The sequence below is a fragment of the Streptomyces sp. YIM S03343 genome (assembly GCF_054729195.1).
The window spans coordinates 6,124,268-6,181,938 of the sequence record NZ_JBPUKX010000001.1 but is presented as its reverse complement, the minus strand read 5'-3'; the positions used below and the strand labels follow the sequence as shown (position 1 = coordinate 6,181,938).

Genomic DNA, 57,671 nt, shown 5'->3' with positions numbered 1-57,671 from the left:
TCGGCGAGGCCCCGCCGTCGGCCTACGACCCGCTCCAGGACACCGGCTTCAACATCCCGGCCTACGGCAGCCAAGGCCCCGGCGGGTACCGCGGAAGTGACGTGTACGACACCGGTGAGACGAACACCCTCTACGGCACGTACAACACCAACGACACGTACAACAGCGGTCCCACCAACGCACCAACCCCCGGCGAGTCCTTCGACGCGCCGGGATCGGGTGAACCTTGGAACACGCCTTCCGGAGGCTATAGGTGAACGAGGCCCTGCCCGACGTTCCAGAAGTCCGCGTGGTCGGGCTTCCCCAGCTCACGTCGGGCTTCGACCTTGTCGAACGACTTGATCTGCCCATGCACCTCAAGGTGCACGGGCCGCTCGAACCGATGGGCGGGGAGCAGCTCGCGCAGCTCTCCGAGGCCATCAGTCTGAAGGGCCGCGGCGGCGCGGGCTTCCCCTTCCACAAGAAGCTGCGCTCGGTCGCCGACTCGGCGATCAAGCGCGGCGTCCGGCCGGTCGTCGTCGTCAACGGCAGCGAGGACGAACCGGCCTGCCGCAAGGACACGGTGCTCATCAACCGTGCCCCGCATCTCATCCTGGACGGCGCGCTGCTGTGCGCCGAGGCCCTGGGTGCCCGCACGCTCGTGGTGGGGGTCACCCGGGAGTCGACTCAGCGCTCCATGGAGGCCGCGCTCGCCGAACGCGGCCTCAGCAACAGCCGCCGGTCGGCGCTGCGCGCGAGCGTGCAGCGCAACCCGGTGCGCATGGTCACCGGCGCCGCGGCGTCGCTGATCCGCTCCATCGACGGCGGCCCGGCCATCCCGCCGGGCCGCAAGGTCAGCGCCTCGCAGAACGGCGTCGGCGGCGCCCCGACCCTGCTGTCCAACGCCGAGACCTTCGCCCAGCTGGCCATCGCCGCCCGCATCGGCCCCGAGCGCTACGGCAACACCGGCCTCTACGACGAGCCCGGCACCGTCATGCTCACGGTCTCCGGCGCGGTCGCCCGGCCCATGGTGATCGAGGTCCCCACGGGAGTGCCGCTGCGCTACGTCCTCCAGCTCGCCGGCGCCCCGCCGATGCCGCAGGGTGTGCTGACCGGCGGGTACCACGGCAAGTGGATCGACTCGGCCACCGTCAACGAGGCAGTCGTCTCCCGCAACTCGCTGGACGCGGTGGGCGGTGCGCTGGGCGCGGGCGCGATCCTGCCGATCAGCCAGGAGACCTGCCCGCTCGGCGAGTCGCTGCGGGTCGCCCAGTGGCTCGCCGAGGAGACAGCGGGACAGTGCGGTCCCTGCTACCTCGGGCTGCCGGCCGCCGCGCGCGGTCTGGAGGACATCCTGGGCGGCGGCGGACCGGCCGCTCTGGAGGCGCTCAAGCAGGTCGCGCGGAACGTCAAGCGCCGCGGCGCCTGTTCGCACCCGGACGGCTCCGCGATGTTCCTGGAGTCGACCATCAAGGCGTTCACCGACGACCTCGCCGCGCATGTCCTCGGCAACGGCTGCGGACGCCCGGTGGAGGGTGTCCTTCCGCTGTTCGAGGGGGGCAGGGCCCCGGCGGGCCTCCCGGGCGGCACGGAACCCGAGCAGACCGGCTCCAGCCGCCAGAAGATCTATGTCGACTGGACGCTCTGCCGCGGCCACGGGCTGTGCGCCGACATCCTCCCCGAGGTCTTCGAGCTGGGCGCCGACGGCTTCCCGACCGTCGCCCAGGCACCGGTGCCGCGCTATGCGGAGGCCAAGGCGGTACGCGCGGTGCGCCGCTGCCCGGCGCTGGCCCTGCGCATCGAGGAGGAGACGCCCCGGGACCGCGCCCCGGCCCGCAATCTGCCGGTCGTCTCCCAGGGCCGCGGACGGCGGGCCCTGGGCCGCTGACGCACCCCCACCCGCACACCGCCGACAGCGGGCGCCCCTTCGGGGCGGCCCGCTGTTCTGCTGGAGGAATTCGACGAAACCCCAAGGAACAACGAAACGACAGAACGACAAGAAACGACAAAAACGCTGAGGGCGGGTCACCCGATCCGGATGACCCGCCCTCACCAACTGTGGAGCTAAGGAGAATTGAACTCCTGACCTCCTGCATGCCATGCAGGCGCTCTACCAACTGAGCTATAGCCCCGTACGGCCACGCGATCCTCTCGCGTGTCGTTCGTTCCGCCCGGCTTCCCTGGCGGCGACGCCAACTTTACACGGTCCACCGGGTGGAACACCAAATCGTTTCCGGCGGCCCGTCACCGGGCGCGACGACCGCCGGATCAGACGGACCGGATCAGGCGGTGACGAACGAGTAGAACCGCTTGAGGGTGCAGTGCTCCTCCAGGAGCCGGCCGTAGATCGGCTCGCCCTCCAGCTCACGGTACGTCTCGATGGGGTCGCCTTTTATGATCAACGCCCGCGCGCACTCCTCGCACCAGTACTGGTAGTCGGGGTTGATCGGCTCCATGTCGCGGACGATCGGGGTGCCACTGCCACACCAATCACACTTCCGCCTGTGTGCACCCATGTATCAGCTCCAGCTGCGGCCGAGGGCCGTGCATACGGAGGAGGCCGTGTCCCGTGTAGACGCCGCACCGGGAAGGTGGCCGACCTCCCCGAGGATGCTCGCAGGCATCACTGCTCCCTCCCGTCGGGCCGCGCCCCCTACCGGCCGTTTGATTCTGCCACGCCACCGGCGGAACGGTCAGCGACGCATCAGTACCAGTCAGGACACGGCTCGGGACGGCCGTCACGGCCGAGGCGGCTTGCGTTCATAGAGCTCTTCACAAGAGGTATACGCCTGTGGACCCCGGGCGACTCAAGTCGGTTCAGGACCGCTTCATGATCACTTCAGAACGTCTTAAGGACCGCGGGGAAATCCACGGCGATCCATGGGGCAATACGGAAAATCCCGCCCCCTGGAACAGGGACGGGATCATCGTGAAGGTACCGATCTGTGGAGCTAAGGAGAATTGAACTCCTGACCTCCTGCATGCCATGCAGGCGCTCTACCAACTGAGCTATAGCCCCTCACCCCACGCGGTGGACCGCGCGGTGTTCTCCCCGCTCGGCGAGGCGAACAAGATGAACTCTAGCCTGCGACCTCCCGGAAAGTGAAATCCGGGTCCTGCCCTCAGTCGTCGTCGCCCAGGACCGGCTCGGGGAGAGTGCCGGCGTTGTGCTCCAGCAGGCGCCAGCCGCGGGCGCCCTGGCCGAGCACGGACCAGCAGCAGTTGGACAGGCCGCCGAGGCTCTCCCAGTGGCGGGCCTCCAGGCCGAGCAGACGCCCGATGGTCGTACGGATGGTGCCGCCGTGGCTGACCACCACGAGCGTGCCGTTCTCGGGGAGCTTCTCGGTGTGCCGCATGACGACGGGGGCGGCCCGGTCGGCCACCTCGGACTCCAGTTCCCCGCCGCCGCGGCGCACCGGCTCGCCGCGCTTCCAGGCGGCGTACTGGTCGCCGTAGCGCTCGATGATCTCCTCGTGGGTGAGGCCCTGCCAGACACCCGCGTAGGTCTCGCGCAGGCCCTCGTCGTGGGTGACGTCGAGGCCGGTGAGGACGGCGAGCTCGGCGGCCGTACGGGCGGCGCGGTCGAGGTCGGAGGCGACGATGGCGTCGGGCATCAGGGAGGCCAGCAGCCGGGCGGCGCGGCGGGCCTGGGTGAGGCCGGTCTCGGTGAGCTCGACGTCGGTGGTGCCCTGGAAGCGCCGCTCCACGTTCCAGGCGGTCTGGCCGTGCCGCCACAGGATGATGCGGCGGCCCCGGCCCTGCCGGGCGTCGGTCACATCACCGGTCCCGGCCCCGGTCACCGCCACTCACCGCCCAGGTCCGCGGACTCCTCGGCGGCCTGGAGCCGGGCGTGCTCGGCAGCCTTGCCGCGGGTGGCCTTGGCGTCGGCGGGCAGGTCGAGCTCGGGGCAGTCCTTCCACAGCCGCTCCAGGGCGTAGAAGACGCGCTCCTCGCTGTGCTGGACGTGCACGACGATGTCGACGTAGTCGAGCAGCACCCAGCGGGCCTCGCGGTCGCCCTCGCGCCGCACGGGCTTGGCGCCGAGCTCCTTCTGGAGGCGCTCCTCGATCTCGTCGACGATCGACTTGACCTGGCGGTCGTTGGGGGCGGAGGCCAGCAGGAAGGCGTCCGTGATCGACAGGACGTCGCTGACGTCGTAGGCGATGATGTCGTGCGCGAGCTTGTCGGCTGCCGCCTGCGCGGCGGTGGTGATGAGCTGGAGAGAGCGGTCGGTCGCGGTCACTACAGGGCTTTCCGTCGGCGGTCACTTGCGGTCACTTGACATCAAGGGTCTCACGGACAACCGAGGGGACCCCACGTGATTACCGGATCACGTGGGGTCCCCTCGGTGCTCGTGTGTCGGCTGGGTGCCGGCCGGGTCAGGACGACGACGGCTTGTAGTCCTGGCCGAGGACCACCGTGACATCGGCGTTGGCGCCGACGCTGCCCTTGGCGACGGAGCCGGCGGACAGGCCCAGGGTCTTGGCGACCTCGGTGGCGTTCTCCTTGTCGGCGGCGTCGCCGTACAGCACCTTGGAGGTGGTGCTGGTGGCCGACGGGGTGCCGCCGTCGAGGAAGGTGAAGCCACCGTTGAGGAGCACCACGCGGGCCTTCTCGGTGTTGGCCTTGGTCCCGGAGCCGTTCTGCACGGAGACCCGGACCGCGGAGCCCTTGGCGGGGCTCTTGGCGGTGCCGCCGAGGATGTCCTTCACCACACTGGCGCTGGTCTCGGCGCTGAGCGTGCCGTCCGTCTGCACCGGCAGCGCCGCCGTCCTGTAGTCACCGCCCTTGGCGAGGTCGGCGAGCTTGGCGAGGAAGGTGCCGAGGTCCTTGTCGGTGAGGGACGGGTCCAGGATCTGCGCGAGGGTCTGCACGGTGATCGTGGCGGCACTCGGATCGGAGGAGATCTTGCGCAGCACGCCCTGCATGACCTGCCCGAACCGCTCCAGCTGGGCGTTCTGGGTCTCGCCGGAGGCGCGGTAGGTGGCGTAGGCGACGGCCATCTTGCCGCTGAGGGTCTGGTCCTCGCCCTTGTGGACGAGGGGCGAGGCGCTCTTCTTCTTCGACGACGGGTCGGGCACGTCGGCGTTGGTGGTGATGTCGATGTTGCCGACCAGCTCGACGAGGTTCTGGAGATACGGGGTGTCCAGGCGCCAGGTGCCCTGGATGTTGGTGCCGAGGACGGTGTCGAGCTGGTCGCGGGTGCCGGAGGAGCCGTCGTCGTCGACCGACTTGGCGAGGGTCGTGGTGGTGCCGTCGTCGGCGCTGAGCGCGAGGGAGTTGGGCAGCAGGACGGTGGTGCCCTTCTTGGTGGTGGTGTTGTCGACGAGCAGCGCCGTGGAGGTGCCGCTCTTGCCCGTGTTGTGCAGATGGACGACGATCACGTCGCGTTTCTGGGCGCCCGCGGCCGTCGTGGTGCCGTTCGCCGAGCCGGACGACATGCCGGGCAGCTTGCCCGCGAACCAGAGGTAGCCGACGCCACCGACGGCGACCAGGGCCAGGACGACGGTCAGGGCGATGATCCGGCTGCGGGCGCGGCGGCGAGCCTCCTCGCGGCGCTCAGTGCGGTTCTCGGTGAACGCCATCCAGTCGATGACGTCCTCGGAGTCGCCGTCGGGTTCCTCGACGAAGGCGAACTGCTCGGTGTGGTAGTCCCGTTCGAGCTCGGACTCGGACTCGGACTCGGGTTCCGGGTCCTGGGTGCGGACGGGCTCCCCGGCCGGGCCGGGCTGCTGCGGGATGTAGGCGGTCTGCTCGGTGACCCGCGCCTGACGGCCGGTGGTGGCGGTCTGTCCGTACGGGTCGTACGGCGCCTGCGTGCCGGTGCTGTAGCCGTCGTAGCCGCCGTAGCCGGCCTGCGGCTGCTGCCCGGTGTCGTACGGGTCGTACCGCGTGTCGTACTGCTGCACGGGCGGCTGCTGGCCGGTGGCGTACGGGTCGTAGCCGTAGCCGGGTTGCTGCTGCTGCGCGTACGGGTCGTAGGTCTGGCCCGGGGCCTGCTGGTGGCCCTGGCGGCCCTGCTGTGCCTGCTGGTTCTGGTGGTGCTGCTGGTTCTGCTGCTGGTTCTGGTGGTGCTGCTGTGGCGGGGACTGCCGGTAGACCGGCTGGCCGTACTCGTCATAGCCGACGAGTTCGTACCCGTCCCCGTACCCCGCGTCGTATTCGTTCACCGGTAGCCCCTCTCGGCTCACTCGCCGCGGTACAGCTCGCGCTTGTGGATATAGCGCACGACACCGTCCGGCACCATGTACCAGATGGGGTCGCCTTTTTCGACTCTCTCCCGGCAGTCCGTGGAGGAGATCGCCAGGGCGGGCACCTCGACGAAGGAGACGCGGTCCTCCGGGAGTCCCGGGTTGGTCAGGTGGTGGCCGGGTCTGGTGACCCCGACGAAGTGCGCCAGCGAGAACAACTCCTCGGTGTCCCGCCAGGTCAGCAGCTGGGCGAGGGCGTCGGCGCCGGTGATGAAGAAGAGATCGGTGCCGGGGTTGAGGGCGTGCAGGTCGCGCAGGGTGTCCACGGTGTACGTGGGGCCGCCGCGGTCGATGTCGATGCGGCTGACGGAGAACTGCGGATTCTCCGCCGTCGCGATGACCGTCATCAGGTACCGGTCCTCGGCCGGGGACACCGTGCGGTGGCTCTTCTGCCACGGGTGGCCGGTGGGGACGAACACCACCTCGTCCAGCCGGAACTGCGCGGCGACCTCGCTGGCGGCGACGAGGTGCCCGTGGTGGATGGGGTCGAACGTGCCGCCCATGACGCCGAGGCGGCGCGTGCCGGGGCGGGCCGGGCCGTGCGCGGGGCCCTCTGCCGGACTGACGTCCCCTCCCCGCGCCGGACGGTGCGGTGTGCCGCCCATGTCGTTCGCCGGGCTGCTAGGCATGTGGAGCTCTCCCATGCGTGCAGACCCTACCGGCCCGTCCTGAGCCCCCCGGTCCACAGACCCCGGGGCGGGGCCCCGGGGACAGTGGTGCGCGGCCGGGACCCGGCTCAGCGGTCCCGGTTGAACCGGGTGGTGATGAACAGCAGGAGCAGCAGGATCAGCAGCGCTCCGCCGCCGGTGACGTACGGGCTGAGGCTCTCGTGGTTGCCGCCCTCGGTCTCGGCGAGGGTGGCCAACTGGGCTGCGGTGTCAGGGAAGCTCATCTTCGGCAGGACCTATCGGTGTAGGCGGGATAAAGATGTCGGCTCATCGTAAGCGGGCGCCCGCACGCCGTTCATGGCGACCGGGCGGCAGGGAACTTCCGGGGTCCGTCCGGCGTCCTTCTCCATGGCGTGGACCGCTTTTCGCCGTGCCATCTGTGCCATCGCAACCGCACATGGGGGGACCCACATGTCCGAAAACGGCCATGAGCACCAGGGGAACGAACACAACCGGCAGGGAGACGACGGGCACAAGCGTGTGCCCAGCAGACAGCGCCGGCGTTTCGCGGGGATCTCCTCGCGGGCGTACGAGCACCCGGCCGACCGCTCCGCCCTGGTGGCCCTGCGGAAGCTGAGCGGCTTCGACACGGTGTTCAAGGCGCTCAGCGGGCTGCTGCCCGAGCGCAGTCTGCGGCTGATGTTCCTGTCCGACTCGGTGCGCGTCTCCGACCAGCAGTTCTCCCACCTCAACGACATGCTGCGGGACGCCTGTTACATCCTGGACCTGGAGAAGGTCCCGCCGATGTATGTGACGCAGGACCCGCAGCCCAACGCCATGTGCATCGGTCTGGACGAGCCGATCGTCGTCGTCAGCACGGGTCTGGTCGAGCTGCTCGACGAGGAGGAGATGCGGGCGGTCGTCGGCCACGAGGTGGGCCACGCGCTGTCCGGTCACGCGGTGTACCGCACGATCCTGCTGTTCCTCACCAACATCGCGCTGAAGGTCGCCTGGATACCCCTGGGGAACCTGGCGATCATGGCGATCGTGACGGCGCTGCGCGAGTGGTTCCGCAAGTCGGAGCTGTCCGCCGACCGTGCGGGGCTGCTGGTCGGCCAGGATCTGCGGGCCTCGATGCGCGGCCTGATGAAGATCGCCGGCGGCAACCATCTGCACGAGATGAACGTGGACGCCTTCCTCCAGCAGGCCGAGGAGTACGAGGCGGGCGGCGATCTGCGCGACTCCGTGCTGAAGATCCTCAATCTGCTGCCGCGCAGCCACCCGTTCACCACCGTGCGGGCGGCCGAGCTGAAGAAGTGGTCCGAGTCGCGCGACCACCAGCGGATCATGGACGGCCACTACCCGCGCCGCGACGCGGACAAGGACGCGTCGGTGTCGGACTCGTTCCGCGAGTCGGCGGCGAGCTACGCCGACGATGTGAAGACGTCCAAGGACCCGCTGATGAAGCTGGTCAGCGATCTGGCGGGCGGTGCGGGCAATGTGGCCGGGGATCTGGGCGGCCGGGTGCGGCGCGGCTTCACCGGGTTCACCAGTGCGCCGCCGCCGAAGGACGGGCCGGTCACGGACACCCCGGGCGGCGAGCCGGGGGTGGGCGAGGACGACTGACCGGGAGCCCGCGGGTCCCCGCGGGTCACAGCCTGGGCTGCGCGCTGGTCGCCAGCGTGCCGCACAGGGCCGTGGCGCTGTCGGTGGCGAAGGGGTCGGTGCCGGCCGGGCCGCCCGCCTTGGCGGTCTGGCCGGCGAGCAGCGGGTGCAGCCGGTTGGCGGAGTCCTCGGCGCAGGACAGCGGTCCGGCCTGGACGTAGGAGACGACCAGCTGGGCCTGGTGCAGTCGCAGGTCGTCGGCGTCGAAGCGGAAGTGCAGCTCACGGCGGACGGTGAACAGGGCGACCTGGGCGCCGGCGGGGGCGCCGGTGGGCCGCAGCGCGTAGACGAAGGTGTGGTCGGCGGTGACTTCCAGGGTCGCGGCGTCGGCCTCGGCGGCCTGAAGGGTTCCGCGGACGCGGATCTTGGAGTCGGCGAGGGCGGCCTGGGCGGGGTCGAAGCGGACCAGCCAGCCGGTGGGTGCGTGCCGCCCGTCGGCGGCAGGGTGGGCGAAGCTCTCGTCGAACTGGTCGAACTGCGCTGTGTCGAGCAGCAGGCGCACGGGGCGGATCTGCCCGCCGGTGAGCACCCCGGGGTCGAGCGAGGAGCGCACGATGTAGTCCTTGGCGGTGGTCAGGGCGGTGACGACCTGGCCCTCCGAGAAGTGCGAGGTGCGCCGGGAGACCGGCAGCGGGATGCCCTCGGCGCCGATGCGGAACTGGGCGGCGGGGCTGTGCGCGTACAGGTACTCGGCGCTGGTCGCACCGGGCACCTTGGCCTGCGGTGCGAGCGGGATGACGGTCATCCGCAGCGGTTCCGGGGTCCGGCTCGCGCCGGGGGTCTGGTAGGGGTGCCGGACACCCATGTAGATCGCGGTGCCGAAGGCGAAGGCGATCAGCAGGACGAGGAGGAGCGCCTGCCGGGACAGGCCGCGGCGCAGGGGCGGACGGCGGCGTACGGCGTGCGCGTGATCGGCCATGCGCTCCTGCGCGGAGAACTCCTGGAGGCGGGCAGCGCGGACGAACGACTCGTCGAAGACGACGGATCGATATTCGTCCTCCGCACCTCCGGGGCCGCCCTCGGGTGTCCCCTCCGGTGGGTCTCCAGGCCCGCCCATATCTTCAGAGTAGGTCTCCCTGGGCCCAGGTAAACGCCCTGGTACACGACAAGTTCTGACAGGTTCTCACCAGGATCGTCACTGCATGTGCACGGTCCTGATCAAGTGCGCCGGTCAGGGGCTGTGCGGGAGCGCCGGGACGGGTGAGCGGGACCGGTCGGTGGAAGCGGAGGGTGCCGCCGGGGTGCCCTGCTCCAGACCGGTGGCGGCGGGCGCCGGGACACGGTCGCGCCCGCCGGAGGAGGAGCCCCGGTAGACGGCGGTGAAGGCCAGCGCGACCATGCCGATGCCCATCACCAGGGCGAGCATCCAGGCGACCGGGCGGTGCCAGCGGATGTGCTTGCCGTAGCCGGCCGGGGCGCCGTAGCGGCTGTCGAGGATCTCGGGGTCGTCCGGGTCGCCGGGGCCGTAGGTGTAGCCCGAGCGGCCGTAGCCGTCGTCGGAGCGGTCGTCGTCGCCCGGGGTGCCTCTTCTGTGGGCGCGGCGGGCCTCGGCCTCGGAGGCCTCGGCTCTCGCCTCCGCGGCGGCAAGGAGACGTTCGACCGCGGTCGGCTCATGAACCGCCGCCGCTCGTACGAACGCCTCGTCGAAGACCACGGAGGCGAACTCTTCGTCCGACACCCCGTGGTCGTGGTCGTCGTCGGGCTCCCAGCCGTCAGGGAACGGCGTGCCCCCCACGTCCTCCGGCACGGGTCCAGCCTAGTCCCGGGGGGTCAATTTGGGCAGACGGTATGGAAATTCATCCGGCTGATGAGACATGTTCGCGAGGCGCGGGGGCGCCTGCCGGTGGCATATGCACCCCCACGTCCCTTATGAACCCCGGCGCGTGTCCCGGTGCCGCGTCCCGGCTCTGCGGTCTCTGCGCTCGCTGCGGTCTCTGCGCTCGCTGCGCTCTCTACGTGCTCCGCGCCCCGGCCCCGCGTCTCAGCGGCGTACGTGCCCGTCGCCGGTGACGATGTACTTGGTGCTGGTCAGCTCCGGCAGGCCCATCGGGCCGCGGGCGTGCAGCTTCTGGGTGGAGATGCCGATCTCCGCGCCGAAGCCGAACTGGCCGCCGTCCGTGAAACGGGTGGAGGCATTGACGGCGACGGTGGTGGAGTCGACCAACTGGGTGAAGCGGCGGGCGGCCTGCTGGGAGGTGGTGACGATCGCCTCGGTGTGCCCGGAGCTCCACAGCCGGATGTGCTGGACGGCCTTGTCGAGCGAGTCGACGACGGCTGCGGCGATGTCGTAGGACAGGTACTCGGTGTCCCAGTCGTCCGGGGTCGCCTCCACCACGGTGGCCCGGGAGTCCTTGGCGTACGCCAGCACCCGCGGGTCGGCGTGCACGGTGACACCGGCGTCCGCGAGGGCGTCAAGGGCGCGGGGCAGGAACTCGGCGGCGATGTCCTGGTGGACGAGGAGGGTCTCGGCGGCGTTGCAGACGCTGACGCGCTGGGCCTTGGAGTTGACCAGGATGTCGACGGCCATGTCGATGTCGGCCTGGGCGTCGACGTAGACGTGGCAGTTGCCGGTGCCGGTCTCGATGACGGGAACGATCGACTCGGAGACCACCGTCTGGATCAGGGAGGCGCCGCCGCGCGGGATGAGCACATCGACGAGGCCCCGGGCGCGCATCAGCTCGCGCACGCTCTCACGGCTCTCCCCCGGCACGAGCTGGACGGCGTCGGCGGGCAGTCCGGCGCCGCCGATCGCGTCGCGGATCACCCGGACGAGGGCGGTGTTCGACTCGTAGGCGGAGGCCGAGCCGCGCAGCAGCACCGCGTTGCCGGACTTCAGGCACAGGGCGGCGGCGTCGACGGTGACGTTCGGGCGGGCCTCGTAGATGATGCCGATGACACCGAGCGGTACGCGGACCTGGCGCAGGTCGATGCCGTTGGGGAGGGTGGAGCCGCGGACGACCTCGCCGACCGGGTCGGGCAGGGCGGCCACGTCACGTACATCGGAGGCGATGGCGCGGACCCGCTCCGGGCTGAGGGTGAGCCGGTCGACGACGGACTCGCTGGTACCGGCCTCGCGGGCCTTGGCGATGTCCTTGGCGTTGGCCTCGACGATCTCGCTCGTACGGACCTCCAGGGCGTCCGCCACGGCGAGCAGCGCGTCGTCCTTCTCGGAGCGCGGCAGCGGCGCGAGGTCCGCGGCGGCGGCCTTGGCGCGGTAGGCGGCCTGGGCGACGGGTGACATGGAGTCGTACGGCGAAAGCGTGGTCATGGGGGAAGGGTAGTGCGGCGCGCCGGACTGTCCACGGTTTGTCCCGAACCCCGAGACGAGCTCCGCTGGAAGTGTCGCAATGTGCCGTCGTCTGTCGTTTGTCGTCTGCGGCACCGTCGTGGCTGGTCGCTCCCCCAAGCTCTCAACTTCGTTCGAGCAGGGAGGTACCCCCATCGCGGCGTAGCCGCATGGTGACACAGCCCCGCGCCCCTTTGGGGAGCTGCCGAACCGCAGCCGACTACGCCCGACCTGCTCAGGGACCGGAGGCCAGAACGAGGGACCGCGGGGTCAGAACGAGGACCGGGTTCAGAAGGGGTGGACCCCGACCGGGACGGCGGGCGGCGGGCCGTATCCCTCGGCGACGCGCTGGTGGTAGGTCTCCCGGGCGATGACCTCCAGGCCGACGATCTCCCAGGCGGGCAGTCCCGAGGTCTGCCGGTGCTCGCCCCACAGCCGGAGGGCCACGGCGGCCGCGTCGTGCAGATCGCGGGCCTCTTCCCAGTAGCGGATCTCGGCGTGGTCGTTGGCGTAGCGGCTGGTCAGCAGGAAGGGGTGGTCGTGGGCGAGCTGTTCGAGCCCGCGCCGGAGGTCCTGCAGCGGGACCTCGCGTCCGGCGACGCTGAGGGTGACGTGCCACAGACGCGGCAGCTCGGCCGGCTGTTCGAAGCTGTCGCCGGCCGCGACGCTGGTCAGTCCACCGCGGGACGCCGCAGCCCCAGGGCGCACTCGTCTCACAATGGCCTCCTTGCTCGTCCGCCGCACGTATGGACCGACCCTCGGAACCGGCCCCCGAGACAAAGTTGAGCAGCCCGCAAGGTCCCGCGGGGCGGTTTTGCGGAACGTCCACCGCCCGGGTCGGACGTATCGGCACATTACGGGTAGGGGATCAACGGTTCGCCCACCTGTGCGAGGTCACGTTCGTACGCCAGGGCCTGTCCTAAGGCCCGCGCGGACCTGGCCGGTGACCGGTCCGCCGGTGACGGGTCAGCCGGTGACCGGCCCGCACCGTCATGAGTGCAAGATCACCAGGTCGTCCCGGTGCACCACCTCGCGTTCGTACTCCGGGCCGAGCTCGCGGGCCAGATCCCTGGTGGAGCGGCCGAGGAGACGGGGGAGTTCCTTGGCGTCGTAGTTGACGAGGCCGCGGGCGACCGCGTGGCCGGTGGTGTCGCGGAGTTCCACCGGGTCGCCCGCGCTGAAGTCGCCCTCGACGGCGGCGATCCCGGCCGGGAGGAGGGACGTACGGCGTTCGACGACCGCGCGCACCGCGCCGTCGTCCAGGACGAGGGCGCCCTGCGGGGTGGAGGCGTGCTCCAGCCACAGCAGCCGGTTCGTGGAGCGTTTGCCGGTGGGGTGGAAGTAGGTGCCGGTGTCCTTGCCGGTCAGGGCGTCGGCCGCCTGGCTGGCGCTGGTGAGCACCACGGGGATGCCCGCGGCGGCGGCGATGCCGGCGGCCTCGACCTTGGTGGCCATGCCGCCGGTGCCGACCCCGGACTTGCCCGCGCTGCCGGTCTCGACGTGCGCGAGGTCCTCCGGGCCCCGGACTTCCGCTATCCGCGAGGTGCCCGGCCTGCTGGGGTCGCCGTCGTAGACGCCGTCCACGTCGGACAGCAGGACCAGGAGGTCGGCGCGGACGAGGTGGGCGACGAGGGCGGCGAGGCGGTCGTTGTCGCCGAAGCGGATCTCGTCGGTGGCGACGGTGTCGTTCTCGTTGACCACCGGGAAGGCGCCCATGGCGAGGAGCTTGTCCAGGGTGCGGGAGGCGTTGCGGTGGTGCGCGCGGCGGCTCATGTCGTCGCTGGTGAGCAGCACCTGGCCGACCCGGACGCCGTAGCGGGCGAAGGAGGCGGTGTAGCGGGCGACCAGCAGCCCCTGTCCGACGCTGGCGGCGGCCTGCTGGCGGGCCAGGTCCCGGGGGCGGCGGCGCAGGCCCAGCGGGGCGAGCCCTGCGGCGATGGCGCCCGAGGAGACCAGGACGATCTCCTTCTCTCCCCCGCTGCGCACCTTCGCGAGGACGTCGACGAGTGCGTCGACCCGGTCGGCGTCCAGGCCGCCCGACGCGGTGGTCAGCGACGAGGAGCCGACCTTGACGACGATCCTGCGGGCCTCACCGACGGCCTGCCTTGCCCTGGTCACGTACCGTCCCCATTCCTCACGCGTTGGCAGCAAACCTACGCCAGAGAGACCCCGGTGCCCGCACCGGTCCAGTGGGCGGACACCGCGGCGGACAGCCGCGTGGTGGGCCGGGTCTGCGGCGGGGCGCAGACCCGGCGGCGGCTCAGTAGCCCCGGACGACCGTGCGCATCGAGACGAAGTTGGTCCTGTACCGGTCGTGGATGGCGTCACTCTTCAGGCGCAGCATGGCCTCGTCGTTCTCACGGAGTGATGACACGTCGTAGTCGGGGCTTCCGGTGAACACCCACTTGGTGTCCTGGGCATTGAAAGGGTTTCACACCGCCCGTCACGACCTGGTGCACGAACTGGGTCTGGAACCAGGCAGTGTTCTGAGCGCAACCCATCAGCAGATTCTGGCCGATGCGCCGGAACTGCTCAGCACATGGCCCGGTGACGTCGAGCAGTCCTGCCGGAATGAGGGCCTCCCGCACTCGGTGACAGACATTGCAGCACCCCTCACCGAACGCAGAAGGCCCTCACACGTTCATGCATCGAGTACGCGTCACCGGCCTTCCGCGACAGCGCGCCTGACCATTCCGGCGTTGTTCCGCGCCGGCACCATCCGCCGTATCCTGCGCGCCGCCCGCCGCAGCAGTGAGCCGGCCCTGGTCTCCCGGTAGCCGGGGAAGGCGCGGGCCTCACGGGGCTCGGCGAGATAGACCGAGTCGGGTATGCCGGCGGCCTTGGAGCGGAAGTGCGGGTACACCAGGTAGACCCGGGTGCCGCGCCGTTCCAGCACGGCGGGCGCCGGCTTCTTCGCCTTGACGAACTGCACGACCTCCGGGAGCAGATCCGGGCGCTCGACGGCCACGAGGTGAAGCCGCAGCCGCTCGTGGACCCGCAGCCGCAGGGCCACCTCCGGGGTCCAGTGGGCGTCGAACAGCGGCTTCGCCAGCTCGGACTTGTGGTGGCGCACTTCGTCGTCGTCCGTCAGGTACTTGGGCCCGAACTGGGGGAGGACGGTGATGAGGAAGGGCCGCACCATGAGCATGTCGCGCCGCGGGCCGGGCGGGACGAGCCGCGCTATCAGCTCCATCAGGGCGCGCGCGGAGTCGAAGCGCAGGGTGTAGCTCCCCTGCTTGGTGACGTGCCGGCCGTCGTCGCGGCCCACCAGGTAGTAGCAGGTGTAGTCCGCGAGTACGGAGACGCGGCCGGAGCGCAGATACGCCTCCATGGTGAACAGCGCGTCCTCGCCGGTCCACAGGGACTCGTCGAAGCGGATCCCGTGCCGTTCCAGGAGCTCCCGGCGGAACAGCTTCTGGGCGCTGAGCGTGAATTTGATGTTCGACGAGAAGACGTCGGTGCACTCCAGTGTGCTGCCCCACATCGATCTGGGCGGCGTGCGGTTGATGCCCTCGACACGGCCGAGGACGACGTCGGTGCCGTTGCGGTCGGCCATCGCGACCATGCGCTCCAGGGCCTCGGCCCCCAGCCGGTCGTCCGCGTCGAGGAAGAACACGTACCGTCCGGCCGCCTTGCCCAGCCCCACGTTGCGCGGGCCGCTGGGGCCACCTGAGTTCTCCTGCCGGATCACGGTGACCGGCATGGCGGCGCGGCCCGCGAACTCCTCCAGACACTCCCCCGTCCCGTCCGTCGACCCGTCGTCGACCGCGATGACCTCGATGCGTCCCCGGTCGATGGTCTGGGCCTCGACCGAGGCCAGGCAGTCGACCAGATACGGCATGGCCTGGTACGCCCCGATGATCACGCTCACGTCCGGCTGTGCGACGGTCACAAGTCCTCCTTCTTCATGGCGAGTTACCCCCATGTCAACGCTTCGTTCACCTGCAAGAGCCCCGAACAGAATGGGAGTCCGATCAGTTCGCGGCGTCTGGTGCGTACGATCGCAAGGCGCCGGAAGGTCCTCGTAGCGGAGCTACCAGGGCCTTCCGGCAACGCGGCGAGCGTGCGTGCCGGACGCCGCGAGCCGGGCGCCCATTCTGTTCGGGGCTCTAAGGCGGGCCGGGCCGCACAGGTGACGCCAAGGGTGAATACGCGGGCGGGCGCCAAAAGGTTCGGCCCCCGGGGAGAGCGAGTCTCCTCGGGGGCCGAACCTGGGGGTCGTACGGGACCGGGCGGGGGTCAGCCCGCCAGTTCCGCCTCCGTCGCGCCCGCGGCGGCGCGGGCCTCCTGGCCGACGTTGCGCGTCTCGGCCTTGAGCGAGAGGTCGCGGACCGCGGTGTTGAACTGGTCGATGGACGGCGGCTCGTCGGGGCCGAGCAGATACTGCTTGAGCTCGGTGCGGTCCCCGGCCAGCGGGTCGGCGGCGCGGTCGCGCACGGCCGACAGCAGCTCGCCGAGTTCGGCGGCGCTGTTGGTCAGGATCACGGCCGCGCGCACCGCGGTGTTCTGCCGCTTGAACTCCTCCTCGCCCAGCTCCGCCGAGTCGGTGACCGCGTACGGCTTGCCGCTGGCGATGAAGTCGGAGACCACGCTGGAGATGTCGGAGACCATCGCGTCGGAGACGTTGAAGCAGTCGTACAGCCGGGGCTCGGCGGCGGTGATGACACGGTGCTCATGGCTGCCGAAGGAACGCCAGTAGGCGTCGTTCCACTCGCCGCGCAGCCGGGCGACCTCGGCGTACCGCTCGACGTCGGCCACTCCGTCGCGGGTGGCCTCGGCCTCGTCGCGCTTGTCCGCGCCGCCGCCGTCCAGCTCGACGAGCCGGGCCTCGACGCGGGCCAGCTCTGCGGCGGCCCGGTCGCGCTCGGCGGTGTCGGCCGTGAAGCGGGGGTCGGCGGCGCGTGCGGCGGCGGCCTTCTCGACCAGCGCCGTGATACGCCGGTGCGCGGCGCCTGCCTCGGCGCTGACGGTGCCGGTGAAGGGGTGCGGCTTGTAGAGGACGCGGACCGGCGGGTCGGCCTTGACCAGCTTCTTCACGATGTTCTCACCGGCGAGCACCAGGGAGGTGTTGCCGGGGTTGCCGTCCCAGCCCTCCCAGGTCGGCGCGTACAGCACGGTGGGGACACGGCCGTCGGGCACGCCCCGCCAGGGCTGGATGGGCGCCAGCTGCGGTCGGCCGACCTCCGCGATGTCCTCGTCGCGGACACCGACGTCGGCGATGGCGTAGCGGTCGCGGCCCGCCCGGCCGGCGGTCCACACCTCGTCGTAGGCCTTGCTGAACGGGTTGACGCTGGCGAGCTTGTCGCTGTCGCCGTGGCCGATGAACACGTGCTTCATGGTGGGCACGCGCAGCAGGTGGATGTTCTTGCCGACGTTCGCGGCGTACAGCGCGACCCGCACCGTGGACAGGTCCATGTTCATCAGATGCACACCGCCGGGCACGCAGATGACGGGGACCGTGGTGGGGGCGAGCTGCTGGAGGATGACGCGCTCGCGCAGCAGGATCAGGGGCCGGGTCTCCAGCTGCTCCATGGTCTCCAGCCACATGTTCACCTGGTAGGCGGAGTCCTTGGAGCCGGAGAAGTACAGCATCGTCTCGGGGCGGTAGGCGGCGAGCCAGTCGTCGACGGCGGCCAGCACGGTGTCCGCGTTCGGCGGGATCTTGCGGCCGCGCACGTACGGCACCAGCATCAGGACGTACACGGTGGCGACGCCCAGGGTGACGGCGAGGCCGAGGACACCCGCCATGGCCTTGTCCATGGACGCGGACACCAGCAGGCCCGCCACGGCGAAGAGATCGAGGTGCAGCATCTTCTCCGCGGAGCGGTTCAGCAGGAACTGCGGCGGGGCGTCGGGGATGCGGATACGGGACTTCAGGTCGACGTTGCGGGTGGCGACCGGCATCCGGCGGCGGTTGCGGACGAGGGTGGTCAGCGCCCCCTGCAGGGCCTGGAGCCCGTAGAACGTGATGATGCCGGCGATGGCGGCGTAGAAGATCAGGTTGTCCGAGAGGGACATCCGGGCGAGCAGCAGGACCAGGAGCAGGTGCCGGATCAGGAACCGGATCGACAGACCGGCCCGCACCTTGCTGAGGCGGTTGATGAGGTAGCTGCCCCGGCGGTGGAGGAAGTGGTCGGTCAGGTACGTCACGGCGGCCGCGGCCGCGAAGGCGGGAACGCTCGGGACGAGCGCGGCCGCCATCAGGCACGGGTAGCCCAAGGCCATCAGGGCCGCCGCGGCCAGTTCGGCTGCGCTGCCCACCCGGGCTACGCGAATAGCGGTGGATATCACGGATAACCTGCTCTGCGAGGGATGCCGGTCTTTATGTGGTGATTTATCTGGCTCTTCTCCATTGAACATTCAGGCCCCTGCGAATGCACCATGAACGGGCACCCGCAGAGGCCTGAATGAGAGAAGGCTAATTGCCTTGATTATGCCACGTCGTGATGCCGGTCGAGCACGCTGGCAAGCGCCGACTCGAACCCGGAGGCCTCTCCGGCGGACGCCGTGGGGTCCTGCTGGCGTACGTCGATGACATGGCCTGTGAGCTCGGAGAGCAGCACGTCGAGCGAGGTGCGGGCGACCGCCTCGGACGACAGCAGAGTGCCCGCCGGCTCCTGGCCGAAAGCCTTGGTGCGCATCGGCGTGGCGGTGCGCTCCGGGTTGATGCAGTTCACCCGGATGCCGTCCCCGGCCCATTCGTCCGACAGGGCCTGGGTGAGATTCACCATGGCGGCCTTGGCCGAGGAGTAGAGGCTGTACTCGGCGCGACCGCGGGTGTAGCTGCTGGAGGTGTAGAGAAGCAGCTGGCCCTTGGTCTCGGCGAGGTACTTGTAGGCCGAGCGGGCGATCTGCACCGGCGCCAGGTAATTGACCTTCAGCGCCTCCTCGATGGTGGCGTTGTCGGTCTCGGCGAGCTTGCCGATGCGCAGCACGCCCGCGGTGTTGACGACGTGGTCGATACGGCCGGTCTCGGCGTACGCGCGTGACAGGGCGTCGTCGACCTCCTCCGGGTTCTCCACATGGGTGCCGGTGGTGGAGCGGCCCAGCGGGTACACCGTGGCGCCGTAGGACTCGGCGAGGTCGGCGATGTCCTTGCCGATGCCGTAGGAGCCGCCGAAGATGACGAGGGTCTTGCCGGTGAGCAGTTCGCGGTAGGCCTCGTCGCCGTTCTGCTCGGGCGCGGCGGTGGAGGCGAGCTGGAAGAGCTTGTCGGCGATGAAGACGTCGACCGGCTGGGTGACCTTCATGTTGTACTCGTCGCCCGCGACGACATGGATCGGCACGTCCGGCAGGTACTTGAGCACGACCGTGCAGTCGTCCGTGGCCTGGAAATTGGGGTCACCCGCGGCGACCTCGTAGGCGCGGCGGATGGTGGACAGCTTGAAGGCCTGCGGCGTCTGGCCGCGGCGCAGCCGGGAGCGGTCCGGGATCTCGGTGATGAACTCGCCGTCCTGGCCGTGGGTGCGGGTCACGATGATGGTGTCCGCGGAGGGGATGGCCACGTCGACGGCCTCGTAACGGTCCAGCGCGGCGACGCAGTCGTCGATGACACGCCGCGACAGCAGCGGCCGTACGGCATCGTGGAACAGGACGTTGAGGTCCTCGCCCTCGGCCAGGCCCTCACCGAGGGCGGCGATGGCGCGCTCGGTGGTCTCGTTGCGGGTGACACCGCCCTCGATGACCCTTCTGACCTTCTGGAACCCGGCCTTGGCGACGATCTTCTCGATGTCCGGCACATAACCGGGCGCCATCAGCACGATGATGTCGTCGATCGAGTCGGCCTTCTCGAAAGTGGTCAGTGTGTGCTCGATGACTGCCTTGCCGGCGATCTTCAGCAGCTGCTTGGGGATCGACAGACCCACCCGCTGGCCGGTGCCACCGGCCAGGATCACTGCGGTGGTACGGGGCTTGGCTATGTGCTGGGACACAGGTGACCTACCTTGCGGCTACAGGGAACTGGGGAATGGTCCCACTTCGGGTAACCGCAGTGCAAGGTGAGCGCCCCTCGCCGCATATGTGACGGCAACCTCTCATTCATCTTCCCTCCCTGTTGCTTTTCTGCTGATTCACCGTTGCCGAGTCGCAGGTTCGCCAAGTCGCCGGTTCGCCGAGTCGCCGGTTTACCGGTTTGCCGGGTGCCGCTTGCCGGGTGCCGGTTTGCCGGAGCCGGTTTGCCGGCAAAGGGCTTCCCGGTACCCAAGACGCATCCGGCGGCCGGTGCCGGACATCTCTGTGAGCAAGTCCACAGTGCCTCAACCGTGCCCCGTCGGCGCCCTGTCGGCACCCGGGCGGGGCACGTTCGGCGTGGTTCAGCGGCGGCGCAGCCGCCTGAGGCAGCGGTGGCCGAGCACCCTCACGAGTTCCCGTGACGACGTCTGGTGAACGCCGCGCGCGGGCCGCACCGTGGCCGTCGGCACGGCCGCCGCCGCGGCGAGCGCCCCGTACAGCGCCTGGGCCGCGGCCTCGGGGGCGATGCGGGGCGCCTCGGGCTCTTCCTGCGGCCCTCTGGGAACGGTGCCGAGCAGTGCGGGATCGCCGATCACCCGTACCCCCATGCCGGTGATGCGTTCGGCCATCTCGGCGCCGATCGCGGCGGCGGCCTCGGCGGCCCAGGCGGGCGTGGCGATCCGGGTGTCCTGCGCGGTGGGGTGGTAGGCGTTCTTCATATGCATGACGGCGCCGTTGCGCACGAGCTTGGAATACAGCTCGTCGGGAAGACCCTGGCCGCGGAATTCCACATTGAGGTTCCGCAGCATTTCGGTCTCGGCCAGGGTGAGGGAACGGTTCGCCGTGTCGGGAACGGGCTGGAGGAGATTCTCCGGGAGTCCGAGGAGCGCCTCGAAGGTACGCATCAGCCCGTCGCGGTCGTGGTCGTCGACGATCACCACGGTGATCCGGCCGGGGCCGACCGCGCGGGCCCAGCGCTCGACGAGCCGGTCGTGCCGGTGGCGCTGCCAGAAACTGGGGTTGGGCTTCTCGTAGGGGGGCTTGCGAAGCATGTGCTTCAGCCAGTCCTCGTAGCCCATGCGCAGACCGTTCTGCACGTACTGCTGCCACTGCGAGGGCATGATCCGCACCAGCGGGCGCAGGGTGACCAGGATGTGCACACGCTCGCCGCCGAGCTGCTCCACGATCCGCGCGACGGTCTCGTCGTCCGTGGCGTCGGCGAAGAACTCGCTGCTGACCACCGAGGTGCGCGTCCCGGTGGCCTCGACATGGTCGAGCAGACGGGTCCAGTGCTTGTCGGTGGGCACCGTGTCGCCCATCATCGCGGACCGGGCGCAGGCGGCCAGGGCCGCCTCCATCGGATGCCTGCTGTGTGCGGGGAAAGCCACGCCGTGCTCGGGCAGCCGGTCCTTGGCGGCGAACAGCGCGCCCTGGATGGCGGTGGTCCCGGTCTTGTGCGGGCCGATGTGCAGCAGCCGGGTGCCGGCGGGCAGGGCGACCGCCGCGGCGTCAATCGAACAGTCCGTCTCCATGGTCAAAGGACGGTAAGAGACTTACCTGAGACTTACCTGAGAGCGCCCTGGGACTCCTGTGAGTGCCGGGGCGCTCTCCGGTCTTTCGGGGTGTCGCCTGGGCTTTGCCCTCAGGTCATACGGGCTTCACCTCAGGTCGCAGGAGCTTCACCTCGGGTCGTAGGAGCGCGCTTCCGTCAGGTCGTAGGAGCGCGCTTCCGTCAGGCCGTAGGAGCTTCCCGTCAGGTCGTACGAGCTCCGCACCGGGTCACACGAGCTTCACCCCCGGGTCGTCCGCCTCGACCCGCAGCCGGGCCAGCGTGCTCGCCGTCGAGGTCGGTGCGAGCACCGTGTCCACCACCCTGACCCGGGCGTCGATGCCGCCCTGCGCGATGTCGAAGAGGTGGTAGCCGCGGTGGGCGTCGATCAGCTTCCAGTGCGGGTTGTCCGGCATCCGCGGGTCCCACTCGGCATGGAAGGCGGCCTGGTCCTGATCGCCGTTGCTGGAGATCGAGGTGCCGACGAACTCGGCGCCCACGACGTCGGACCCGGGGTCCGCGTAGTCGGTCTTCAGGTCGCTGATCATCGTGAGGTGGCGGTCGCCGCTGAGCACGACCGGGTTGCAGACCGTGGCGAACTCCGCGAGCAGGGCGTTGCGTTCGGTCTGGTAGCCGTCCCAGGCGTCGTAGTACCAGAGCTTGCCCTCGCCGATCTTGAGATCGGTCTCGGCCATCATGATCTGCGAGGCGACCAGGTTCCAGCGTGCCGGTGAGCGGTGCATCCCGTCGAGCAGCCACTGCTTCTGGGCGGCGCCGAGCAGCGTCATCGACGGGTCCTCGGCGCCCGCCTGCGTGGCGGCCTGGTCGGTGCGGAACTGCCGGGTGTCCAGCACGTTCAGCCGGGCGAGACGGCCGAAGTCCAGGCGGCGGTACATCTGGATGTGCGGACCGTCCGGCACCGCGGCGGCACGGACCGGCATGTGCTCGTAGTACGCCTGGTAGGCGGCCGTGAGCCGGGCGACGAACGCATCGTGCGACTGCTTGGCGGGGTCCTGCGGGACCTCCCCGGCGAAGTCGTTGTCGACCTCGTGGTCGTCGAAGGTGACAACCCAGGGGGCGCTCGCGTGCATCGCGGCGAGGTCGGGGTCGGTGTGGTACTGGGCGTAGCAGTTGCGGTACTGGACCAGGGTGTACGGCTCGTCGCCGCCCTCGTGACGGCGCGGGCCGGTGGAGGCGGGCTTGGACTCGTAGATGTAGTCGCCGACGAAGAGCACCACGTCGGGGTCCTGGGCGAGCATGTCGGCGTACGGGGTGAACCACCCGTTCTGCCAGTTCTGGCAGGAGGCCAGCGCGACGCGCAGCGTGCCGCCCCTGCGGTGCGGGTGGGGCGCCGTACGGGTGCGGCCGGCCGGGGAGAGCTGCCCGGAGACGCGGAAGCGGTACCAGTAGGTGCGGTCCGGGCGCAGTCCCCGTACATCGACGTGGACGCTGTGCCCGTACTCCGGCAGCGCGGTGGCGGTGCCCCGGCGCACGGCCCGGCGGAACCGCTCGTCCTCGGCGAGCTCCCACTCGACGGCCACCGGCTCGTCGGGCATGCCGCCGCCGTTCAGCGGGTCGGGGGCGAGCCGGGTCCACAGCACGATGCCGTCCGGCAGGGGGTCGCCGGAGGCCACGCCGAGGCTGAACACGCCGTCGGGCAACGGCGTCCGGGCGGCGCGGACCGTGGTCACGGGCAGCGGGGTTCCGGCGGCGCCGGCAGTGGAGGCCGGCAGCCAGAGCTGGGCGGAGACGGAGGCGCCGAGGGCAGCGGCACCGGCGGTGAGTAAGCGGCGGCGGTCGGGGGACGTGGGGCGCCCGGGGTGGGCGGAGTCGGCAGCGGGGGACGGCCCTGGCACTCCGGTCATAGGTGAACTCCCTTGCCTCGCTGGCCTCTTGGTCATTCGGAAGCTCCCCCGGGCGGGCGGCCCGCGGACCGACGGGGAGCTTCGCGCGCATGACAAGTGGGCGGACAGCAGAAGACCCGCCGCGGCGCGGCGGGTACGGAACAACGGAGTTGATCTTGCCGCACGGGGGGTGCGGCGGGGCGGGAGACACTCGGTGAGCCGGTGTTCGGCCGGCACCCCGCCGGTGCGGGGGCGGTGTCGGGGCGGGGGCGGTGTCGGCCGACGTGCCGCTGTGGCAGGCCGCCCGCCCCTCCCCGTCCCCCGGCGGGGTGCCGACCGCGTGGGCATCGGTGACGGCGGTGAGGGCGGTGAAGGCGGGGTGGTTGCCTTACCGGACGCCCCACATTCCCCCGCCGATCACCGGGGGTGCGAGGCGCCCGGGACGGGCGCCGTGGGGATCAGAACGGCTCGAAGTCGTCGTACTCCTGCTGCGACTCGTCCCGTTCGGCCTGACGGTCCCTGCGGCGCTGCACGGCGGGCCGCTGGACCTCGAAACGGTGGTCCTCGCCACGTCGGCCGAGCATCTCCGCACCGGCCATGGCGGTCGGCTCCCAGTCGAAGACGACCGCGTTGTCCTCGGGGCCGATCGCGACGCCGTCCTTGGAGCGGGCGCCCGCCTTGAGGAGTTCCTCCTCCACGCCGAGGCGGTTGAGCCGGTCGGCGAGATAGCCGACGGCCTCGTCGTTGTTGAAGTCGGTCTGGCGGACCCAGCGTTCGGGCTTCTCGCCCCGCACCCGGAACAGCCCGTCGTCCTCACGCGTCACGCTGAACCCGGCGTCGTCGACGGCCTTCGGACGGATGACGACCCGGGTCGACTCCTCCTTCGGCCGCGCCGCCCGCGCCCTGGCGACCAGTTCGGCCAGCGCGTACGACAGCTCCTTCAGCCCGAGGTGCGCCAGCGCCGACGCCTCGAAGACGCGGTAGCCGCGTGCCTCCAGGTCGGGGCGCACCATCTCGGCGAGGTCCTTGCCGTCCGGTACGTCGATCTTGTTGAGGACGACGATCCGGGGCCGGTCGCCGAGGCCGCCGTACTGCTTCAGCTCCTCCTCGATCACATCGAGGTCGGTCACCGGGTCGCGCTCGGACTCCAGCGCGGCGGTGTCCAGCACATGCACCAGGACGCTGCACCGCTCGACATGGCGCAGGAACTCCAGGCCGAGGCCCTTGCCCTGGCTGGCGCCGGGGATGAGGCCGGGCACGTCCGCGATCGTGTAGACCGTCGAACCGGCGGTCACCACACCCAGGTTGGGGACGAGGGTGGTGAACGGGTAGTCGGCGATCTTCGGCTTGGCGGCGGAGAGGACGGAGATCAGGGACGACTTGCCGGCACTCGGGTAGCCCACCAGCGCCACATCGGCGACCGTCTTCAGCTCCAGGACGATGTCCCCGAGGTCGCCCGGCTCGCCGAGCAGCGCGAACCCGGGCGCCTTGCGGCGGGCCGACGCCAGCGCGGCGTTGCCGAGGCCGCCCCGGCCGCCCTGCGCGGCGATGTACGAGGTGCCGTGCCCGACCAGGTCGGCGAGGACGTTGCCCGCCGTGTCGAGGACCACGGTGCCGTCCGGCACCGGGAGGACCAGGTCCTGGCCTTCCTTGCCGGCGCGGTTGCCGCCCTCGCCGGGCTTGCCGTTGGTGGCCTTGCGGTGCGGGGAGTGGTGGTAGTCGAGAAGCGTGGTGACCGACTGGTCGACGGTCAGCACGATGTCACCGCCGCGGCCGCCGTTGCCGCCGTCCGGGCCGCCGAGCGGCTTGAACTTCTCGCGGTGGACGGAGGCACAGCCGTGACCTCCGTTACCCGCGGCGACATGCAGTTCGACGCGGTCCACGAAGGTGGTCATGGTTCAGTGCCTCCAGGAACGGGACTTACAGGGATATACAGGGAACGCAGAAGCTTGTGTCCTGCTCAACACGCGAAAGGCGGACCCGCCTTCCCGACCGGGAAGTGAGGTCCGCCTCGCGAAAGCGTCCGGTCAGGCGACCGGGACGATGTTCACGACCTTGCGGCCACGGTGGGTACCGAACTCCACCGCACCGGCCAGCAGCGCGAACAGCGTGTCGTCGCCGCCACGGCCGACGCCCGCACCCGGGTGGAAGTGGGTGCCGCGCTGACGGACCAGGATCTCACCGGCGTTCACGACCTGACCGCCGAAGCGCTTCACGCCGAGCCGCTGGGCGTTCGAGTCGCGCCCGTTCCGGGTGGACGATGCGCCCTTCTTGTGTGCCATCTCTTCTCAGTCCCTTACTACTTCGCGGCCGCGGGGATCGACGTGACCTTGATCGCCGTGTACTGCTGGCGGTGGCCCTGCCGCCGGCGGTAGCCGGTCTTGTTCTTGTAGCGCAGAATGTCGATCTTCTGGCCCTTGTGGTGGTCCACGACCTCGGCCTGGACCTTGATGCCGGCCAGCACCCACGGGTCGCTGGTCACGGAGTCGCCGTCGACGACGAGCAGGGTCGAGAGCTCGACCGTGTCGCCCACCTTGGCAGTGGAAATCTTGTCAACCTCAACGATGTCGCCGACAGCAACCTTGTGCTGGCGACCACCGCTGCGCACGATGGCGTACACGCGGATCTCTCTTTCGCTCGAGAACGGCACCCCCGCAGGCCAGCCGACCTGAAACAGCACGGACGACCTCTCCCGGCCAACCCAGTGCCCGGGAGGAAGAGGTTTACGGGGATGTGGCGTGCTCAATGGACACGCCGACGGTCAAGACTACGGGCCCCGGCCCGAAGGGGTCAAACCGGCCCCTTCGGGCCGGGGCCCGCAGCCTCCGGGCCGGGGCCCGGGACCGCGGCCGGTCCGTCGGGGACCGGCCGCGGGGGTGTCAGCTTTCGTCGGCGGCGGCCGAGACCGCCTTGGCCGCAGTCTTGACCGCGGTCTTCTTCGCCGTCGACTTCGCGGCGGCCGTCTTGGCGGTCTTGGTGGCCGCCTTCTTGGCCGTCGTCTTCTTGGCAGCGGTCTTCTTCGCCGCGGTCTTGGACGCCGTCGTCTTCTTGGTGGCCGCCTTCTTCGCCGTGGCCTTCTTGGCGGTCTTGCGGGCCGCCTTCTTGGCCGCCGGGGCCTCCTCGGCGACAGGCTCCGTCACCTCGGCGGGCTCCGCCGTCTCCGGCGCCGCCTCCGGCGCCGCCTCCGGCGCGGTCTCCGGTGCCGGGACGACCACCACGGCCGTCTCCTCCGACGCGGTGGGCGCCGTCGCCCTGCGGACCGCCCGGCGGCGCGGACGGGGCGGGGCGGGGCTCTCGGCGGGCGCCTCGGGGACCTCGGGCGCCTCTGCGGCAGGGGCCTCCGGGGCCGCCGCGGGCTCCTCGGCGGGCGCGGGCGGCTCGGTGACCGTGACCACGGCGGCCTCGGCACCCGCCGGCGAACCGGCCGGGGCCGACACCTTGCGGGTCGCCCGGCGGCGCACCCGGCCCTTCGGCGCGGCCTCCTCGGCGGGGGCCTGAGCGACCACGGCGTCCTCGGCGGCCACCGGCTCGGCCTTGGCCTCCTCGGCGGGCTCCGGCTGCACCGGGCGCTCGGCCGCCTGCTCGGCGGTCACGTCCTGAGCGGTCGGGGCCGCGCGCCGCTCGCTGCGCGGGGCACCGGCCGGCGCCTGCGCCCTGCGGCTCGCCCGGCGCCGGGTGCGGCCGCGGGTGGCCGCTGCCTCCGCCTCGGCGACGCTGCTGTAGAGCTCCTCGTCCGGCTCGAACTCGGGCGCGGGCAGCGCGACGGGCACGGCGGCCTCGGCCGCGATCTCCGCCGCGATCTCTGCCGCGGGCTCCGTCTCCACGGCGTTGACCGGCTCGACGGCCTCCTCCGTCTCGACGGCGGCCACGGCGGTCTCGTGCTCGTACGTCTCCTGCTCGGTCACCTGGCCGTCACCGCCGCGCCCGCGCTTGCGGCGCTTGCCGCCGCCCGGGGCGGAGGGCTGCTCCATGTGCACGATGACACCGCGCCCGTTGCAGTGCACGCAGGTCTCGGAGAACGACTCCAGCAGCCCCTGGCCGACCCGCTTGCGGGTCATCTGCACCAGTCCCAGCGAGGTCACCTCGGCCACCTGGTGCTTCGTACGGTCGCGGCCCAGGCTCTCCAGGAGCCGCCGCAGCACCAGGTCCCGGTTGGACTCCAGGACCATGTCGATGAAGTCGATGACGATGATGCCGCCGAGGTCGCGCAGCCGCAGCTGGCGGACGATCTCCTCGGCCGCCTCCAGGTTGTTCCTGGTGACGGTCTCCTCGAGGTTGCCGCCCTGACCGGTGAACTTGCCGGTGTTGACGTCGACGACGACCATCGCCTCGGTCCGGTCGATGACCAGCGAACCGCCGCTGGGCAGCCAGACCTTGCGGTCCAGCGCCTTGGCGAGCTGCTCGTCGATCCGGTAGGTGGCGAAGACGTCGACCTCGGAGGTCCACCGCGACAGCCGCTCGGCGAGATCCGGCGCCACGTGCGAGACATAGCCGTGGACGGTCCCCCAGGCCTCGTCACCGCTGACGACGACCTTGGAGAAGTCCTCGTTGAAGATGTCGCGCACGACCCGGACGGTCATGTCCGGCTCGCCGTACAGCAGCGAAGGCGCACTTGAGCCGCCGCCGTTCTTGGCCTTCTTGCGGATGTCGTCCCACTGCGACTGGAGCCGCTCGACGTCCCGGCGCAGCTCTTCCTCGCTCGCGCCCTCGGCGGCGGTGCGCACGATGACGCCCGCGTCCTCGGGAACGATCTTCTTGAGGATCGTCTTCAGCCGCGCCCGCTCGGTGTCGGGCAGCTTGCGGCTGATACCGGTCATGGAGCCCTCGGGCACATACACGAGGTAGCGGCCCGGGAGGGAGACCTGGCTGGTCAGACGGGCGCCCTTGTGGCCGATCGGGTCCTTGGTCACCTGGACGAGCACGGACTGCCCGGACTTGAGGGCGGACTCGATACGGCGCGGACCGCCCGAGAAGCCGAGCGCCTCGAAGTTGACCTCACCGGCGTACAGCACGGCGTTGCGGCCCTTGCCGATGTCGATGAAGGCGGCCTCCATCGACGGCAGCACGTTCTGGACCTTGCCCAGGTAGACGTTGCCGACGTACGACGTCGACTGCTCCTTGTTGACGTAGTGCTCGACGAGCACACCGTCCTCGAGAACACCGATCTGGGTGCGGTCGCCGTGCTGCCGCACGACCATGACCCGCTCGACGGCCTCACGGCGGGCCAGGAACTCGGCCTCGGTGATGATCGGGACGCGTCGGCGGCCCTGCTCACGGCCCTCGCGGCGGCGCTGCTTCTTGGCCTCCAGACGCGTGGAGCCCTTGATGGACTGCACCTCGTCGGAGGGCTCGCTGGGCTTGCGCGGCTCACGGACCTTGACGACGGTGCGCTCGGGGTCGTTCTCGCCGGCCTCGCCGTCCGTGGAGGCGTCACCGGCACGCCGACGCCGACGGCGGCGACGGCGGCTGCCCGCGCTGGAACCGGACCCGTCGGCACCGGCCTCGGAGTCCTCCTCGTCGGTGTCCTCGTCCTCTTCCACCTGCTCGGCGGTGTCCTCGGCGTCCTGCGCGGCCTGCTCGGCGGCGAGTTCGCCGTCCTCGCCCGCCTCGGAGTCACCGGTCTCAGACTCGGCGGCCTCACCCCGGCGGCGACGGCGGCCACCGCGGCGGCGACGGCGGCGCGAGCCGGTCTCCTCGGTCTCCTCCTCGCCGTCGGCCTCGTCCTCGGGCTCCTCGGACTCGTCCTCGTCGGCGGCCGCGGTGTCGGCGGAGCGGTCCTCGGTCTCGTCGCCGTAGCCGGCACCCCGGCGGCGACGGCGGCGGCGCGAGCCGGTCTGCTCCTCCGTGTACTCCTCGGCGCCCTCCGGCTCCTCGGTCTCCTCGGTACGGGCGGCCTCGGCGGCGGCCTCGGCGGCGGCGCGCTCGGGGGTCTGGAACCTGGGCTCGGTGAAGACCGGCGCCTGGAACACGGCCACGGCGGGACGGACCGGCCGACGCTGCGCGGTGTCCTCGACCTCGTCCTCGCCGCCGCCCTCGGCGACGGCGACGGCCGCCGCGGGCTGGGTGGGCGAGGTGGGCGGGGTGGGCTCGGAGAACCCGCCGGCGGCCTTGCGCACAACCCGGCGCCGGGCACGCCGGGGGGCGTCCTCCTCGGCGACGGGCTCCGCGGCGGGGGCGGCGGGTGCCTCGGCGGCGACGGGCTCGGGCTCGGTGGTCTTGGTGGTCTTGGTGGTCTTGGTGGTCTTGGTGGCCTCGACGGTCTCGGTGACCTCGGTGGCCTCCGGCGCCTGCTCGGCCGCGGGCGCCTCGGGCGCCTCTACGGCCTCGCCGTTCACCGGGGAAGCGGCGGGCGCGGCGACACGGCGGGTGGCGCGGCGACGGCTGCGGCGCGGAGCGGGCTCCTCCGCGGCCTCGGCAGCGGTCTCCACGGCGGCGTCGGCACTCACCGGCGCCTCCTCGGCGGCCGGGGCGGCCTCGACGTCGGGCGTGGCCTCTACGACCTCGGTGGTCTCGACAGCCTCGGCGGTCACGGCGGTCTCCGCCCGCTTCGGCGCTCCGGCGGGGGCGGAGGCACGGCGGGTGGCACGGCGACGCGTACGGGGAGCGGGCGCGGCCTCGTCGACGACGGGGGCGGCCTCTTCGACAGCCGTCTCTTCGGCCTCGGCAGCAGCAGGCACCGCGGTCTCGACAGCCTCGGCACCACTGGGTGCCCCGGCGGGCGAGGACACCCGGCGGGTGGCACGACGACGCGTACGAGGAGCGGGCGCTACCTCGGCCTCCGTCTCGACGGCCACCGGCGCCTCTTCGGCGACCGGAGCGGCCTCGGCAGCCACCGGCACCACGGTCTCGACGGCCTCGGCACCGCTCGGCGCCCCGGCGGGCGAGGACACCCGGCGGGTGGCACGACGACGGGTGCGAGGAGCAGGCGCGGCCTCTTCGACGACGGCGGCGGCCTCTTCAGCAGCCGTCTCTTCGGCCACGACGGCCTCACCGGCCACGGAGACCTCGACGACCTCCTCGACCTCCTCGGCCTTCTCCTCCGGCTCGCTCACCGGAGCGGGGTCCACGGCCGCCGACTCGACGGAGTCGGACGCGGCAGCCGCGGGCGGACCGGCCGGTCGGGATGCCGCGCGGCGCCTACGGCGGGGCGGCAGCGTGTCGCTGGGAGTGTTCAGTTCGGAACCCTCGGTGGGTTCGGTCGGTTCGAGCATGCGGGCGTTTCTCCCGTCAGGCTCCCGGGCGCCGCGCCTGGTCCGGCGCCGGTCTTGCCGACCGGCCGCCGTTGACGTCCGCGGCGCGCGCGATTGCGCGTTCGCCGCCGTCGGGGGCGCGGGCGCCGCACGGGAGCTCTTCTAGTGTCCTGTCTCGCCGGTTCCGTACTCCTTGTTGTGCACGGCCTGGCGAAAGTCTTGTGGTAGGTGCGCTGCCCGACCCAGATGGCTCCCGAGTCAGAGGGCGGCGCTACGACGTGTCCTTACGCGGAACCTTCCGGCGCCGACGCCGTCGCGGCGGCAGCGGTCGCGGCCATGGTGAGGGCCTGCGCTGCCTCGCGGTCGGGCGCGAGCGGGTCGGTCACCGTGCCGGTCTCTTCATCGAACAGCCCCTGCGCCAGCCTGGTCACCGCTGCGGGGACCGGCGGCGCCAGGTCGGCCACGGCGCGGAGACCGGACAGGACGTCGTCGGGTCGTACGGCAGGCGTCACGTGCCGAACCACCAGCCGAAGTATCGCACAGGGCCGGTCGGTAGGCCTATCGGCCTGCGCATCGTACGCCTCGAGTCGCGCCACGGCGGCGCGCGTGTCGAAGCTGCGCAGGCCGTTCTTGGTCCTGCGCTGGACCTCGACGGCCCCGGCCGACTCGAACACGCCGGCCGCGCGGGCCGCCTCCGCCGGGTCGACGCCGTCCAGCCGCAACTCCCACACGGAGGCCGTGAGCCGTTCGGCGAGCCCGGAGGTGCGGACCTCGACCGCGTCGACGATGTCGAGCCCGGTGGGGAGCGACTCGTCGAGGAGCACGCGCAGCTTGTCCGGATCACGCGCCTCGGTGAGCGCGATCTCGAGATACTCCGCCTCACTGCCCGTGCCGGTGGGTGCGGCATTGGCGTACGACACCTTCGGATGCGGCGTGAAACCGGCCGAGTAGGCCATCGGCACCTCGGCGCGGCGCAGCGCTCGCTCGAAGGCGCGCTGGAAGTCACGGTGGCTGGTGAACCGGAGGCGGCCGCGCTTGGTGTAGCGCAGTCGGATGCGCTGCACCGCGGGTGCGGGCGGCGGGCCTTCGGGCTGTCGCTTGCCCAGTGTCGCTCAGTCCTTCGTGAGTGCGGTCGTACTGCTACCTAGAGTACGTGTGTCCCGTCCTGTGGGTTCCCGTCGCCCCACCGTTACGGGGCGTCCGCTCTCGGCGGGCGCGGCCCCGGCGCACGGCGGCCCACGCTGGGCCGGGTGGCCCCGCGCCACCCCCCGACCGGCCCCGCGGTGTGGCCCGGCGGACATCTGCCCGCGCACGTAGGGGCACGGGCAAGCTGGCTCCATGACCGGTAACCAGGCACGACCCGGCGCAGGATCGCGGACCCCGAGCGGTTACATGATCCTCACACCGGCGCAGATAGAGGTCACGGCCGGTGAGGACTTCTCGTCGTCGGTGACCGTGTGGCCCGCGGGGCCCCGGCACAGGGTGAGCGCGTCCGTGCCCGAGGGTTCGGGTCTGCGGGTGGAGGTGGCGGGTCACCGGGTGACCGTCACCGGGTGTCTGGACTGCGCGGGCGAGCAGCACGACGTCGTGGTGACGACCGTACGGGACGGGGCGGAGGTGGCCCATGACGTCCTGACGATCGAGGCCGCCACGCTCGCGGCCCCGCACGCGGTGCTCCACCCGGCCCCGTTCACGGCCCGCTCCCGCCGCCTGGGCCAGTAGGAACCACCGGCCGGACGGCACCGCCCACCTCAGACCCCCTCCTGTTTCGACATGCACCTATGTTGACGTTCATCGATACAAGGCCCAAGCTTGTATTGGCGAACATCGATACAGCCATGCGAAAGGCGAGGGAGCAACGGATGAGCGACGAGACCACGGCCCGCCCCACCGCAACAACGACCACGGACGGGCCGGAGACGGACCTGCCGGAGACACCGGAGACGCCGGAGACGGACCTGCGGGAAACGGTCCGCCGGCGCTACGCGGCCGCCGCCCTGAAGGTGACGGCGACCAGCAATGCCTGCTGCGGCCCCGAGCCGGTCGAGGTGGACGACCGGTTCCGCGCGCGCCTCTACGCCGCCGACGACCGCGAGGCGCTGCCCGCCGAGGCCGTCGCGGCCTCGCTGGGCTGCGGCAACCCCACGGCGGTGGCCGAACTCCGCGAGGGCGAACGCGTCCTGGACCTCGGCTCGGGCGGCGGCATCGACGTGCTGCTCTCGGCCCGCCGGGTCGGCCCGGCCGGCAAGGCGTACGGCCTGGACATGACCGACGAGATGCTGGCGCTGGCCCTGGCGAACGCGCGGAAGGCCGGCGCGACGAACGTGGAGTTCCTCAAGGGCACCATCGAATCGATCCCGCTGCCCGCGGGGACGATCGACGTGGTGATCTCCAACTGCGTGATCAACCTGTCCACGGACAAGCCGGCGGTCTTCGCCGAGACCTTCCGTGTGCTGAGGCCGGGCGGCCGCCTGGGTGTCTCCGACATCGTCGCCGAAGACACCCTGACCCCGGCCCAGCGGGCCGAACGCGGTGACTACGCGGGCTGCATCGCGGGCGCCCTCTCCTTCGCGGAGTACCGCGAGGGCCTGACAAGGGCGGGCTTCACCGGCATCGAGATCACCCCGACCCACGAGGTGGCCGACGGAATGCACTCGGCGATCGTCCGAGCGACAAAACCGGATGCAGCCTGAAACCCCGCTCGGCAACCAGGACTTGTCACCGACCAGGACTTGTCCGTGACCTAGGACTTGTTGCGGCGCTGCGCGTCGGCCGAGGCCATCGCCTGCGCCTCGTCCTCGGCCACCGCGACGGCGAAGCCGAGTGCCTCGGTGATGTGTCCGGCGGCCGCCATGACGCGCGCCGTGCCCACGACGGGTGCGATCGCCACGAGGACGTCCTGTACCTGATCGATCGTCAGGTTGGCCCGTATGGCCGGGTCGACATGGGCGAGGTACGAGATCGCCGGCGCGTCCATGGCCGCGAGCGCGGCGAGGCGCGTGAGGATCAGCGTCGCGTCGTCCAGGTTGCAGCGCTCGATCGAGTCGATGGTCATCGCGGCGAGGGTGTCGAGAACGGGAGCGTCGGACGTGGTGGCCATGAGCAACCGCCTTCTCTTGCAGTGGGAAGCCGGCACGCGGCAAACCCCCCGGCGCCCGCGCGCCGTCTGTTTGCCCTACCAACGTAGGGTCCCCGCCCCACTCCCGCACGCCGGGACGGGAACAGCCCGGGACCACACGTCCGACGGCATCGGCGCACCGCTCCCGGCCCGCGGGGTCGGCCCGCGCACGGTCCCCCCTACTCAACCTGAACGCCGAAGTCACGGAGGAGTGGCGCCAGCCCGCCCGGATATCCCTTGCCGCCGAGCACGAAGTCCCAGTCACCGCTGCTCCTACGGCGGAAGGACCCGAGGACCAGGGCGGTCTCCCCGGGCCGTCCGTCGGAGACGTCGAGGCGGCCGAGTTCGGCGGCGGTCGGGTCGAGCAGCCGGATCCCGGCGTCCGTGAACCCGGAAAGATCGGCATGCGGGTCGGCCTCCGGGTCCACGGCGGCGACCAGGACGAGCCGGTCGGCGCGCTCGGGCAGCGCCTCGAAGGCGACCCGGATCGCCGCCCTGTCCGGGGGCGTGGCCGGGAGGGCGCGCACCGAACCGTCCGGGGTGCGGGGGTTGTTGAAGAAGACGACGTACTCGTCGCCGAGTACGCAGCTGCCGGTGCAGACGAGCGCACAGACGTCCAGCGCGACACTGCCGGACCAGAACATGCCCAGCACATTGAAGTCGCCGGCGGCAGCCTCACCACCAGGTGCCGTCCCACCAGGTGTGGTGCCGCCCGAGGGCGACGCGGGCCGCGAAGGAGCGGCCTGTCCGCCCTCCCCCAACCGCCCCCGCAGCCCGTGCCGGTGCAACAGATCGACGAGTTCGGGACCCGAGATCAGCTCCAGGGGCTTGCCGTTGGCGAAGGTGTGCGAGCCGGGCCCGAACCCCGCCGTAGTCACCAGCACACCCTTGTTGGCGCCGGTGTCCTGCACGGTTCCGTACAGATCCCGTACGGCAGTGGGCGGCACGGTGTGGCGGTAGCGCTTGACCTGTACGACGATCTTGCCGCCGCGGATCGGCGTCGGGTCCACGGCGTCGACGTCCACGCCGCCGTCGTTCGACCGCTGGGTCGTCACGGCCTCCATCCCCATGGCCCGGAAGAGCTCGGCCACGAGCGACTCGAAGGCGATCGGATCCATCTCGTAGAGATCCGGATCCCCGTCGTCGCCGTGGGTGATCACATGGTTCCCGACGTCCCGGGGACTGCGGGCGGGCCGCACGGGAGCGAGCTGGTCCGGCCGCGCGGAAAGCTGCCCGCGCAGGCCGTCGGTCAGACAGCTCACCGCGTCCACCTGCTCCAGATGCAGCCCGGTGAAGACGGAGCGCCGCGCCATGACGGTCGCGAGACAGATGTGTGCCCGCCGCCCGGTCACCGGATCGTGGTCGTCCACGAACCCGTTCAGCGCCACGGACTCCAGCGCGCCGAACTCGTCGGCGGCGAAGAGCTCGTGCAGCACCAGCAGCACGGACTGCGCGAGGACCTCGCGGTACAGGGCCCTGCGCTGCGTCACCGGGCGCGGGGTCTCCTTGTCCTGGTCGACGCTGGGCATGTACCGCACGGCCTTCGCCTCGGGTACGACATCCTGGCGCGGCAGCTCCCAGTCGAGCACCAGCTCCTGGGCCGCCGCGTCGTAGGCCGCCGTGATCTGCCGGGGAAAGTCACCGGGCCACCGCGTCGAGGCGTAGAGCGCGGCCGAGAAGTACTCGACGACCGAGTCCGGGTCCCTCCCCCGCACCCCCTCGGTCACCTCGACGACACCGGCATTGTGCCGCCGCACCTCCGCAAGCTGCTGGTCCGCCCACCGGGTGTACTCCCGCTGCTGCACCGCCAGTTGCTGCTGCCGCTGCGCCTCCGCGGTCTGCGCCGCCGCCCAGTCCCGCTCGAAGCGGGCCCGCGCCTCGGCCTCGGCCTGCGCCCGCCGGTTCGCCGTCCATCCGCCCTGCGCCCGGTACTGCCCCGGATCGGGCATCACAACCGGCACCGCGAGCGCCCCTGGCGCAAAGGGCTGCACCACCGCTTCCGGCCGCATCAACGAGGCCGCCCTGAAGGCCGGCACCCGGCACCCGGCAGCGAGCAACCCCTGGAGCTCGGCAACACGCGCGTCCAGTTCCTCGGTACGCCGCCTGGCCTCCGCCTGCCGGAACTCCCGGTGCCCCTGGACCAGTTGCCGCTGATAAGCGCGCGCCTGCCGCTCCTGCTCCCGCTGCCGCCGCGCGTCGGCCTGCAGCTGCCGCTGCCTCTGCCGCTCCATCTCGGCCCAGACGCCGACAAATCCACCAGAGCGACGACTCATACTCCGCGTACCCTCCCCAGACACCGGCCGCCCCACAGCCGGCGGTGACGAGACGACTGTATCCAGCGACAGCCGCCTCGCCCCCAAACTTCGACAAGACGACCCACATCGACCGTCTCCGCAGGTCACCACCCTATTCCCAGGGCAGCCCATGCCTCCACGAACGGCCTACGACAACAGGCGACTGGTTGTCCTGGCCGATCTACTGAGCGGAGGGGGCCTGACGACAAAGGAGAGATCCCATGGCTGTTGTGCTGTCACTGCGCTGGTCGGGAGTCACGCCCGAGCAGTACGACGCCGTGCGGGACTTGGTGCGCTGGGAGGAGCAGGTGCCGGAGGGCGCCGTCCTGCACGCGGCCTGGTTCGCGGAAGGCACGCTGCATGTGACCGACGTGTGGAACACCCAGGCGGACTTCGAAAAGTTCTTCGCCGACCGACTCATGTCCGCCGTCAAGGAAGCCGGTATCCCCGGTGAGCCCGAGACCGAGTTCTCGCATCTCCACCGGCGCTTCGTGGCCCCCGGCATCAGCGGCGCCGCCTCCTGACCTGAGTGAGGACAGGTGGTCGGTCTGAACCACGAGGGACCGCCGAACAGCCTGCTGCTACATGCTGCCGCCACTACCCTCCAGTCCCGTCCCTTTCCCGTCCCTTTCCCGTCCCTCTCCAAAGTCGTGGTCACTTCAGGACAGCCAGTTGCCCGTTTCACCCCGATACGACCGTCCCGGGATGCCCACACCGTGGAGACCGGGCCCGCCCGGCGCCCCCGCCAGGTCGGCCAGGGCCGCGCGGATGGCGGCGATCATCGCGTCCGGCCTTCGGAAGACCTCCGCGGCCGTGAAGCGCAGTACCCGCCGCACGCCGACGCATGTGGTCAGCTCGTTGAAGCGCCGGGCGTCCTGTGCGTGCGCTTCGCGTGTGCCGTGGAAGGCGTAGCCCTCGATCTCGACCACCAGGCCCTCGGCGAGGAAGAGAAAGTCCGGGCGGACACGCCGGCCGGCCTGGGCGCGCAGTTCCACCTGGGTTGCCGGACACAGACCGGCGTCGTGCATCCGCAGACGCGCGATCGTCTCGGCCGGCGACCCCGCGGCCGGGTCTGTGAGGCCCAGCCAGCGCCGCGCCTGCCGTGCCCCGTGGTGGGGCGGGGTGAGTTCGGCCTCCAGGGAGGCCGGGGTCACCAGGGCCGGGCGGGATACGCCCGCCACTCGGCGAGGCGAGAGGGCGGAGTCCGCGGCGACGACGGCGTCGTCACGAGGTCCGGCGCGCAGGAGGTCGGCGACCGTCCGCGCGGGCGCGGTCACGACCAGCCCTTTCCGTACGGTTAGGTCGTTGCCGGTGAGGTGTGTCGCCGTCCGGACGCGAACGCCCGCGGGCTGGTCGGTCGAAGCGCGGACGGTCACGCTGAACTCCAGTGTCGCCGAACCGGGGTCCTTCCCGAGCAGTTCGATCCTGTGCAGCGCGGCGGCGGTGCTGTGGCTGCAGACGAATCGGGGGCGCAGTATCTGTATCGCGCGGGCACTCAGCACCCAGTCCACCGTCACGCCGGGCGCCGACCACGCGCCCGGATGGATCGGAAGCCAGCCGTCGCGGCGCAGTCGCCGGGTGAGCCTGCGAGCGGGCCAGCCGGCGGCCAGGGCGTGGGCGGTCAGCAGCACGCCGTCGCGCGTGAGTCGGGTCAGGTCCTGCACAAGGGAAGTGTCCTCCGGGTCCGGCAGGCGTGTGTGTCCCTGTGGACAACCGACACCTGTCGGCTGCGTCGGCCCGGTCAGCGTCGTAGATCCAGCTCGGCGACGACCGTCTTACCGACGGGGACACGGTCGAGGACGCCCCAGCGGTCGGCGAGCGCCTCCACGAGGAGAAGGCCCCGGCCGCTCTCCGCGAGGGACCCGGGCGCGGGGTGGGGTGCGTCGGGGTCTGGGGGCCGGTGTTCGCCCCGGGCGTCGCTGACCTCGATACGCAGGGTCCGGCCTAGGAGCTTGACGGTGACCTCGAAGTCCCGGCCGGGGACGCGGCCGTGCGTGACGGCGTTGGCGGCGAGCCCGCCGACGAGCAAGGCGGCGGTGTCGGACGGCTCGCTGCCGTGGGGCACGCCCCAGGCGTCGAGTTCGTGCAGCACGATGTGACGGTTCTCGCGAGTGCGAGGCTGAGGACGAAGAGGCATGAACGCCCCGATACCTCGTGTCTGAGGGGCCGCGCTTCAGCCGGCTGGAGCCGCCTACTTGACCGTCAGCGGCAGCAACTTCCGTCCCGTCGGACCGATCTGGATGTGGGTGTCCGTCTGAGGACACACCCCACAGTCGTAGCAAGGTGTCCAGCGGCAGTCCTCGACCTCTGTCTCGTCGAGGGCGTCCTGCCAGTCCTCCCAGAGCCAGTCCTTGTCGAGGCCCGAGTCCAGGTGGTCCCAGGGCAGGACCTCCTCGTAGGTGCGTTCCCGGGTGGTGTACCAGTCGACGTCGACGCCGAGGGGGGTCAGGGCCTTGTCGGCGCAGGCCATCCAGCGGTCGTAGGAGAAGTGCTCGCGCCAGCCGTCGAAGCGGCCGCCGTCGTCGTAGACGGCGCGGATGACGGCGCCGATGCGGCGGTCGCCGCGGGAGAGGAGGCCCTCGACGATGCCGGGCTTGCCGTCGTGGTAGCGGAAGCCGATGGAGCGGCCGTACTTCTTGTCGCCGCGGATCTTGTCGCGGAGCCTCTCCAGGCGGGCGTCGGTCTCGTCGGCCGAGAGCTGCGGGGCCCATTGGAAGGGGGTGTGGGGCTTGGGGACGAAGCCGCCGATGGAGACCGTGCAGCGGATGTCGTTGGAGCCGGAGACCTCGCGGCCCTTCTGGATGACATGGGTCGCCATGTCGGCGATCTGGAGGACGTCCTCGTCGGTCTCGGTGGGCAGGCCGCACATGAAGTACAGCTTCACCTGGCGCCAGCCGTTGCCGTAGGCCGTGGCGACCGTGCGGATCAGGTCGTCCTCGGAGACCATCTTGTTGATGACCTTGCGCATCCGCTCCGAGCCGCCCTCGGGGGCGAAGGTCAGGCCGGAGCGGCGGCCGTTGCGGGTCAGTTCGTTGGCCAGGTCCACATTGAAGGCGTCGACCCGGGTGGAGGGGAGGGAGAGGCCGATCTTGTCTTCCTCGTAGCGGTCCGCCAGGCCCTTGGCGATGTCCGTGATCTCCGAGTGGTCGGCGGAGGAGAGGGACAGGAGGCCGACTTCTTCGAAGCCCGTCGCCTTCAGGCCTCGGTCGACCATCTCGCCGATGCCCGTGATCGAGCGCTCCCGCACCGGGCGGGTGATCATTCCCGCCTGGCAGAAGCGGCAGCCCCGCGTGCAGCCGCGGAAGATCTCCACCGACATGCGCTCATGAACCGTCTCGGCGAGCGGGACCAGGGGCTGCTTGGGGTAGGGCCACTCGTCGAGGTCCATCACCGTGTGCTTCGAGACCCGCCACGGCACGCCGGAGCGGTTGGGGACCACTCGGGCAATACGGCCGTCGGGGAGGTACTCGACGTCGTAGAAGGCCGGGACATACACGCCGCCGGTGCGGGCCAGGCGGTACAGGACCTCCTCGCGGCCGCCGGGGCGGCCCTCCGCCTTCCACTCGCGGATGATCCGCGTCATGTCGAGCACGGCCTGCTCGCCGTCGCCGATGATCGCCGCGTCGATGAAGTCCGCGACCGGCTCCGGGTTGAAGGTCGCGTGGCCGCCGGCCAGGACGATCGGGTCGTCCTCGGTGCGGTCCCGCGCCTGAAGCGGGATGCCCGCCAGGTCCAGCGCCGTCAGCATGTTGGTGTAGCCGAGCTCGGTGGAGAAGCTCAGGCCGAACACGTCGAACGCCTTCACCGGGCGGTGGCTGTCCACCGTGAACTGCGGGACGCCGTGCTCCCGCATCAGCGTCTCCAGGTCCGGCCACACGCTGTAGGTGCGCTCGGCGAGGACGCCCTCCTGCTCGTTGAGCACCTCGTAGAGGATCATGACGCCCTGGTTGGGCAGACCGACCTCGTACGCGTCGGGGTACATCAGCGCCCAGTGGACGTCGCACGACTCCCACGGTTTCACCGTGGAGTTCAGCTCGCCGCCGACGTACTGGATCGGCTTCTGCACATGCGGGAGCAGCGCTTCGAGCTGCGGGAACACAGACTGCGCCGACAGCGCCGGGGACGCTGACAGCGTGGACTCTGCGGCCGCAGAGACTTCGGCAGGCATCTCGCGAACCTTCGTGACTGAGATGGCGGGGTGACCACCCAGCCTAACGCGATCCGGCCACCGCCCCGTGTCGCTCGGTCTCAGAGCTCGGTCCGCTTCCTCACTTTCTTCCAAAGGCCCGGCAGGTCCGCCTCGTACTCGGCCGCGCTGCGCTCCTCACGGCCGTACAGCAGGCCGTAGGTGAAGCCGCTCTCGCCCGCCGCGTGGGCCTGGGCGGCTATGTCATGCAGGGCGTTGCGGGCCATGACGCTGTCCTGGTGCTCGCCGAGCAGGTTCTGGACGGACTTGGCCGACTTGACCAGGGCTGCGGCAGGGTCGGCGAGCACCGGTACGGCGGATTCGGCGGCGTAGCGGGTGCGCTTGGCCTTCTTGCGGGCCTCGTGGAGGGCGAGGTCACGGTCGTGGCCCGGGGGCAGGGCCATCGCCTCTTCCACGTGGGCCGTCAAGGTGGAGTAGTCCTTGCGGACTGCTTTCCCTATGACCTTCACGGGATCGCCGGATGCCGCCTTCCGCCAGGGCGGGTCCGTGATCAGTGCGTCCAGGGTGTCCAGGAGGGTCAGATAGCGCCGTCCGTCCAGCACGGCGATCAGGCGGCGGCGGGAGCCGGCGCGGCGGGCGTTTGTCCAGGTGCGGAGCCGGGTGCGGACCGGGCCGGACAGCAGGGTGCGGGGTACGTCGGCCAGGGCGGCCGTGATGCGTTCTGCCAGCACCTCCTGGTCGCGGCCCACGCCGAGTTCGCCCGCGAGCCACTTCAGCTCGTCGCCGATCGGGTCGGTGACCGCGCGGTCCAGGACCTTGCCGTACGTGCGGAAGGCGCTGCGCATCCGGCGGGTGGCCACGCGCATCCGGTGCACGGAGTCGTACTCGTCGCGCCGTACGGCCGGGTCCAGGGTGACGATGGCGTCCCGCTGAGCGCGGAGGTAGGCGAGGACGTGGTCGCCCGCCGTCGTCGGCTCGGATGCCGCCTCGGCCTCGGCCTTCGCCTTCGCCTTGCGGGCCTTCTTGCCGCCGGGGGCCGTCTCCGCCAGCGCTCTCGCCAGCTTCGACGGGGACTTCGCGGGGCGTACGCCCGCCTTGCGCAGGCGCTTCTCCACCACGTCCAGGAAGGCCGGGTCGACGCCGTCGGCCAGCTCGACCTCCAGCTCGGTCCACTGGGCCGCGCCGCCCTCCTGCTCCACCTCTCCCTCCTCCGTCAGCCGTTCGGCCCGTACCGCGTCGGTGCTGACCTCGGCGAGCAGGGCGCCGTCGGCGTCCACCAGGTGGCGCAGATCGCGGTCCGAGCGGAGGCGGACCAGGGGACGCAGCGCGGCGTCGCGGACGCGGGAGCGGATCAGGGCGGCCAGGCTGCGCGGCACGGTGTCGGACAGGGGGGCGTGGACCTCGTCGCGCACGCCCGCGGAGACCGGGAGTTTGAGGTGCCAGCCCTCGTCGCTGCCGCCGGTGCGGCGGCGCAGGGTGATCGCCGAGGCGGCCAGGCGCTCGTCGGGCGTGTCGTAGTAGATGGCGTCCAGTTCGACAAGACCCTTGTCGATGACGGCCGCGACCCCCGCGACGCCGGTCAGGTCGGGCAGCCCGCTGTCGTCGGACTCATATTTACGCTCGATCTCGCGCTTTATGTCCGCCATGAATCGAATCTAGTGCCCCTCAGGCGGAAGCGGCAGGGCCGACCGTGGGTAAAAGGGAGGGAAAATGCCGGGGAGCTGGAGTTGTCCGGAAACCGTCCTGAACAGTTCTCCGGAACAACCCCGGCTCCCCGGGTCGCCATGCCGACAGTGGCAGCTGCTATGCCGACAGCGGCCGCTGCACCTTGATCGACTGAAGCAGTCCTACGGCCACCCACACCGCGAACATCGATGTGCCGCCGTAGGACACGAACGGCAGGGGCAGGCCGGTGACCGGCATGATGCCCAGGGTCATGCCGATGTTCTCGAAGGCCTGGAAGGCGAACCAGGCCACGATTCCGGCGGCCACGATCGTGCCGTACAGCTCGGTCGTCTCACGGGCGATACGACAGGCCCGCCACAGCACGACACCGAGCAGGACGATGATCAGCCCGGCGCCGAGGAAGCCGAGTTCCTCGCCCGCCACCGTGAACACGAAGTCGGTCTGCTGCTCGGGGACGAACTGGCCGGTGGTCTGCGAGCCGTGGAACAGGCCCGCGCCGGTCAGTCCGCCGGAGCCGATGGCGATGCGCGCCTGGTTGGTGTTGTAGCCGACGCCGGCCGGGTCGAGGTCGGGGTTGGCGAAAGCGGCGAAGCGGTTGATCTGGTACGCGTCCAGGATGTGGAGCTGCCAGATCGCGATCGCGCCGATCGCGCCCGCGGCGAGCAGGCCGAACACCCAGCGGTTGGAGGCGCCGGAGGCAAGCAGCACGGCCAGCACGATGACCACCATGACCATGACCGAGCCGAGGTCCGGCATCAGCATCACGATGAGCATGGGGACGGCGGCGAGGCCCAGGGCCTGGAGGACCGTGCGGTGGTCGGGGTAGGGCTTGTCGCCCGCGTCGACCCGGGCCGCCAGCAGCATCGCCGTGCCCAGGATGATCGTGATCTTCACGAACTCGGAGGGCTGGAGCGAGAAGCCGCCGCCGAGCACGATCCAGGAGTGCGCGCCGTTGACCGTGGAGCCGAGCGGGGTGAGCACCAGCAGGATGCCGAACACGGACAGGCCGTAGAGGATCGGCACGGCGTTGCGCAGGGCGCGGTGGCCCAGCCAGATCGTGCCGATCATCAGGGCGAGCCCGATGCCGGTGTTCATGATGTGCCGGATCAGGAAGTAGTACTGGTCGCCCTGGTTGATCTCGGTGCGGTTGCGGGTCGCAGAGTAGACCAGCACCGAGCCGATCAGCGACAGGGCCAGCGAGGCCAGCAGTATCGGCCAGTCCAGCCGGCGGGTCACCGAGTCACGGGCGAACATCCGGGTCCAGCCGGCCCGCTCGGGGCCGTACCCGGAGACGGAGAAGCTGCCGCCGGTCATGTGAGCATCCTCCGGCTTCCCCGGTGGCGTGGGCGCCTGCGGGTGGTGCGGTTGGTCGAGGTGGGCGACGCGGTGGTCGCGGCGGGCGTGCCGGTGTCACCGGCGGTGCCGGTCTGCTGGGTGGCGCGCTCGTCCTTGGCGGGGTCCTTGGAGATCTTCTGCGCGGCGACTGTGCCGTCGGTCCGGACCTTGGGCAGGCCCTTCTGCGGGGTGTACAGCAGGGCCTTCTTCTTGTCGATCGAGCCGTCGCCCTGGACGCCGTAGAGCGCGCTGTAGATGTTGCGCACGGCCTCACCGGAGGCACCGGAACCGGTACCGGCCTGGGCGATCGTCATGATGACCGTGTAGTCCTTGGTGTACGTGGCCAGCCATGAGGTGGTCTGCTTGCCGTAGACCTCGGCGGTACCGGTCTTGCCGTGCAGGGCGATCTTGTCCTGCGGCCAGCCGCCGAACTTCCAGGCGGCGGTACCGCGGGTGATGACGCCCGCGAACGCGTCGTCCATGCCCTTGAGGGTGGCCTTGGTGACCGGCAGCTTGCCGACCTTCTTGGGCTTGATCTGGGTGACCGTCTTGCCGTCGGCGCTGATGACCGCCTTGCCGATGGTCGGCTGGTACATGGTGCCGCCGTTGGCGACGGCGCCGTAGATCACCGCTTCCTGGATCGGCGTGACGAGGGTGTCGCCCTGGCCGATGGAGTAGTTGATCTCGTCACCCTCGCGCATCTTGTTGCCTTCGAGGCAGTTCTCGTAGGCGATCTTCTCGACGTAGGTGCCGTTCTTCTTCCCGGTCTTGCACCAGGAGTCCTTGTTGGCCTTCCAGTAGGCCTGCTTCCACTGGCGGTCGGGGACGCGGCCCTTGATCTCGTTGGGCAGGTCGACGCCGGTGGTCTTGCCGAGGCCGAACTGGTGGGCCGTCTTGAAGAACCAGTCCTTCGGCTCGCCCTTCTTGGGGTTGATGCCGCCGTCCTTCTTCCACTCCGAGTCGGCGAGGCCGTAGAAGACGGTGTCGCAGGACACTTCCAGGGCGCGGCCGAGGGAGATGGGGCCGAAGTTCTCGCCCTCGAAGTTCTTGAAGACCTGGCCGCCCACCGAGTAGGAGCTGGTGCAGGGGTAGCCGCCGTCCCAGACATAGCCGGCGTTGACCGCGGCGGCCGTGGAGACCACCTTGAAGGTCGAGCCGGGCGCCGCCTCACCCTGTATGGCGCGGTTGAGCAGCGGGTAGTCGGAGTTCTTGCCGGTGAGCTTCTTGTAGTCCTTGGCGGAGATGCCGCCGACCCAGACGTTCGGGTCGTACGTCGGTGCCGACGCCATGGCGACGACACGGCCGGTCTTGGCCTCCATCACGACGACGGCGCCCGAGTCGGCCTTGTAGTTGGTGCCGGTGATCTTGTCGTACTGCTTGCGGGCCGTCTTCATGGCCTTGTCCAGCTCGTACTCGGCGACCCGCTGCGCCCGGGCGTCGATGCTGGTGACCAGGTTGGAGCCGGCCTCGGCGGCGTCCGACTTCGCCTTGCCGATGACACGGCCGAGGTTGTCCACCTCGTAGCGGGTGACGCCGGCCTTGCCGCGCAGCACCTTGTCGTACTCCCGCTCCAGACCGCTGCGGCCGACCTGGTCGGAGCGCAGATACGGCGAGTCGGTGTCCTTGGCCTGCTGGATCTCGTCGTCGGTGACCGGGGAGAGGTAGCCGAGGACCTGGGCGGTGTTGGACTTGCCGGGGCTCGCGTAGCGGCGTACGGCCTCGGGCTCGGCGGTGATGCCGGGGAAGTCCTCGGAGCGCTCGCGGATCTGGAGGGCCTGCTTGGCGGTGGCCTCGTCGGTGATCGGGATGGGCTGGTAGGGCGAGCCGTTCCAGCAGGGCTGCGGAGTCTTGGCGTCGCACAGCCGGACCTTCTGGATGACCTCCTTGGCGTCCATCCCGAGGATCCCGGCCAGCTTGGTGAGGACCGCCTTGCCGTCGTCGTCCTGCTTCAGCAGATCGGTGCGGGAGGCGGAGACCACCAGCCGGGTCTCGTTGTCCGCGAGCGGCACCCCGCGCGCGTCCAGTATCGAGCCGCGTACGGCGGGGTCGACGACCTGCTGGACGTGGTTGCCGGAGGCTTCCTTCTGGTACGCGGCGCCCTCACGGATCTGGAGGTACCACAGGCGTCCGCCGAGGGTGCCGAGGAGGGAGAGGACGAGGATCTGGATGACGACGAGGCGGATCTGGACGCGCGGGGTCCGCCCGGTTTCAGGGATGTTCGTCACGCGGTCTGCCTCCCCCTCTCAGCGGTTGTACGGAGCACGGTGGTGCGGGGCGCGGTGGTACGAGTGATGCTGGTACCGGTCACGGTGGTGCGAGTCATGGTGGTACGTGTCATATACGACGGACCTGTGAGCCCGGCCGCGGCCAAGTCCCGTGCGGTCACAACCGCTTGACCCCCTTGATGCGCCCGGCGCGGGCGGTGCGGGTACGGGTCCTCATCTTGAGGCCGCCGAGGCCGCCGCGCTGGCCGCCGATACGCAGCCCGGTGCCGCCGGAGAGCCAGCCGGAGGAGATGTCGGTGGTCTTGCCCGAGGAGGACGTGTCCGCGAGGGGGTCGTTCTCGGCGCGGCGGGCCAGGGCCATGATCCCGGGGACGACGAAGGGCGCGAGCAGCAGGTCGTACAGGGCGGCGCTGAACAGCAGTCCCGCCAGGCCCACATGGCGGGCGGCGGTGTCGCCGACGAGGGCGCCGACCCCGGCGTACAGCAAGGTGGAGCCCGCGGCGGCGGCGACCACGACGATCATCGGGGCGGTGGCGGACTTCAGCTGCCCGGTCTCCGGCTTGACGAGCCCGGCGAGATAGCCGACGACGCACAGCACGAGCGCGTAGCGGCCGGCGGCGTGGTCGGCGGGCGGGGCGAGGTCGGCGAGGAGTCCGGCGCCGAAGCCGACGAGGGCGCCGCCGACATGGCCGTAGACCATGGCGAGGGCGAGGACGGTGAGCAGCAGCAGATCGGGGACGGCGCCGGGCAGGTGGAGGCGGGCGAGGACGCTCACCTGGACCACCAGCGCGACGACGACCAGTGCGCTGGAGAGCAGGATCCGGTTGACGCGCATGGGGTGGTTCAGCTCCTACTGCTGCTGGCCGGCGGTGTCGGTCGCGTTCGTGGACGGGGTGACCGTGACGGTCACCGTGGGGGTCGGGGTGGGCTTGGACTTGGCCGGGAGCACGGTGTCGCGCGGGTCCTTCTTCGGGGCCTGGACGACGACGCCGACGATGTCGAGCTTGGTGAAGCCGACGTACGGCGTGACGTAGAGGGTGCGGGTGAGGCCGCCGGCGGACGGGTCGACGCGGGAGACGACGCCGACCGGGACGCCGGGCACGAAGGGCTTGTCGCCCTGGGAGCCGAAGGTGACGAGACGGTCGCCCTTCTTCACCTGGGCCTTGCCGTTGAGGAGTTCGACGCGCAGCGGGCGGTCGCCCTGCCCGGAGGCGAAGCCGAGTTCGTCGCTGCCCTCCATCCGGGTGCCGACGGTGAAGTCGGGGTCGTTGGCGAGCAGCACGGTCGCCGAGTTCGGTCCGACGGTGGTGACACGGCCGACGAGTCCCTCGCCGTTGAGCACGGTCATGTCGCGCTTGATGCCGTCGTTGGCGCCGACGTCGATGGTGATCGTCCAGGAGAAGCCCTGGGCCGCTCCTATCGCAATGACCTCGGCGCCCTTGATGCCGTACTGGCCCTCGCCGGCGATCTTCAGCATCTTGTCGAGCTGCTTGAGGCGGCTGCGGTTGCGGTCGTCGCTGCCGAGCCTGGCCTTGAGGGCCGCGTTCTGCCGCTCCAGTGCGGCGAGCCGGTCATGGCGGTTGCCGGAGTCACGGACGGCGGAGACGGCGTTGCCGACGGGGTCGACGACCGCGGACATGCCGTTCTCGATGGGGCCGAAGACCGTGGCGGCGGCCTGTCGGGCGCCGTCGACCGGAGAGTTCTGCCCGCCGCGGATGTCCACCGTGATCAGTGCGAACGCGATGGCGATCAGCAGTACCAGGAGCAGCCGGCTCTCTCGTGTGTCCCTCACGTGCGGCGGCCGTGCCTTCCTCAGATAGGAGCGGGCCCGGATGGACGAGCCCGCGTGGAAGTGAGCTTTGTGCCTTTGTGGTTTTGTGTCTCTGCGGCTTTATGCCTCTGCGGCTTCGCGCCGTTGCAGCTTTGTGCCGTTGCAGCTTTGTGCCGTTGCAGCTTTGTGCCTCTATATCAGCGATCCGCCGTACGAGGAACGATTGTCCGGTACGGCGGAATCGAAGAGTCACGTCATCTGCGGGGCGCGGCGTCCAGGACCTGCTGGAGCGCCTCGAACTCCTCGACACACTTGCCGGAGCCGAGCGCCACGCTGTCCAGCGGGTCCTCCGCGATGTGGATCGGCATACCGGTCTCCCGGCGCAGCCGCTCGTCCAGTCCGCGCAGCAGGGCGCCGCCGCCGGTCAGGACGATTCCGCGGTCCATGATGTCGCCGGACAGCTCCGGCGGGCACTTGTCGAGCGTGGTCTTCACCGCGTCGACGATGGCGTTGACGGGTTCCTCGATGGCCTTGCGCACCTCGGCGGCCGAGACGACGACCGTCTTGGGCAGTCCGGAGACGAGGTCCCGGCCGCGGATCTCGGTGTGCTGGTCGTCCTCGAGTTCGTACGCCGAACCGATCGTGATCTTGATCTGTTCCGCCGTCCGCTCACCGAGGAGGAGGCTGTACTCCTTCTTGATGTGCTGGATGATCGCGTTGTCCAGCTCGTCGCCCGCGACACGGATGGACTGGGCGGTGACGATGCCGCCGAGCGAGATGACCGCGACCTCCGTGGTGCCGCCGCCGATGTCCACCACCATGTTGCCGGTGGCCTCGTGGACCGGCAGTCCGGAGCCGATGGCCGCGGCCATGGGCTCCTCGATGATGTGCACCTGGCGGGCACCGGCCTGGGTCGACGCCTCGATGACGGCACGGCGCTCGACGCCCGTGATGCCAGAGGGCACACAGACGACGACACGGGGCCGGGCTAGATACCGCCGCTTGTGGATCTTCAGGATGAAGTAGCGGAGCATCCGCTCGGTGATCTCGAAGTCGGCGATGACGCCGTCCTTGAGCGGCCGCACGGCGACGATGTTGCCGGGGGTGCGCCCGATCATCTTCTTCGCTTCGGCGCCGACCGCGAGGATGCCACCGGTGTTGGTGTTGATCGCGACGACGGACGGCTCGTTGAGTACGATCCCGCGACCCCTGACGTACACCAGCGTGTTGGCGGTCCCGAGGTCGACAGCCATGTCACGGCCGATGAACGACATTGAGTTCCCCATCAGGATTCGTCTGGCCTTCCTGTGAGCTTTTGAGGGCTTTTCAGGTTGGCGAAGGTGGGTGCTGTGAGGGTGAAGGCTTCCATCGTAGACGCGCCTTCCCGGACACTGCGCGAGGGTCTTCGCCATTGTCGGCAGATGGCGAGCCGCCTCGCTTGTGGAGACGGTCCATCGGGGGCACTCGTTCCCCCGATCGGCACGCATATGCCAGCGGGTGGCTTGCGGGCGAACGGGAGGCGGGGCGCCGGACCGATGTGATGTTCCGTCAGGAACATGTTCCGGAAATTCATGCCACGGCGGCATCATGATCGTCGGGGGCGGTCGGGCGCCCGGGCCTGATGGGTCCCTCCGGCGGGCCGAACGGCCGTGGACCTCGCCGGTCCTTGACGGCCGTCAGGCCTTTCGGAGGCTGATCGGTGTGGTGCGAGGCCCGGGTCGGTGTTACGCGAGGCCCGGGAAGAAGATCTTGACCTCGCGCTCGGCGGACTCCTCGGAGTCGGAGGCGTGGATCAGGTTCTCCTGGACGACCACGCCGTAGTCGCCGCGGACTGTGCCGGGCGGCGCGGCGATCGGGTCGGTCGGACCGGCCAGGGCGCGCATGCCCTCGACGACCCGCCCGCCCTCGACGATCAGCGCCACGAGCGGACCGGAGGCCATGAACTCGACCAGCGAGTCGTAGAACGGCTTGCCCTTGTGCTCGCCGTAGTGCTGCTCCAGCGTGTCCGTGTCGAGCGTGCGCAGCTCCATCGCGATGATCCGCCAGCCCGCCTTGCGCTCGATGCGGCTGATGATCTCGCCTGTCAGCCCACGACGGACCGCGTCGGGCTTGAGCAGGACGAGGGTGCGCTGGGTCACGGGAGGACTCCTTCTGGCCGTCATGTGCGGTGGGACGAGATTACAGCGCGTGGACCTGTGCCTGTCACACAGCGTCAGGGGTGCCGGGAGACCCGGGAGACTCCGGCTGCGCCGCGAAACGGGCCTTCGCCTCGTCGATCTTCCTCCCGTAGTGCACCGACGCCCACCACAGCGCGGTGAACGCCGCGCCCAGGAAGAACATCGTCGGCACGAACACCCCGGAGGCGATCAGCACGAGCTGAAGGGCCCAGCCCAGCGCCACTCCCCCGGGCCGGGTGACCACCGCGCACAGCGCCAGCGTCAGGAACATCGCGACGCCGCTCACCGTCCACACCGCCGACGACGACAGGTCCGGGTCCTTCATCGCGACCAGCGCGGCGAAGCCGATGACGAAGAACTCGCCGATCAGCGTCGAGGAGCACAGCGTACGCATGGCGGTCCCTCAGCCCTTCCCGAGCAGCAGGCGGGCCTCGCCCACCGTGATGACCGAACCGGTGACCAGCACGCCCGCGCCCGCGTACTCGCCCTCCTCCTCGGCGAGCGTGATCGCCGCCTCCAGGGCGTCCGGCAGCCGCGGCTCCACCTGGACCCGCTCCTCGCCGAACACCTCGACGGCGATGGCGGCCAGCTCGTCCGCGTCCATCGCGCGGTGACTGGAGTTCTGGGTGATCACGACCTCCGCGAAGACCGGCTCGAACTCCTCCAGCAGCCCCCGTACGTTCTTGTCGCCGCTCGCACCGACCACGCCGATCAGCCGGCTGAAGTCGAACGCCTCCCCCACCGCCTCCGCCGTGACCCTCGCGCCCGCCGGGTTGTGGGCGGCGTCCAGGACCACGGTCGGGGAGCGCCGTACGACCTCCATACGGCCGGGTGAGGTCACGGCGGCGAACGCCTTGCGGACCGTGTCGGGGTCCAGTCGCTGGGTGTGCTGGGAGCCCACGCCGAAGAACGCCTCCACGGCGGCGAGCGCGACGGCCGCGTTGTGCGCCTGATACGCGCCGTGCAGCGGCAGATACAGCTCCGGGTACTCGCCGCCGAGACCGCGCAGGGTCAGCAGCTGGCCGCCGACGGCGACCTGGCGGGCGACGACGCCGAACTCCAGGCCCTCGCGGGCCACCGTGGCGTCCACCTCGACGGCCTTTTTCAGCAGCACCTGCGCCGCGTCCACCGGCTGCTGGGCCAGTACGACGGTCGCGCCCTGCTTGACGATCCCGGCCTTCTCCCCGGCGATCTGAGCCGGCGTCTCGCCGAGGCGGTCGGTGTGGTCCAGGTCGATGGGGGTCACCACGGCCACACCGGCGTCGATGACGTTCGTCGCGTCCCAGCTGCCGCCCATGCCGACTTCGACGACGGCCACGTCGACGGGGGCGTCCGCGAACGCGGCGTACGCCATGCCGGTGAGCACCTCGAAGAACGACAGCCGGTACTCCTGCTGGGCGTCGACCATCTCGATGTACGGCTTGATGTCGGCGTACGTCTCGATGAACCGCTCGGCGGAGACCGGGGCGCCGTCCAGGCTGATGCGCTCGGTGATCGACTGCACGTGCGGCGAGGTGTAGCGGCCGGTGCGCAGCTCGAAGGCGCCGAGCAGGGCCTCGATCATGCGGGCGGTGGAGGTCTTGCCGTTGGTGCCGGTGATGTGGATCGAGGGGTACGAGCGCTGGGGCTCGCCCAGCACGTCCATCAGCGCGGCGATGCGGGTGACGGAGGGCTCCAGCTTGGTCTCGCCCCAGCGGGTCGCCAGGTCCGCTTCGACCTCGCGCAGGGCGGTTGCGACCGCGGGGTCGACGGGGCGGGTTGCCTCCGGCTGGGGTGCGCTGCCCTGGGTGCGGAGGGTTCGGCTGCCTGCCTCGATGACGGCGAGGTCGGGGTCGTGCTCGGTCTCGTTGGCGACGATCTCGTCGAAGGGGTCGCTGTCACTCACGTGGCCAGTGTACGGAGCGCACTCCGTGCAGGTTGCGGTGGCTTGGGTTGTTATACGGCTGCGGGCCGGTGGGGGCCGTTCGCGCCCACGCGGCGGAGCCGCATATCGATACAGCCCCGCGCCCCTGGGGTTGGGACGGTCACGTTGGCCCGATAGGTGCGGGCCACTCCCCCTTCAGCCGCGGGCCGGTGGGGGCTGATCGCGCCCACGCGGCGGAGCCGCATATCGGTACAGCCCCGCGCCCCCTGGGTTGGGACGGTCACGTCGGTTGCAAGGCTGAGGGGCCCGCCCAGCCGCGGGCAGTCGTGCCGCTGGGGCGGCACGGGTGGGCGCGGGCGGCAACCCGTCAGCGCCGGGCAGCGCGGCCCACCCCCGGCCAGCACCGAGTGGGGGTACCCCCTGGGGAGGTACCCCCTTGCACACCTGTTGTTACGCCGGAGGCAACCGGTCCAGCTGGGACTGGATCCGGGTGATGTCCTCCTCGGCCTTGGCCAGGCGGGTGCGGATCCCGTCCACGACATTGTCCGGCGCCTTGGAAAGGAACGCCTCGTTGGACAGCTTCGCCTCCGCCTGCTGGCGTTCCTTCTGGGCCGCCGCCAGGTCCTTGGCGAGGCGCTTGCGCTCCGCGGCGACGTCGATCGTGCCGGAGAGGTCGAGGGAGACCTCCGCACCCCCCACCGGCAGGGTCGCCGTGGCGGTGAAGCCGTCGCCCTCCGGCTGGAGACGCAGAAGCTGGCGGATGGCGGCCTCGTGCGGCGCGAGCGCCGTACCGTTCAGGGCCAGGCGCGCCGGAACCCGCTGGCCGGGCTGCAGGCCCTGGTCGGCACGGAAGCGGCGGACCTCGGTGATCACGGACTGGAGCGTGCCGATCTCCCGCTCCGCCGCCGGATCGCGGAACCCGCTGTCGGCGGGCCACTGCGCGATGACGACCGACTCTCCGCCCGTGAGGGTGGTCCACAGGGTCTCGGTGACGAACGGGACGACCGGGTGCAGCAGCCGCAGGGTGACGTCGAGGACCTCGCCGAGGACCCGCTTGGAGACCTCCGCCGCCGCGCCGCCCGCCTGGAACGTCGTCTTCGACAGCTCGACGTACCAGTCGAACACCTCGTCCCACGCGAAGTGGAACAGCGCGTCGGACAGCTTGGCGAACTGGAAGTCGTCGTAGAGCGCGTCGACTTCGGCGACGACGGAGTTGAGGCGGGAGAGGATCCAGCGGTCCGTGGCCGACATCGCCGACGGCTCCGGCAGGGGTCCGTCCACCGTCGCGCCGTTCATCAGGGCGAAGCGCGTGGCGTTCCAGATCTTGTTGGCGAAGTTGCGCGAGCCCTGGACCCAGTCCTCGCCGATCGGGACGTCGACGCCCGGGTTGGCGCCGCGCGCGAGGGTGAAGCGCAGGGCGTCGGAGCCGTACTTGTCCATCCAGTCCAGCGGGTTGACCGCGTTGCCGAAGGACTTGGACATCTTCTTGCCGAACTGGTCGCGGACCATGCCGTGCAGGGCGATGGTGTGGAACGGCGGGGTGCCGTCCATCGCGTAGAGGCCGAACATCATCATCCGGGCGACCCAGAAGAACAGGATGTCGTAGCCGGTGACCAGGACGGAGTTCGGGTAGAACTTCGCGAGGGACTCGGTCTGTTCGGGCCAGCCGAGGGTGGAGAACGGCCACAGGCCGGAGGAGAACCAGGTGTCGAGGACGTCGGTGTCCTGACGCCAGCCCTCGCCGGTCGGGGCCTCGTCGTCGGGGCCGACGCAGACGACCTCGCCCTCGGGGCCGTACCAGACGGGGATGCGGTGGCCCCACCACAACTGCCGTGAGATGCACCAGTCGTGGAGGTTGTCGACCCAGTCGAAGTACCGCTTCTCCATCTCCTGCGGGTGGATGGCGACCTTGCCGTCGCGGACCGCGTCGCCCGCGGCCTTGGCGAGCGGGCCGACCTTGACCCACCACTGCATGGACAGCCGCGGCTCGATGGTGGTCTTGCAGCGCGAGCAGTGGCCGACGGAGTGGACGTAGGGCCGCTTCTCGGCGACGATCCGGCCGTCGGCGCGCAGCGCGGCGACGATGGCGGAGCGGGCCTCGAAACGGTCCAGGCCCTGGAAGGGGCCGTGCGCGGTGATGACGGCGTGCTCGTCGAGGACGGTGATGGACGGCAGGCCGTGGCGCTGGCCGATCTCGAAGTCGTTCGGGTCGTGCGCGGGGGTGACCTTGACGGCGCCGGTGCCGAACTCGGGGTCGACGTGCGTGTCGGCGACGACCGGGATGGAGCGGCCGGTCAGCGGCAGCTCGATGAGCTTGCCGACCAGGTGCTTGTAGCGCTCGTCGTCGGGGTGGACGGCGACGGCGGTGTCGCCGAGCATCGTCTCGGCACGGGTGGTGGCGACAACGATGCTGTCGTCCCCGTCGCCGTAGCGCATCGAGACCAACTCGCCGTCGTCGTCCTGGTACTCGACCTCGATGTCGGAGATCGCCGTCAGACAGCGCGGGCACCAGTTGATGATGCGCTCGGCGCGGTAGATCAGCTCGTCGTCGTAGAGGCGCTTGAAGATGGTCTGGACGGCCTGGGAGAGGCCCTCGTCCATGGTGAAGCGCTCGCGCGACCAGGCGACGCCGTCGCCGAGGCGGCGCATCTGGCCGCCGATCTGGCCGCCGGACTCGGCCTTCCACTGCCAGACGCGCTCGACGAACGCCTCACGGCCGAGGTCGTGCCGCGACTTGCCCTCCTTGGCCAGCTCGCGCTCGACGACGTTCTGCGTGGCGATGCCGGCGTGGTCCATGCCGGGCTGCCACAGCGTCTCGAAGCCCTGCATGCGCTTGCGGCGGGTGAGGGCGTCGATGAGCGTGTGCTCGAAGGCGTGCCCGAGGTGCAGGCTGCCCGTGACGTTCGGCGGGGGGATGACGACGGTGAACGGGGGCTTGTCGCTCTTCGCGTCCGCCTCGAAGTAACCGCGTTCTACCCAGCGCTCGTACAGCGGGCCCTCTACATCGGCCGGCGCGTACTGGGTCGGCAGTTCGGTGGCGGGCGCTGGTGGCTGCTGCTGAGTGTTCTCGGTCACGGGGCTCAGTTTAGAGGTGTCACGGGCCCGTCCCGAAACGCGTTTGTTCTGTAACGGTGGGGTGCCCGATGCCATGAGCACGCTGTGACAGCGCCATGATGTCAGGAACACATAAGCACGTGGAGGGGGACCCCCTTAATGAGCTACAACCAGCCTGGCCCGTACGGCGGGCAGCCGCAGCAGCCCGGACCGTACGGCCAGCCGGGTCCCTACGGCCAGCCGCCCCAGCCTCCTCAGGCCCCTCAGCCCGGCTACGGCTACCCCCAGCAGGCCCCGCCGCCGCAGCCCCCTCAGCAGGGTTACGGCTTTCCCCAGCAGCCCGGCCAGCCCGGTCCCTACGGCCAGCAGCCCCCGACCCCGCCCTACGGTCAGTCGCCCTACGGCGTCCCGCAGCCGCCCGCGCCGGGCGGCGGCAAGAAGAAGACCGGCCTGATCATCGGCTCGGTCGCGGTCGTCGCGGCGATCGCGGTGGGCGTCTTCTTCATCGTCGGCAGCGGGAGCGGCGGCAGCGGCGTCGCCGACGACGGACCGCACAAGCTGACCGCGCCCGCGACGGTGATCGACGGGAAGTACAAGAAGTCGGACAACGCCGGCTCCGTGGACTCGCTGACCACCGACGAGAAGGCCGACTTCCAGCGGTGGGGCGTGAAGAACCCCAAGGACGTCAGCGCCGCGTACCAGCAGGGTTCGGGACTCAGCGGCAACCGCCTTTCCTTCCAGGGTGTCTACGGCACCATCGACGACCCCGAGGCCGTCGTCGACGCGATGTTCGCCAAGATCAAGTCCGAGTCCGAGAAGGACCAGAGCGACGACAGCAGCACCGGCAAGCTGCTCGGCAGCCCGCAGAAGACGACCCCGGCCGGTTTCTCCGGCGGCATCATGAAGTGCCAGGTCGCACAGATCACCGACAACAGCACGTCCGGCACCTCGGCCGGAGCTGCGAAGACCATCAAGATGCCGATGTGCATCTGGGGCGACCACAGCACGGCCGCCATCGTCTCGTCGTTCAGCTTCTCCGATCTCGCCTCGGGCGGCCCGTCGGTGGACGACACGGCGACCATGGCGGCGAAGCTGCGCAACGACGTGCGCAAGCCGCTCTGACATCCGGGAATCTGACATCAGGGAACGGGAATCAGGAAGGGCCCCGGTCGATATGACCGGGGCCCCGCGTGTGAGTGTGCCGCCGTCAGGCCGACTTCTGCTCGCCCGAGCCGCGGCCGCGGGCGTCCCTGGGGATCAGGGTCGGGTTGACGTTGGAGTGGACGACGTCCGCGGTGATGACCACGCGGGCCACGTCCTTGCGGGACGGGACCTCGTACATCACCGACATCAGGACCTCCTCCATGATGGCGCGCAGACCGCGGGCGCCGGTCTGGCGGAGGATGGCCTGGTCGGCGATGGCCTCCAGCGCGGCGCGCTCGAAGTCCAGTTCCACGCCGTCGAGTTCGAACAGACGCTGATACTGCTTCACCAGGGCGTTGCGCGGCTCGACGAGGATCTGGAGGAGGGCTTCCCGGTCGAGGTTGTGCACACTCGTGATGACCGGGAGACGGCCGATGAACTCGGGGATCATGCCGAACTTGACGAGGTCCTCGGGCATGACGTCCTCGAACATGTCCTTGGACTGCAGTTCGCGCTTGGAGCGGATCGTGGCGCCGAAGCCGATCCCCTTCGCGCCCGCCCGCGACTCGATGATCTTCTCCAGGCCGGAGAAGGCGCCGCCCACGATGAACAGGACGTTCGTGGTGTCGATCTGGATGAACTCCTGGTGCGGGTGCTTGCGTCCGCCCTGCGGCGGGACCGACGCCGTGGTGCCCTCCAGGATCTTCAGCAGCGCCTGCTGCACGCCCTCGCCGGACACATCGCGGGTGATGGACGGGTTCTCGCTCTTCCTCGCGACCTTGTCGATCTCGTCGATGTAGATGATCCCGGTCTCGGCCTTCTTGACGTCGTAGTCGGCCGCCTGGATCAGTTTCAGCAGGATGTTCTCGACGTCCTCGCCGACATAGCCGGCCTCGGTGAGCGCCGTGGCGTCGGCGATCGCGAAGGGGACGTTCAGCATCCGGGCCAGGGTCTGCGCGAGGAGGGTCTTGCCGGAGCCGGTGGGGCCCAGCAGAAGAATGTTGGACTTCGCCAACTCGATGGCGTCGTCGCGGCCTTGGGCTCCGCCGTTCTCACCGGCCTGGACCCGCTTGTAGTGGTTGTAGACCGCCACGGACAGCGCCTTCTTGGCCGCCTCCTGGCCCACCACATAGCTTTCGAGGAACTCGTAGATCTCGCGGGGCTTCGGCAGCTCCTCCCAGCGCACCTCGCTGGTCTCCGCGAGCTCTTCCTCGATGATCTCGTTGCAGAGGTCGATGCACTCGTCGCAGATGTACACACCGGGCCCTGCGATGAGCTTCTTGACCTGCTTCTGGCTCTTGCCGCAGAACGAGCACTTGAGCAGATCGCCGCCGTCACCGATGCGTGCCACGGTGTGCTTCCCCTTCGCCTGGGAGCCGCCTGGACGCTACGAGTCCAGCGACTCCTGGTGCTGCCTTATGTCGACGGTACCTTGCCTGGCCCCCCGTTCGGGCCCCCCTTGGCACGGTTCACTTCGACGGTTCGCTTCGCGGCGGACCGTGCCGAGGGGCGGCAGATGCTGCATCGCCTGTCGTATCTCCGGTTGTGTCGCCAATTGTCGTGCCGCTCGTGCCGCACGGCGCGTCACCGGGTCGGCGCAGTCAGCGGACCGATGCGTTGTTCATCTTGCGGGTGGAGATGATCTGGTCGATCAGGCCGTACGACAACGCGTCCTCGGCCGTCAGGATCTTGTCGCGCTCGATGTCCTCGCGGATCTTCTCGATCGGCGTGGTGGAGTGCTTGGCGAGCATCTCCTCCAGCTGCGAGCGCATCCGCAGGATCTCGTTCGCGGCGATCTCCAGGTCCGAGACCTGACCGCGGCCCGTCTCGCTGTAGGGCTGGTGGATCAGCACCCGGGCGTTGGGCAGCGCCATGCGCTTGCCCGGGGTGCCGGCGGCCAGCAGCACGGCGGCGGCGGAGGCCGCCTGGCCCATGCAGACCGTCTGGATGTCGGGCTTCACGAACTGCATCGTGTCGTAGATCGCGGTCAGCGCCGTGAAGGAGCCGCCGGGGCTGTTGATGTAGACCGAGATGTCCCGGTCGGGGTCCATCGACTCCAGGCACAGCAGCTGCGCCATGACGTCGTTGGCCGAGGCGTCGTCGATCTGGACGCCGAGGAAGATCACGCGCTCCTCGAAGAGTTTCGCGTACGGGTCGTACTCGCGGATGCCCTGGGAGGTGCGCTCCACGAAGCGCGGGATGACATAGCGGGACTCGGCCGTGGGGCCGGTGTACTCGGCGCGCGCGGGGTCGTAGAGGCCGCTGCCGGGGAAGCTGTTCACGGTTTCTCCTGAAGGGGGGCTGGGCTGGGACGGTGGCTGGGGCGGGAGGATCGTTGCGGGGCGCTCCCGGGGCTGCGGGGCTCGTACGGCTCGGCTCGGCCTTCACATATGGCCTCACGTGGCCTCACATGGCCTCACACGGTCTTTACGACGCCCAGGGTGCCGCAAGGACGTGCGGGCCGCGCGGGCTGCCGTACGGGCCCTGTGGCGCCCCGGCAGGCGGTCCTTACGCCGCTCCCGTACCGCCGCCGCC

47 protein-coding genes and 2 tRNA genes (2 of these 49 running past the window's edge) are annotated in these 57,671 nt (G+C 70.5%); 7 read left to right on the top strand and 42 right to left on the bottom strand.

Features of this window, described 5'->3' with window-relative positions:
- Both ACSYGN_RS26990 and ACSYGN_RS26985 read left to right on the top strand, forming a co-directional pair.
- Positions 1–257 carry the final stretch of a cytochrome b/b6 domain-containing protein gene (locus tag ACSYGN_RS26990; RefSeq protein WP_460399978.1) on the top strand. Its footprint begins 1,108 nt before the window's first position, so 257 of the gene's 1,365 nt are visible here — the last part of the coding sequence; its start codon lies beyond the left edge, outside the window; its stop codon occupies positions 255–257.
- The gene (locus ACSYGN_RS26985) at positions 254–1,867 is read left to right on the top strand and encodes an NADH-ubiquinone oxidoreductase-F iron-sulfur binding region domain-containing protein (RefSeq protein WP_460399976.1); all 1,614 of its coding nucleotides are present in this window, start codon (positions 254–256) and stop codon (positions 1,865–1,867) included. Before ACSYGN_RS26990 ends, ACSYGN_RS26985 begins: the two co-directional genes overlap by 4 nt.
- 171 nt (positions 1,868–2,038) lie before the next feature.
- Here ACSYGN_RS26985 and ACSYGN_RS26980 read toward each other — a convergent pair.
- From ACSYGN_RS26980 to ACSYGN_RS26945, 8 genes are all read right to left on the bottom strand, one after another.
- Positions 2,039–2,111, bottom strand: a tRNA-Ala gene (locus tag ACSYGN_RS26980).
- 150 nt (positions 2,112–2,261) lie between these two features.
- Positions 2,262–2,495 (bottom strand): hypothetical protein, encoded by a 234-nt coding sequence (locus ACSYGN_RS26975; RefSeq protein WP_006136074.1) that lies wholly within the window; start codon positions 2,493–2,495, stop codon positions 2,262–2,264.
- 430 nt (positions 2,496–2,925) lie between these two features.
- A tRNA-Ala gene (locus ACSYGN_RS26970) sits at positions 2,926–2,998 on the bottom strand.
- 103 nt (positions 2,999–3,101) lie between these two features.
- Positions 3,102–3,779 carry a histidine phosphatase family protein gene (locus ACSYGN_RS26965; protein ID WP_460399973.1) on the bottom strand — a complete coding sequence of 226 codons (678 nt, stop codon included), beginning with the start codon at positions 3,777–3,779 and terminating at the stop codon, positions 3,102–3,104.
- Complete coding sequence (gene rsfS, locus ACSYGN_RS26960) at positions 3,776–4,222, bottom strand: ribosome silencing factor (protein ID WP_460399971.1); 447 nt, start codon at positions 4,220–4,222, stop codon at positions 3,776–3,778. Before rsfS ends, ACSYGN_RS26965 begins: the two co-directional genes overlap by 4 nt.
- A 136-nt stretch (positions 4,223–4,358) precedes the next feature.
- Complete coding sequence (locus ACSYGN_RS26955) at positions 4,359–6,149, bottom strand: LCP family protein (RefSeq protein ID WP_460399969.1); 1,791 nt, start codon at positions 6,147–6,149, stop codon at positions 4,359–4,361.
- A 17-nt stretch (positions 6,150–6,166) separates the two neighbouring features.
- Positions 6,167–6,874 carry a nicotinate-nucleotide adenylyltransferase gene (nadD, locus tag ACSYGN_RS26950; protein ID WP_460399967.1) on the bottom strand — a complete coding sequence of 236 codons (708 nt, stop codon included), beginning with the start codon at positions 6,872–6,874 and terminating at the stop codon, positions 6,167–6,169.
- Positions 6,875–6,966: 92 nt separating this feature from the next.
- On the bottom strand, positions 6,967–7,122 hold the full coding sequence (locus tag ACSYGN_RS26945) for a hypothetical protein (protein WP_460399965.1): 156 nt from the start codon (positions 7,120–7,122) through the stop codon (positions 6,967–6,969).
- Positions 7,123–7,309: 187 nt separating this feature from the next.
- On the opposite strand from ACSYGN_RS26945, the gene ACSYGN_RS26940 reads away from it, so the two are divergent.
- Entirely contained in the window at positions 7,310–8,464 is a 1,155-nt protein-coding gene (locus ACSYGN_RS26940) for a M48 family metallopeptidase (protein ID WP_460399963.1), read from the top strand.
- Positions 8,465–8,489: 25 nt separating this feature from the next.
- Here ACSYGN_RS26940 and ACSYGN_RS26935 read toward each other — a convergent pair whose 3' ends face one another.
- The 16 genes from ACSYGN_RS26935 to ACSYGN_RS26860 form a co-directional block, all read right to left on the bottom strand.
- On the bottom strand, positions 8,490–9,560 hold the full coding sequence (locus ACSYGN_RS26935) for an SCO2583 family membrane protein (RefSeq protein WP_460399961.1): 1,071 nt from the start codon (positions 9,558–9,560) through the stop codon (positions 8,490–8,492).
- A 114-nt stretch (positions 9,561–9,674) separates the two neighbouring features.
- Entirely contained in the window at positions 9,675–10,250 is a 576-nt protein-coding gene (locus ACSYGN_RS26930; RefSeq protein ID WP_460399959.1) for an SCO2584 family spore wall biosynthesis protein, read from the bottom strand.
- A 234-nt stretch (positions 10,251–10,484) separates the two neighbouring features.
- Positions 10,485–11,771 carry a glutamate-5-semialdehyde dehydrogenase gene (locus ACSYGN_RS26925; RefSeq protein WP_460399957.1) on the bottom strand — a complete coding sequence of 429 codons (1,287 nt, stop codon included), beginning with the start codon at positions 11,769–11,771 and terminating at the stop codon, positions 10,485–10,487.
- Between the two features lie 306 nt (positions 11,772–12,077).
- Positions 12,078–12,506 carry a hypothetical protein gene (locus ACSYGN_RS26920; RefSeq protein WP_460399955.1) on the bottom strand — a complete coding sequence of 143 codons (429 nt, stop codon included), beginning with the start codon at positions 12,504–12,506 and terminating at the stop codon, positions 12,078–12,080.
- Positions 12,507–12,779: 273 nt separating this feature from the next.
- Positions 12,780–13,907, bottom strand: coding sequence for a glutamate 5-kinase (gene proB, locus ACSYGN_RS26915; protein WP_460399953.1), 1,128 nt, complete (start codon positions 13,905–13,907; stop codon positions 12,780–12,782).
- A gap of 142 nt (positions 13,908–14,049) precedes the next feature.
- On the bottom strand, positions 14,050–14,190 hold the full coding sequence (locus ACSYGN_RS26910) for a hypothetical protein (protein ID WP_460399951.1): 141 nt from the start codon (positions 14,188–14,190) through the stop codon (positions 14,050–14,052).
- A 258-nt stretch (positions 14,191–14,448) separates the two neighbouring features.
- Complete coding sequence (locus tag ACSYGN_RS26905; RefSeq protein WP_460399949.1) at positions 14,449–15,681, bottom strand: glycosyltransferase family 2 protein; 1,233 nt, start codon at positions 15,679–15,681, stop codon at positions 14,449–14,451.
- A 347-nt stretch (positions 15,682–16,028) separates the two neighbouring features.
- Positions 16,029–18,080, bottom strand: coding sequence for a hypothetical protein (locus ACSYGN_RS26900; RefSeq protein ID WP_460399947.1), 2,052 nt, complete (start codon positions 18,078–18,080; stop codon positions 16,029–16,031).
- 140 nt (positions 18,081–18,220) lie between these two features.
- Entirely contained in the window at positions 18,221–19,720 is a 1,500-nt protein-coding gene (locus ACSYGN_RS26895) for an SDR family NAD(P)-dependent oxidoreductase (protein ID WP_460399945.1), read from the bottom strand.
- A gap of 381 nt (positions 19,721–20,101) precedes the next feature.
- Positions 20,102–21,271, bottom strand: coding sequence for a hypothetical protein (locus ACSYGN_RS26890; RefSeq protein WP_460399943.1), 1,170 nt, complete (start codon positions 21,269–21,271; stop codon positions 20,102–20,104).
- Between the two features lie 247 nt (positions 21,272–21,518).
- On the bottom strand, positions 21,519–23,153 hold the full coding sequence (locus ACSYGN_RS26885; protein WP_460399941.1) for an alkaline phosphatase D family protein: 1,635 nt from the start codon (positions 23,151–23,153) through the stop codon (positions 21,519–21,521).
- A gap of 437 nt (positions 23,154–23,590) precedes the next feature.
- Positions 23,591–25,027, bottom strand: a complete 1,437-nt coding sequence (obgE, locus tag ACSYGN_RS26880; RefSeq protein ID WP_460399939.1) for a GTPase ObgE — start codon at positions 25,025–25,027, stop codon at positions 23,591–23,593.
- A 132-nt stretch (positions 25,028–25,159) separates the two neighbouring features.
- The gene (rpmA, locus tag ACSYGN_RS26875) at positions 25,160–25,414 is read right to left on the bottom strand and encodes a 50S ribosomal protein L27 (protein WP_360955593.1); all 255 of its coding nucleotides are present in this window, start codon (positions 25,412–25,414) and stop codon (positions 25,160–25,162) included.
- Between the two features lie 17 nt (positions 25,415–25,431).
- Positions 25,432–25,752, bottom strand: a complete 321-nt coding sequence (gene rplU / locus ACSYGN_RS26870) for a 50S ribosomal protein L21 (protein ID WP_030653874.1) — start codon at positions 25,750–25,752, stop codon at positions 25,432–25,434.
- Positions 25,753–26,011: 259 nt separating this feature from the next.
- Entirely contained in the window at positions 26,012–30,343 is a 4,332-nt protein-coding gene (locus ACSYGN_RS26865) for an Rne/Rng family ribonuclease (protein ID WP_460399936.1), read from the bottom strand.
- Positions 30,344–30,606: 263 nt separating this feature from the next.
- Positions 30,607–31,386 (bottom strand): TIGR03936 family radical SAM-associated protein, encoded by a 780-nt coding sequence (locus ACSYGN_RS26860; protein ID WP_460399934.1) that lies wholly within the window; start codon positions 31,384–31,386, stop codon positions 30,607–30,609.
- Positions 31,387–31,660: 274 nt separating this feature from the next.
- On the opposite strand from ACSYGN_RS26860, the gene ACSYGN_RS26855 reads away from it, so the two are divergent.
- Both ACSYGN_RS26855 and arsM read left to right on the top strand, forming a co-directional pair.
- Positions 31,661–32,044 (top strand): hypothetical protein, encoded by a 384-nt coding sequence (locus ACSYGN_RS26855; RefSeq protein WP_460399931.1) that lies wholly within the window; start codon positions 31,661–31,663, stop codon positions 32,042–32,044.
- Positions 32,045–32,184: 140 nt separating this feature from the next.
- Positions 32,185–33,015: an arsenite methyltransferase gene (gene arsM, locus ACSYGN_RS26850; protein ID WP_460399929.1), complete on the top strand. Its 831-nt coding sequence runs from the start codon at positions 32,185–32,187 to the stop codon at positions 33,013–33,015.
- 50 nt (positions 33,016–33,065) lie between these two features.
- Here arsM and ACSYGN_RS26845 read toward each other — a convergent pair whose 3' ends face one another.
- Both ACSYGN_RS26845 and ACSYGN_RS26840 read right to left on the bottom strand, forming a co-directional pair.
- Positions 33,066–33,422 carry a carboxymuconolactone decarboxylase family protein gene (locus ACSYGN_RS26845; RefSeq protein ID WP_460399927.1) on the bottom strand — a complete coding sequence of 119 codons (357 nt, stop codon included), beginning with the start codon at positions 33,420–33,422 and terminating at the stop codon, positions 33,066–33,068.
- Positions 33,423–33,619: 197 nt separating this feature from the next.
- Positions 33,620–35,713 (bottom strand): restriction endonuclease, encoded by a 2,094-nt coding sequence (locus ACSYGN_RS26840; RefSeq protein WP_460399925.1) that lies wholly within the window; start codon positions 35,711–35,713, stop codon positions 33,620–33,622.
- A 242-nt stretch (positions 35,714–35,955) separates the two neighbouring features.
- On the opposite strand from ACSYGN_RS26840, the gene ACSYGN_RS26835 reads away from it, so the two are divergent.
- Positions 35,956–36,258 (top strand): hypothetical protein, encoded by a 303-nt coding sequence (locus tag ACSYGN_RS26835; RefSeq protein WP_460399923.1) that lies wholly within the window; start codon positions 35,956–35,958, stop codon positions 36,256–36,258.
- A gap of 135 nt (positions 36,259–36,393) precedes the next feature.
- Here ACSYGN_RS26835 and ACSYGN_RS26830 read toward each other — a convergent pair whose 3' ends face one another.
- From ACSYGN_RS26830 to ACSYGN_RS26770, 13 genes are all read right to left on the bottom strand, one after another.
- Positions 36,394–37,398, bottom strand: a complete 1,005-nt coding sequence (locus tag ACSYGN_RS26830) for an endonuclease domain-containing protein (RefSeq protein ID WP_460399921.1) — start codon at positions 37,396–37,398, stop codon at positions 36,394–36,396.
- A 77-nt stretch (positions 37,399–37,475) separates the two neighbouring features.
- Positions 37,476–37,871, bottom strand: coding sequence for an ATP-binding protein (locus ACSYGN_RS26825; RefSeq protein ID WP_460399919.1), 396 nt, complete (start codon positions 37,869–37,871; stop codon positions 37,476–37,478).
- Between the two features lie 54 nt (positions 37,872–37,925).
- Entirely contained in the window at positions 37,926–39,902 is a 1,977-nt protein-coding gene (locus ACSYGN_RS26820) for a TIGR03960 family B12-binding radical SAM protein (protein WP_460399917.1), read from the bottom strand.
- 80 nt (positions 39,903–39,982) lie between these two features.
- The gene (locus ACSYGN_RS26815) at positions 39,983–41,527 is read right to left on the bottom strand and encodes a CYTH and CHAD domain-containing protein (RefSeq protein ID WP_460399915.1); all 1,545 of its coding nucleotides are present in this window, start codon (positions 41,525–41,527) and stop codon (positions 39,983–39,985) included.
- Positions 41,528–41,684: 157 nt separating this feature from the next.
- Positions 41,685–42,881 carry a rod shape-determining protein RodA gene (gene rodA, locus ACSYGN_RS26810; protein WP_460399913.1) on the bottom strand — a complete coding sequence of 399 codons (1,197 nt, stop codon included), beginning with the start codon at positions 42,879–42,881 and terminating at the stop codon, positions 41,685–41,687.
- Positions 42,878–45,127 (bottom strand): penicillin-binding protein 2, encoded by a 2,250-nt coding sequence (gene mrdA / locus ACSYGN_RS26805; RefSeq protein ID WP_460399911.1) that lies wholly within the window; start codon positions 45,125–45,127, stop codon positions 42,878–42,880. The genes rodA and mrdA overlap by 4 nt, the downstream gene beginning before the upstream one ends.
- A gap of 157 nt (positions 45,128–45,284) precedes the next feature.
- Entirely contained in the window at positions 45,285–45,962 is a 678-nt protein-coding gene (mreD, locus tag ACSYGN_RS26800; RefSeq protein WP_460399909.1) for a rod shape-determining protein MreD, read from the bottom strand.
- 15 nt (positions 45,963–45,977) lie between these two features.
- Positions 45,978–46,919, bottom strand: a complete 942-nt coding sequence (mreC, locus tag ACSYGN_RS26795) for a rod shape-determining protein MreC (protein WP_460399907.1) — start codon at positions 46,917–46,919, stop codon at positions 45,978–45,980.
- Between the two features lie 233 nt (positions 46,920–47,152).
- Positions 47,153–48,172, bottom strand: coding sequence for a rod shape-determining protein (locus tag ACSYGN_RS26790; RefSeq protein ID WP_460399905.1), 1,020 nt, complete (start codon positions 48,170–48,172; stop codon positions 47,153–47,155).
- Between the two features lie 450 nt (positions 48,173–48,622).
- A complete protein-coding gene (gene ndk / locus ACSYGN_RS26785) occupies positions 48,623–49,036 on the bottom strand; it encodes a nucleoside-diphosphate kinase (protein WP_460399903.1) in 414 nt (137 codons plus the stop codon).
- A 64-nt stretch (positions 49,037–49,100) separates the two neighbouring features.
- A complete protein-coding gene (locus tag ACSYGN_RS26780) occupies positions 49,101–49,469 on the bottom strand; it encodes a DUF4233 domain-containing protein (RefSeq protein ID WP_460399901.1) in 369 nt (122 codons plus the stop codon).
- Between the two features lie 9 nt (positions 49,470–49,478).
- Positions 49,479–50,960: a bifunctional tetrahydrofolate synthase/dihydrofolate synthase gene (gene folC / locus ACSYGN_RS26775; RefSeq protein WP_460399899.1), complete on the bottom strand. Its 1,482-nt coding sequence runs from the start codon at positions 50,958–50,960 to the stop codon at positions 49,479–49,481.
- A gap of 429 nt (positions 50,961–51,389) precedes the next feature.
- Positions 51,390–54,014, bottom strand: coding sequence for a valine--tRNA ligase (locus tag ACSYGN_RS26770; RefSeq protein WP_460399897.1), 2,625 nt, complete (start codon positions 54,012–54,014; stop codon positions 51,390–51,392).
- Positions 54,015–54,152: 138 nt separating this feature from the next.
- Between ACSYGN_RS26770 and ACSYGN_RS26765 the strand changes: the two genes are divergently transcribed.
- The gene (locus ACSYGN_RS26765; RefSeq protein WP_460399895.1) at positions 54,153–55,115 is read left to right on the top strand and encodes a hypothetical protein; all 963 of its coding nucleotides are present in this window, start codon (positions 54,153–54,155) and stop codon (positions 55,113–55,115) included.
- A gap of 85 nt (positions 55,116–55,200) precedes the next feature.
- On the opposite strand, the gene clpX is transcribed toward ACSYGN_RS26765, so the two are convergent.
- From clpX to ACSYGN_RS26750, 3 genes are all read right to left on the bottom strand, one after another.
- Positions 55,201–56,487 carry an ATP-dependent Clp protease ATP-binding subunit ClpX gene (gene clpX / locus ACSYGN_RS26760; protein WP_460399893.1) on the bottom strand — a complete coding sequence of 429 codons (1,287 nt, stop codon included), beginning with the start codon at positions 56,485–56,487 and terminating at the stop codon, positions 55,201–55,203.
- A gap of 250 nt (positions 56,488–56,737) precedes the next feature.
- Entirely contained in the window at positions 56,738–57,418 is a 681-nt protein-coding gene (locus tag ACSYGN_RS26755) for an ATP-dependent Clp protease proteolytic subunit (protein WP_460399891.1), read from the bottom strand.
- A 226-nt stretch (positions 57,419–57,644) separates the two neighbouring features.
- On the bottom strand, positions 57,645–57,671 hold the 3' portion of the coding sequence (locus tag ACSYGN_RS26750; RefSeq protein ID WP_460403767.1) for an ATP-dependent Clp protease proteolytic subunit. It continues 582 nt past the right edge of the window; the window shows 27 of its 609 coding nt (coding positions 583–609); its start codon lies beyond the right edge, outside the window — the gene reads right to left on this strand; its stop codon occupies positions 57,645–57,647.

What these genes read in the sequence shown, in the direction of transcription:
- ACSYGN_RS26975 (WP_006136074.1), bottom strand. Translation starts at nt 2,495, where the DNA reads ATGGGTGCACACAGGCGGAAGTGTGATTGGTGTGGCAGTGGCACCCCG.
- nadD (WP_460399967.1), bottom strand. Translation starts at nt 6,874, where the DNA reads ATGGGAGAGCTCCACATGCCTAGCAGCCCGGCGAACGACATGGGCGGC.
- ACSYGN_RS26945 (WP_460399965.1), bottom strand. Translation starts at nt 7,122, where the DNA reads ATGAGCTTCCCTGACACCGCAGCCCAGTTGGCCACCCTCGCCGAGACC.
- ACSYGN_RS26940 (WP_460399963.1), top strand. Translation starts at nt 7,310, where the DNA reads ATGTCCGAAAACGGCCATGAGCACCAGGGGAACGAACACAACCGGCAG.
- ACSYGN_RS26935 (WP_460399961.1), bottom strand. Translation starts at nt 9,560, where the DNA reads ATGGGCGGGCCTGGAGACCCACCGGAGGGGACACCCGAGGGCGGCCCC.
- ACSYGN_RS26925 (WP_460399957.1), bottom strand. Translation starts at nt 11,771, where the DNA reads ATGACCACGCTTTCGCCGTACGACTCCATGTCACCCGTCGCCCAGGCC.
- ACSYGN_RS26890 (WP_460399943.1), bottom strand. Translation starts at nt 21,271, where the DNA reads ATGGAGACGGACTGTTCGATTGACGCCGCGGCGGTCGCCCTGCCCGCC.
- ACSYGN_RS26885 (WP_460399941.1), bottom strand. Translation starts at nt 23,153, where the DNA reads ATGACCGGAGTGCCAGGGCCGTCCCCCGCTGCCGACTCCGCCCACCCC.
- obgE (WP_460399939.1), bottom strand. Translation starts at nt 25,027, where the DNA reads ATGACCACCTTCGTGGACCGCGTCGAACTGCATGTCGCCGCGGGTAAC.
- rpmA (WP_360955593.1), bottom strand. Translation starts at nt 25,414, where the DNA reads ATGGCACACAAGAAGGGCGCATCGTCCACCCGGAACGGGCGCGACTCG.
- ACSYGN_RS26865 (WP_460399936.1), bottom strand. Translation starts at nt 30,343, where the DNA reads ATGCTCGAACCGACCGAACCCACCGAGGGTTCCGAACTGAACACTCCC.
- ACSYGN_RS26855 (WP_460399931.1), top strand. Translation starts at nt 31,661, where the DNA reads ATGACCGGTAACCAGGCACGACCCGGCGCAGGATCGCGGACCCCGAGC.
- arsM (WP_460399929.1), top strand. Translation starts at nt 32,185, where the DNA reads ATGAGCGACGAGACCACGGCCCGCCCCACCGCAACAACGACCACGGAC.
- ACSYGN_RS26845 (WP_460399927.1), bottom strand. Translation starts at nt 33,422, where the DNA reads ATGGCCACCACGTCCGACGCTCCCGTTCTCGACACCCTCGCCGCGATG.
- ACSYGN_RS26840 (WP_460399925.1), bottom strand. Translation starts at nt 35,713, where the DNA reads ATGAGTCGTCGCTCTGGTGGATTTGTCGGCGTCTGGGCCGAGATGGAG.
- ACSYGN_RS26835 (WP_460399923.1), top strand. Translation starts at nt 35,956, where the DNA reads ATGGCTGTTGTGCTGTCACTGCGCTGGTCGGGAGTCACGCCCGAGCAG.
- ACSYGN_RS26825 (WP_460399919.1), bottom strand. Translation starts at nt 37,871, where the DNA reads ATGCCTCTTCGTCCTCAGCCTCGCACTCGCGAGAACCGTCACATCGTG.
- ACSYGN_RS26820 (WP_460399917.1), bottom strand. Translation starts at nt 39,902, where the DNA reads ATGCCTGCCGAAGTCTCTGCGGCCGCAGAGTCCACGCTGTCAGCGTCC.
- ACSYGN_RS26815 (WP_460399915.1), bottom strand. Translation starts at nt 41,527, where the DNA reads ATGGCGGACATAAAGCGCGAGATCGAGCGTAAATATGAGTCCGACGAC.
- rodA (WP_460399913.1), bottom strand. Translation starts at nt 42,881, where the DNA reads ATGACCGGCGGCAGCTTCTCCGTCTCCGGGTACGGCCCCGAGCGGGCC.
- mreD (WP_460399909.1), bottom strand. Translation starts at nt 45,962, where the DNA reads ATGCGCGTCAACCGGATCCTGCTCTCCAGCGCACTGGTCGTCGTCGCG.
- ACSYGN_RS26790 (WP_460399905.1), bottom strand. Translation starts at nt 48,172, where the DNA reads ATGTCGTTCATCGGCCGTGACATGGCTGTCGACCTCGGGACCGCCAAC.
- ACSYGN_RS26780 (WP_460399901.1), bottom strand. Translation starts at nt 49,469, where the DNA reads ATGCGTACGCTGTGCTCCTCGACGCTGATCGGCGAGTTCTTCGTCATC.
- ACSYGN_RS26765 (WP_460399895.1), top strand. Translation starts at nt 54,153, where the DNA reads ATGAGCTACAACCAGCCTGGCCCGTACGGCGGGCAGCCGCAGCAGCCC.